The 57,671-nt window shown below is 51.8% G+C and carries 52 protein-coding genes, 2 tRNA genes, 1 riboswitch and 1 other annotated feature (2 of these 56 cut by a window edge); of the genes, 6 read left to right on the top strand and 48 right to left on the bottom strand.

The window, feature by feature from the left end; genetic code table 11:
- The 4 genes in view from ACGTIC_RS03755 to ACGTIC_RS03740 are tightly spaced (at most 2 nt apart) and all read right to left on the bottom strand, a layout consistent with a single transcriptional unit that may run on beyond the window.
- Positions 1-851 carry the 5' portion of an ABC transporter ATP-binding protein gene (locus ACGTIC_RS03755; RefSeq protein ID WP_113855410.1) on the bottom strand. It extends 118 nt beyond the left edge of the window, so the window shows 851 of its 969 coding nt (coding positions 1-851); the start codon lies at positions 849-851; its stop codon lies beyond the left edge, outside the window.
- The gene (locus tag ACGTIC_RS03750; protein ID WP_113855409.1) at positions 838-1,833 is read right to left on the bottom strand and encodes an ABC transporter ATP-binding protein; all 996 of its coding nucleotides are present in this window, start codon (positions 1,831-1,833) and stop codon (positions 838-840) included. The genes ACGTIC_RS03755 and ACGTIC_RS03750 overlap by 14 nt, the downstream gene beginning before the upstream one ends.
- Positions 1,830-2,744, bottom strand: coding sequence for an ABC transporter permease (locus ACGTIC_RS03745; RefSeq protein WP_083501484.1), 915 nt, complete (start codon positions 2,742-2,744; stop codon positions 1,830-1,832). Before ACGTIC_RS03745 ends, ACGTIC_RS03750 begins: the two co-directional genes overlap by 4 nt.
- A 2-nt stretch (positions 2,745-2,746) precedes the next feature.
- Positions 2,747-3,679, bottom strand: a complete 933-nt coding sequence (locus tag ACGTIC_RS03740) for an ABC transporter permease (RefSeq protein ID WP_059076674.1) — start codon at positions 3,677-3,679, stop codon at positions 2,747-2,749.
- 206 nt (positions 3,680-3,885) lie between these two features.
- Between ACGTIC_RS03740 and ACGTIC_RS03735 the strand changes: the two genes are divergently transcribed.
- Positions 3,886-5,085, top strand: a complete 1,200-nt coding sequence (locus tag ACGTIC_RS03735) for an MFS transporter (RefSeq protein WP_075581962.1) — start codon at positions 3,886-3,888, stop codon at positions 5,083-5,085.
- Positions 5,086-5,266: 181 nt separating this feature from the next.
- On the opposite strand, the gene ACGTIC_RS03730 is transcribed toward ACGTIC_RS03735, so the two are convergent.
- The 13 genes from ACGTIC_RS03730 to recG form a co-directional block, all read right to left on the bottom strand.
- Positions 5,267-8,704, bottom strand: a complete 3,438-nt coding sequence (locus tag ACGTIC_RS03730) for a pyruvate carboxylase (RefSeq protein ID WP_394522511.1) — start codon at positions 8,702-8,704, stop codon at positions 5,267-5,269.
- A 155-nt stretch (positions 8,705-8,859) separates the two neighbouring features.
- A complete protein-coding gene (gene tatC / locus ACGTIC_RS03725; protein WP_113855407.1) occupies positions 8,860-9,603 on the bottom strand; it encodes a twin-arginine translocase subunit TatC in 744 nt (247 codons plus the stop codon).
- Positions 9,578-9,769 carry a twin-arginine translocase TatA/TatE family subunit gene (locus ACGTIC_RS03720; RefSeq protein ID WP_059076670.1) on the bottom strand — a complete coding sequence of 64 codons (192 nt, stop codon included), beginning with the start codon at positions 9,767-9,769 and terminating at the stop codon, positions 9,578-9,580. The genes tatC and ACGTIC_RS03720 overlap by 26 nt, the downstream gene beginning before the upstream one ends.
- A gap of 66 nt (positions 9,770-9,835) precedes the next feature.
- Entirely contained in the window at positions 9,836-10,339 is a 504-nt protein-coding gene (locus tag ACGTIC_RS03715; RefSeq protein WP_059076669.1) for a nitroreductase family protein, read from the bottom strand.
- Positions 10,340-10,434: 95 nt separating this feature from the next.
- A complete protein-coding gene (locus ACGTIC_RS03710; protein ID WP_059076801.1) occupies positions 10,435-10,650 on the bottom strand; it encodes a helix-turn-helix domain-containing protein in 216 nt (71 codons plus the stop codon).
- An 856-nt stretch (positions 10,651-11,506) separates the two neighbouring features.
- Positions 11,507-11,590 (bottom strand) — tRNA-Leu (locus tag ACGTIC_RS03705).
- Between the two features lie 157 nt (positions 11,591-11,747).
- A complete protein-coding gene (locus tag ACGTIC_RS03700; RefSeq protein ID WP_059076667.1) occupies positions 11,748-13,133 on the bottom strand; it encodes a sodium:alanine symporter family protein in 1,386 nt (461 codons plus the stop codon).
- 129 nt (positions 13,134-13,262) lie between these two features.
- Positions 13,263-13,351, bottom strand: a riboswitch (glycine riboswitch).
- Between the two features lie 196 nt (positions 13,352-13,547).
- Complete coding sequence (surE, locus tag ACGTIC_RS03695; protein ID WP_075581958.1) at positions 13,548-14,303, bottom strand: 5'/3'-nucleotidase SurE; 756 nt, start codon at positions 14,301-14,303, stop codon at positions 13,548-13,550.
- Between the two features lie 8 nt (positions 14,304-14,311).
- Positions 14,312-15,562, bottom strand: a complete 1,251-nt coding sequence (locus ACGTIC_RS03690; RefSeq protein ID WP_113855406.1) for a glycosyltransferase family 2 protein — start codon at positions 15,560-15,562, stop codon at positions 14,312-14,314.
- A gap of 21 nt (positions 15,563-15,583) precedes the next feature.
- A complete protein-coding gene (locus ACGTIC_RS03685) occupies positions 15,584-16,258 on the bottom strand; it encodes a phosphatidylcholine/phosphatidylserine synthase (protein WP_059076664.1) in 675 nt (224 codons plus the stop codon).
- Positions 16,255-16,893, bottom strand: a complete 639-nt coding sequence (locus ACGTIC_RS03680) for a phosphatidylserine decarboxylase (protein WP_059076663.1) — start codon at positions 16,891-16,893, stop codon at positions 16,255-16,257. Before ACGTIC_RS03680 ends, ACGTIC_RS03685 begins: the two co-directional genes overlap by 4 nt.
- A 16-nt stretch (positions 16,894-16,909) precedes the next feature.
- Positions 16,910-17,638: a WecB/TagA/CpsF family glycosyltransferase gene (locus ACGTIC_RS03675; protein WP_059076662.1), complete on the bottom strand. Its 729-nt coding sequence runs from the start codon at positions 17,636-17,638 to the stop codon at positions 16,910-16,912.
- 140 nt (positions 17,639-17,778) lie between these two features.
- A complete protein-coding gene (recG, locus tag ACGTIC_RS03670) occupies positions 17,779-19,830 on the bottom strand; it encodes an ATP-dependent DNA helicase RecG (protein ID WP_257536632.1) in 2,052 nt (683 codons plus the stop codon).
- 117 nt (positions 19,831-19,947) lie between these two features.
- Here recG and rpmB point away from each other — a divergent pair, with 117 nt between their 5' ends.
- Complete coding sequence (rpmB, locus tag ACGTIC_RS03665) at positions 19,948-20,139, top strand: 50S ribosomal protein L28 (RefSeq protein WP_059076660.1); 192 nt, start codon at positions 19,948-19,950, stop codon at positions 20,137-20,139.
- Between the two features lie 67 nt (positions 20,140-20,206).
- On the opposite strand, the gene ACGTIC_RS03660 is transcribed toward rpmB, so the two are convergent.
- From ACGTIC_RS03660 to ppsA, 6 genes are all read right to left on the bottom strand, one after another.
- Positions 20,207-21,277, bottom strand: coding sequence for a flavodoxin family protein (locus tag ACGTIC_RS03660; protein WP_113855404.1), 1,071 nt, complete (start codon positions 21,275-21,277; stop codon positions 20,207-20,209).
- Positions 21,278-21,290: 13 nt separating this feature from the next.
- Positions 21,291-22,283, bottom strand: a complete 993-nt coding sequence (locus tag ACGTIC_RS03655) for a lactate dehydrogenase (RefSeq protein WP_113855403.1) — start codon at positions 22,281-22,283, stop codon at positions 21,291-21,293.
- Positions 22,284-22,296: 13 nt separating this feature from the next.
- Positions 22,297-27,159 carry a phosphohydrolase gene (locus tag ACGTIC_RS03650; protein ID WP_113855402.1) on the bottom strand — a complete coding sequence of 1,621 codons (4,863 nt, stop codon included), beginning with the start codon at positions 27,157-27,159 and terminating at the stop codon, positions 22,297-22,299.
- A gap of 54 nt (positions 27,160-27,213) precedes the next feature.
- Positions 27,214-28,035, bottom strand: coding sequence for a pyruvate, water dikinase regulatory protein (locus tag ACGTIC_RS03645; RefSeq protein WP_113855401.1), 822 nt, complete (start codon positions 28,033-28,035; stop codon positions 27,214-27,216).
- The gene (locus ACGTIC_RS03640) at positions 28,036-28,677 is read right to left on the bottom strand and encodes a helix-turn-helix transcriptional regulator (RefSeq protein WP_059076655.1); all 642 of its coding nucleotides are present in this window, start codon (positions 28,675-28,677) and stop codon (positions 28,036-28,038) included. It abuts the gene before it with no gap.
- Positions 28,678-28,834: 157 nt separating this feature from the next.
- Positions 28,835-31,237 carry a phosphoenolpyruvate synthase gene (gene ppsA, locus ACGTIC_RS03635; protein WP_113855400.1) on the bottom strand — a complete coding sequence of 801 codons (2,403 nt, stop codon included), beginning with the start codon at positions 31,235-31,237 and terminating at the stop codon, positions 28,835-28,837.
- Between the two features lie 377 nt (positions 31,238-31,614).
- On the opposite strand from ppsA, the gene ACGTIC_RS03630 reads away from it, so the two are divergent.
- The gene (locus ACGTIC_RS03630) at positions 31,615-33,630 is read left to right on the top strand and encodes a transglycosylase domain-containing protein (protein WP_075581950.1); all 2,016 of its coding nucleotides are present in this window, start codon (positions 31,615-31,617) and stop codon (positions 33,628-33,630) included.
- 217 nt (positions 33,631-33,847) lie between these two features.
- Positions 33,848-34,945, top strand: a complete 1,098-nt coding sequence (locus ACGTIC_RS03625; protein ID WP_113855399.1) for a metallophosphoesterase — start codon at positions 33,848-33,850, stop codon at positions 34,943-34,945.
- A 67-nt stretch (positions 34,946-35,012) separates the two neighbouring features.
- Here ACGTIC_RS03625 and ilvD read toward each other — a convergent pair whose 3' ends face one another.
- The 14 genes from ilvD to ACGTIC_RS03555 all read right to left on the bottom strand — a co-directional run bounded on the left by ilvD (position 35,013) and on the right by ACGTIC_RS03555 (position 45,729).
- Positions 35,013-36,737 carry a dihydroxy-acid dehydratase gene (gene ilvD, locus ACGTIC_RS03620; RefSeq protein ID WP_113855398.1) on the bottom strand — a complete coding sequence of 575 codons (1,725 nt, stop codon included), beginning with the start codon at positions 36,735-36,737 and terminating at the stop codon, positions 35,013-35,015.
- 224 nt (positions 36,738-36,961) lie between these two features.
- Positions 36,962-38,467 carry an IMP dehydrogenase gene (locus ACGTIC_RS03615; protein WP_059076649.1) on the bottom strand — a complete coding sequence of 502 codons (1,506 nt, stop codon included), beginning with the start codon at positions 38,465-38,467 and terminating at the stop codon, positions 36,962-36,964.
- Positions 38,468-38,605: 138 nt separating this feature from the next.
- Complete coding sequence (locus ACGTIC_RS03610; RefSeq protein WP_075581944.1) at positions 38,606-38,893, bottom strand: hypothetical protein; 288 nt, start codon at positions 38,891-38,893, stop codon at positions 38,606-38,608.
- A 108-nt stretch (positions 38,894-39,001) separates the two neighbouring features.
- Positions 39,002-39,445: a sigma factor-like helix-turn-helix DNA-binding protein gene (locus tag ACGTIC_RS03605; RefSeq protein WP_113855397.1), complete on the bottom strand. Its 444-nt coding sequence runs from the start codon at positions 39,443-39,445 to the stop codon at positions 39,002-39,004.
- Between the two features lie 173 nt (positions 39,446-39,618).
- Entirely contained in the window at positions 39,619-40,467 is an 849-nt protein-coding gene (locus ACGTIC_RS03600) for a hypothetical protein (RefSeq protein WP_113855396.1), read from the bottom strand.
- 14 nt (positions 40,468-40,481) lie between these two features.
- On the bottom strand, positions 40,482-40,955 hold the full coding sequence (locus ACGTIC_RS03595; RefSeq protein WP_113855395.1) for a hypothetical protein: 474 nt from the start codon (positions 40,953-40,955) through the stop codon (positions 40,482-40,484).
- 242 nt (positions 40,956-41,197) lie between these two features.
- Positions 41,198-41,374 carry a hypothetical protein gene (locus ACGTIC_RS03590; protein ID WP_162816216.1) on the bottom strand — a complete coding sequence of 59 codons (177 nt, stop codon included), beginning with the start codon at positions 41,372-41,374 and terminating at the stop codon, positions 41,198-41,200.
- Positions 41,374-41,808, bottom strand: a complete 435-nt coding sequence (locus tag ACGTIC_RS03585; RefSeq protein ID WP_257536666.1) for a terminase small subunit — start codon at positions 41,806-41,808, stop codon at positions 41,374-41,376. The genes ACGTIC_RS03590 and ACGTIC_RS03585 overlap by 1 nt, the downstream gene beginning before the upstream one ends.
- Before the next feature lie 156 nt (positions 41,809-41,964).
- The gene (locus ACGTIC_RS03580) at positions 41,965-42,150 is read right to left on the bottom strand and encodes a hypothetical protein (RefSeq protein ID WP_113855393.1); all 186 of its coding nucleotides are present in this window, start codon (positions 42,148-42,150) and stop codon (positions 41,965-41,967) included.
- A 19-nt stretch (positions 42,151-42,169) separates the two neighbouring features.
- A complete protein-coding gene (locus tag ACGTIC_RS03575; RefSeq protein WP_162816215.1) occupies positions 42,170-42,346 on the bottom strand; it encodes a hypothetical protein in 177 nt (58 codons plus the stop codon).
- A gap of 170 nt (positions 42,347-42,516) precedes the next feature.
- On the bottom strand, positions 42,517-44,835 hold the full coding sequence (locus ACGTIC_RS03570) for a phage/plasmid primase, P4 family (protein WP_394542146.1): 2,319 nt from the start codon (positions 44,833-44,835) through the stop codon (positions 42,517-42,519).
- Between the two features lie 145 nt (positions 44,836-44,980).
- Positions 44,981-45,202, bottom strand: coding sequence for a hypothetical protein (locus ACGTIC_RS03565; protein WP_162816213.1), 222 nt, complete (start codon positions 45,200-45,202; stop codon positions 44,981-44,983).
- Between the two features lie 12 nt (positions 45,203-45,214).
- A complete protein-coding gene (locus ACGTIC_RS03560) occupies positions 45,215-45,451 on the bottom strand; it encodes a hypothetical protein (RefSeq protein WP_113855391.1) in 237 nt (78 codons plus the stop codon).
- A 59-nt stretch (positions 45,452-45,510) separates the two neighbouring features.
- Positions 45,511-45,729 carry a helix-turn-helix transcriptional regulator gene (locus ACGTIC_RS03555; protein WP_113855390.1) on the bottom strand — a complete coding sequence of 73 codons (219 nt, stop codon included), beginning with the start codon at positions 45,727-45,729 and terminating at the stop codon, positions 45,511-45,513.
- 162 nt (positions 45,730-45,891) lie between these two features.
- Here ACGTIC_RS03555 and ACGTIC_RS03550 point away from each other — a divergent pair, with 162 nt between their 5' ends.
- Both ACGTIC_RS03550 and ACGTIC_RS03545 read left to right on the top strand, forming a co-directional pair.
- Complete coding sequence (locus ACGTIC_RS03550; protein WP_162816212.1) at positions 45,892-46,407, top strand: helix-turn-helix domain-containing protein; 516 nt, start codon at positions 45,892-45,894, stop codon at positions 46,405-46,407.
- A 174-nt stretch (positions 46,408-46,581) separates the two neighbouring features.
- Positions 46,582-47,769, top strand: coding sequence for a site-specific integrase (locus ACGTIC_RS03545; RefSeq protein WP_113855388.1), 1,188 nt, complete (start codon positions 46,582-46,584; stop codon positions 47,767-47,769).
- Between the two features lie 151 nt (positions 47,770-47,920).
- Here ACGTIC_RS03545 and ACGTIC_RS03540 read toward each other — a convergent pair.
- The 11 genes from ACGTIC_RS03540 to ACGTIC_RS03490 form a co-directional block, all read right to left on the bottom strand.
- Positions 47,921-48,009: transfer RNA gene (locus ACGTIC_RS03540), tRNA-Ser, on the bottom strand.
- A gap of 443 nt (positions 48,010-48,452) precedes the next feature.
- Complete coding sequence (hydE, locus tag ACGTIC_RS03535; protein ID WP_113855387.1) at positions 48,453-49,562, bottom strand: [FeFe] hydrogenase H-cluster radical SAM maturase HydE; 1,110 nt, start codon at positions 49,560-49,562, stop codon at positions 48,453-48,455.
- 12 nt (positions 49,563-49,574) lie between these two features.
- A complete protein-coding gene (gene uraA / locus ACGTIC_RS03530) occupies positions 49,575-50,840 on the bottom strand; it encodes a uracil permease (protein WP_059076641.1) in 1,266 nt (421 codons plus the stop codon).
- A 21-nt stretch (positions 50,841-50,861) separates the two neighbouring features.
- Positions 50,862-52,118: an FtsW/RodA/SpoVE family cell cycle protein gene (locus tag ACGTIC_RS03525; protein WP_075581941.1), complete on the bottom strand. Its 1,257-nt coding sequence runs from the start codon at positions 52,116-52,118 to the stop codon at positions 50,862-50,864.
- A complete protein-coding gene (trmB, locus tag ACGTIC_RS03520; RefSeq protein ID WP_113855386.1) occupies positions 52,102-52,776 on the bottom strand; it encodes a tRNA (guanosine(46)-N7)-methyltransferase TrmB in 675 nt (224 codons plus the stop codon). The genes ACGTIC_RS03525 and trmB overlap by 17 nt, the downstream gene beginning before the upstream one ends.
- Positions 52,777-52,807: 31 nt before the next feature.
- Complete coding sequence (locus ACGTIC_RS03515; protein ID WP_113855385.1) at positions 52,808-53,005, bottom strand: hypothetical protein; 198 nt, start codon at positions 53,003-53,005, stop codon at positions 52,808-52,810.
- Positions 53,006-53,101: 96 nt separating this feature from the next.
- The gene (locus ACGTIC_RS03510; RefSeq protein WP_113855384.1) at positions 53,102-53,440 is read right to left on the bottom strand and encodes a hypothetical protein; all 339 of its coding nucleotides are present in this window, start codon (positions 53,438-53,440) and stop codon (positions 53,102-53,104) included.
- 437 nt (positions 53,441-53,877) lie between these two features.
- Positions 53,878-54,702: a MetQ/NlpA family ABC transporter substrate-binding protein gene (locus ACGTIC_RS03505; RefSeq protein WP_075581937.1), complete on the bottom strand. Its 825-nt coding sequence runs from the start codon at positions 54,700-54,702 to the stop codon at positions 53,878-53,880.
- Between the two features lie 86 nt (positions 54,703-54,788).
- Positions 54,789-55,643, bottom strand: a complete 855-nt coding sequence (locus ACGTIC_RS03500; RefSeq protein WP_059076080.1) for a 4Fe-4S dicluster domain-containing protein — start codon at positions 55,641-55,643, stop codon at positions 54,789-54,791.
- A gap of 37 nt (positions 55,644-55,680) precedes the next feature.
- Positions 55,681-55,924, bottom strand: a binding site (T-box leader).
- A gap of 197 nt (positions 55,925-56,121) precedes the next feature.
- Complete coding sequence (locus ACGTIC_RS03495) at positions 56,122-57,303, bottom strand: M20 family metallopeptidase (RefSeq protein WP_257536631.1); 1,182 nt, start codon at positions 57,301-57,303, stop codon at positions 56,122-56,124.
- 313 nt (positions 57,304-57,616) lie between these two features.
- On the bottom strand, positions 57,617-57,671 hold the final stretch of the coding sequence (locus ACGTIC_RS03490; RefSeq protein WP_257536630.1) for an HAD family hydrolase. The gene runs 1,070 nt beyond the window's last position; 55 of the gene's 1,125 nt are visible here — the last part of the coding sequence; its start codon lies off the right edge, out of view; its stop codon occupies positions 57,617-57,619.

The raw sequence follows: 57,671 nt of genomic DNA, 5'->3' as shown, positions 1-57,671 counted from the left end.
ACACATCCCGGCGGCGGTGCCAGCGGGCTGGGGACTTCACCGGATATACAGACCTGCCGGCGATAGTGCGGATCCGGCACGGGAACGGCCGAAATCAGGGCCTGTGTATAGGGGTGCAGCGGCGTATGATACACGGCATCACCGTCTCCCAGCTCGACGAGGCGCCCCAGATACATGACGCCGATGCGCCGGCTGAGGTGATGGACCATGGCCAGGTCGTGGGCAATGAACAGGTAAGCCAGGTTGCGTTCTTTCTGCAGCCGCTGCAGCATATTGACAATCTGGACCTGGACCGAGACGTCGAGGGCTGAAATCGGTTCATCACAGAAAATACAGTCTGGTTCCAGCGCCAGGGCCCGGGCAATGCCGACGCGCTGCCGCTGTCCCCCGGAAAATTCGTGGGGATAGCGTTGGGCCGCTTCCCGGGAAAGGTCTACTTCGTCGAGCAGCTGTGCCACGCGTTGCTGCAGCTGGATCCGGGACGAACAGATACCATAGTTGCGCAGCGGTTCGGCAATGATATCTTCGACGGTCATACGCGGGTCCAGCGAAGCGTACGGATCCTGGAATATCATCTGTACCTGGCGGTGAAATGCCGTTGCCGCATCGGGCTGCTGCACATCCTGCCCTTTGAACAGGACCGTTCCCACCGTTTTCTCATACAGGCCGAGGACAGTGCGGGCAAAGGTCGATTTCCCGCATCCCGATTCTCCGACCAGCCCGACCGTTTCGCCGGAATGAATCGCCAGCGACACGTCGTGAACGGCCGTCAGTACATTCCGGGGACGGCCAAGCCAGTCCGTGCGGACGATGAAGTTTTTTGTCAGATGATGGACATCAATGAGAGCCATGACACACCTCCCGTTCCGGACAGAACAACCAGCAGGCAGCCGTGTGTCCTATTTCCCGTTCATAGACCGGCGGCGCCATATGGGCACAGATGCGCATCGCCCGGGGACAGCGCGGATAGAACCGGCACCCCGACGGCATGTGGAATAAATCCGGAGCCTGTCCGGCAATGCCTGTGAGGACTTTATCTTTATGGGCCGGATCTGGCAGCGACGCCAGCAGCCCTTTCGTATACGGATGAGCAGGATGATCGAAAATATCTTCTACCCGGCCCGTTTCTACGACGACACCGGCATACATGACATAGACGCGCCGGCACATCTGGGCGATGACGCCGAGATTGTGGGAAATGAGGACGACGGCCATCTGATGTTCCGCCTGCAGTTTTTTCAGGAGCTGCAATACCTGGGCTTCCGTCGTCACATCGAGAGCCGTCGTCGGTTCATCGGCAAACAACAGGCGGGGTTCACAGGATAACGCCATGGCGATGAGACATCGCTGGCGCATCCCTCCCGACAGTTCATGCGGATATTGGTACAGCCGCCGCTCTGGCGACGTGATGCCCACTTCGCGCAATAGGGACAGTGCCTTTTGCCTTGCTTCCTGCCGGCTCATATGATGCTGGCGCAGGCCTTCTTCTATCTGATCGCCAATGGTCAGGACCGGGTTGAGGGCCGTCATGGGGTCCTGGAATATCATGGCCATGTCGCGGCCGCGGAGACGGTTCATGGCACTTTCGTCCAATGAACGGATATCTCTGCCGTCCCAGAAGATATGGCCCGATGAATATATCGCGCTGTCGCCAGGGAGCAGTTTCATGACCGCATGGGCCGTAACGGATTTCCCGCATCCCGATTCCCCGACGATACCGACGGTTTCACCGGCATCGACGACGAGCGAAACCTGGTGGGTCGCTTCCAGTACACCCCGGTAAGTACGGAAAGAGATGGACAGATTGTCTATGGAAAGAAGATGGTGATTCATCGTCCGCCCTCCTTATCATTCTGTGGATCCAGGGCATCGCGCAGGCCGTCACCAAGAAACATAAAACCCAGCATGGTCAGGCACAGGGCCAGAGCCGGAAACAGGAGCTGGAAAGGAAAAGAACGCATACTGTTGATGCCTTCCGAAGCCAGGACACCCCAGCTGGCCATGGGAGCCGAGACGCCGAGGCCGATGAAACTCAGAAAGGCTTCAGTGAAAATTGCATCGGGAATAGACAAGGTCAACGTCACGATGATAGGCCCTACGCAGTTGGGGATCATATGGCGGCGCAGGATTTGCCAGGTGGATGACCCGCAGGACCGGGCGGCCATGACGTAATCCTGCTGTTTGAGGCTCAGGATCTGACCTCGGACGATACGGGCCATATTGAGCCAGTAGGCAATGCCCAGAGCCAGATAAATATTGATCAGGCCCGGCTTGAATACGACCATGAGGAGAATGACGTACAGCAGCATGGGAATGGAATAAAGGACATCGACGATGTGCATCATGATCCGGTCCGTCCGGCCGCCGGAAAGAGCGGCAAAACCGCCGTACAATACGCCGATGCAGACATTGATCAGACTGGCCACAAGGCCGATGGAAAGGGAAATGCGAGCCCCGTAGAGGACGCGGACAAACAAATCACGGCCCAGGGAATCGGTGCCGAACCAGTGATCCGGCCCGGGCCAGGCGTTGGCCATGGTCAGGTCCTGATCGGCGTACGAATACGGTGCCAGGAGAGGGCCGAACAGAGCCATGACTGTCATGATAATGACGATGCCCAGTCCCCACAAGGCCAGTTTATTGTGTTTCATCTGCTGCCATCCCCGCTCCCGCAGCTTCTGGGGCGGCACGTACAGCGTTTCTTTATCCGCCTCCTGAAGCGGCGCAAAATCGTCTGGCGTCATGGTCATCCCTCCTTGTGGTTCTGCAGCCGGATCCGGGGATCCAGCAGCGGATATATGAGATCAATGATGAGATTCATAAAAATAATGAGAAAACTGTAAAATATAGTAATGCCCAGTATGACCGTGTAATCGCGGTTATAGATGCTGGTCACGAAATGGCGCCCCAGTCCGGGAATGGCAAAAATCGATTCGACGATAAAGCTTCCCGTCAGCAGTGCCGCCGCCAGCGGGCCGATATAACTGACTACAGGAAGCAGGGCGTTGCGAAGAGCGTGATGGCAGAGGAGCCGCCGCGTACTGATACCGCGGGACCGGGCTGTCTTGATATAATCCTGGGACAGTGCATCGAGGACACTGGACCGGGTCAGGCGCATGATAAAGGCCGTAGGATGGGCTGCCAGAGCCAGCGCCGGCAGGATAACGTAGGCCGGCCCCTTCCACATTGCCGCCGGCAGGACCGGCCAGGTAAAGGCAAAGAGCTGTATGAGGACGGCTGCCAGGATAAAACTCGGCACAGAAACGCCCAAGGTCGCGCCGAGCATCAGGGCGTAATCCATCCACGTATTCTTGCGCCACGCCGCCAGAAGACCGGCTGTTACGCCCGTCCCCAGCGCCAGCAACAGGCTGATCAGCCCCAGCTGGGCCGACACGGGCATACTTTCCGCTATGATTTCATTGACCGTCTGACCGGGATATTTGAAAGACGGCCCCAGGTCGAGTACGGCAGCGTGTTTCAGGTAATCGCCATACTGCGTCAGCAGGGGATCATTGAGATGATACCGTTCCTCTATGTTGGCCAGTACGGCCGGAGGCAGTTTTTTTTCTTCTGTAAACGGGCCACCGGGAATGGCATGCATGAGCCCGAAGGTAATCGTAATGACTGCCCACAGGACGACGATGGCACCGCCTATCCGCTTGATAATATACAAAAACATGGTCCTATCCTCTTTTCTTTTATAATGACACTGCTTTTATTATAGAAGTATAGGTATGAATTTTCAACGGATAATGTTGAAATTGTCAAACTGCCGTATTATAATAGTATGATACAAAAAATATCCGCCGGAGCCGCGACGCTTCTACTCAGCGTCGCGGCTCCGGCTGTTCCTTCTATTACCTCTGTCTGAAAGGAGCCGATTACGTGAACTGGAAAGTCTGTCTTGCTATCCTGACATGCAATGTCGTTTTTATGTCATCGAGCTATACGATGCTCATTCCCTTTCTCCCCATGTACCTGACCCGTGAGCTGGGCGTCTCCGCCACTTCGGTCAATATCTGGTCGGGGATTGTTTTTTCATCTACCTTCCTTGTCAGTGCCATCATGGCTCCTATCTGGGGAAAAATGGCCGACCGCAAGGGAAAGCGTCTCATGGCTATCCGCGCCAGCCTGCTCCTGTCTGTCAGTTACTTTCTCGGCGGCATCGTCACCACGCCACTGCAGCTGACATTTATGCGCATGTTCCAGGGATTTGCCGCCGGCCTGTGGCCTATGGAACTGGCAATCATGACCATTTATGCGCCGCCCCAGAAACTGGGCATCTGTCTGGGCATCATGCAGGGAGCCCTGACGGCAGGCGGCATCATCGGCCCGTTGTTCGGCGGCATCCTGGCAGAACTGTTCGGTATGCGCATGTCCTTTTTCCTCGCCTCAGGCGCTCTCTTCCTGAATTTCCTCGTCCTCGTCTTTTTCATCAAAGAACCAGACCTCAGCCGTGTACCGGCCAAGCCGGCAGAGCCTGACGAAGGAGAGGCCACGGCCGAACCAAAGAGCCTGTGGAAAGTCCCTATCATCTTTCACATGCTGATCTGCTCTGCCCTGGTGCAGGTCGTCATCCTCATTGTCCAGCCTATCCTGACTACGTATATCTCTCATATGGCCCAGAATATGGATAATCTCGTCTTTGTTTCAGGTCTCGTCTTTTCTCTCGGCGGATTTGCCAGCGCCATTACGGCTCCCCTCTGGGGTCGCTTTGGACAGCACCACGGATTCTTCAAATCCATGCGCTATGCCCTGGTCCTGGCAGGCATATTCTTTTTTCTCCAGGCCCTGCCGACGACGCTCTATGGATTTGCTGCCAGTCAGTTCGCCGTAGGCCTGTTCTTCTCCGGCATTTTCCCCTCCATCAATGCCATCCTGGCCGAACACACCGACGCCCGCACCAAAGGCCACGTCTTCGGCCTGTTATTCTCGGCCCAGCAGATTGGCGCCATGACCGGTCCTATCCTGGGCGGTGCCATCGCCACCTTCATCGGCATGAAGTATGTCTTCTTCGCCGCCGGTCTCATCTTATTGGCCATCAGCTGGACTGTGCGCCGCAAACGCACCCAATACAGCCATTAAAAGACAGATTCTGGTCCTATATACCCAAAAGAGGTTGTCCCACAAAGACAACCTCTTTTCTGTTTGTAGTTTGTGATGTTGCACAGTCATTTTGCCATAAGCGGGAGGCACGGCTGAATAAAAAAAATCCGCGGCATGACAGCTAATTCATGCCACGGATTCATATATACTTCTATCAGGATCAGCCTTCCAGTACTTCCAGGAGGCAGTCGCCACTGATGATTGGTTTGCCTTTGACGGCATAGATTTCACCGACGACGCCATCGATGGGTGACGTAATGGTCGTTTCCATCTTCATGGCTTCCGTTACAACCAGAGGATCGCCCTTCTTGACTTTCTGGCCCTTGGTGACGAGGACGTTGACGACGGAGCCGGAAAGGGTAGCGCCGATGTCACCGATCTTGTCCGGATCGGCTTTCTTGCTGGTGACGCTGGTCTGGTCCACGTTTTTGTCCTGCACCTGGATTTCACGTTCTGCCCCGTTGAACATGAACGTGATGGTACGCATGCCGCTGTCATCGGGATCGCTGATATTGATCAGTTTGATGACCAGGTCTACGCCTTCTTCCAGTTCGACCGTGATTTCTTCATTCTGCTTCATACCGAAGAAGAAGGTCGGAGTGTCGAGGACGCTGACATCGCCATATTTCTTGTTGCGGTCATTGTAGTCCGTAAATACCTTCGGATACTGGCAGTAAGCGTTGATGTCTTCGTCGCTATGGCTGTAGCCGGCGTCTTCCAGTTTCTTACGGATAGCTTCAAAATCAGCCGGTTCAAGCAATTTGCCAGGACGCTGTGTCAGAGGTTTCTTTCCCTTCAGGATAATCTTCTGGAGTTTTTCCGGGAAGCCCTGATACGGGAAGCCCAGACGGCCTTCGAAGAATTCTACGACGGACTGGGGGAAATCAAGGGTATCGCCCTTTTCATAAATATCTTTTTCCGTCAGATCGTTCTGTACCATGTACAGCGTCATATCCCCGACAACCTTGGAAGACGGCGTAACTTTGACGATATCGCCAAACATGAGGTTGACATCGTGGTACATCTTCTTGATATCGTTCCAGCGGTCGCCCAGTCCGACGGCTTTCGCCTGCTGGCGGAGGTTGGAGAACTGGCCGCCAGGCATTTCACAATAATACGTTTCCGTGTTGGGATACGGTTCGGCCTTATCGACTCCTTTGTAATATGGCCGTACGGTTGCCCAGTAACGGGACATTTCTTCCATGGCATCAATGTTGAGGTCCGGCTGGCGGTCCTTGCCGCTCATGGCATAGTAGAAGGTATTCATGCTCGGCTGGCTCGTACCACCGGCAAAGGCCGAATAGGCCGCATCGACGATATCGACACCGGCGTCGGCAGCCCGGCAGAGTGTCGTCACGGCATTGCCCGAGCCATCGTGGGTATGGAGGTGAATAGGCAGATCGACGGCATCTTTGAGGGCCGAAACGAGCTGGTATGCCGCTTCCGGTTTCAGCAGTCCTGCCATATCCTTGATGGCGATGATGTTGGCGCCGGCATTCTGCAGTTCTTTTGCCATGCGGACATAGTAGTCGAGATTATATTTCGGACGGGACGGATCGAGGATATCGCCGGTGTAGCAGAGGGCGACTTCGGCAATCTTGCCCGTTTCGCGGACGGCCTGTACCGTTTCATACATATTATCCAGACTGTTCAGGCTGTCGAAAATACGGAATACGTCGATGCCGTTCTTGGCAGACAGCTGTACGAAATTCTTGACTACATTGTCAGGATAGCTCGTATAACCTACGGCATTGGCGCCGCGGATGAGCATCTGCAGCAGGATATTCGGCGCCTTTTTGCGCATCTGGCGCAGGCGGTCCCAGGGATCTTCATAAAGGAAGCGGTAGGCCACGTCGAAGGTAGCGCCGCCCCAGCATTCATAGGAGAAGAAGCCCGGCAGCTTTTTGGAAGCCGTTTCCAGCACGCGGAGCATATCAATGGAGCGTACCCGCGTCGCCATCAGGGACTGGTGGGCATCACGCATGGTCGTATCGGTGATGAGGACTTTTTTCTGGTCGAGGATCCACTGGGAGAATTTTTCCGGTCCCATGGAATCAAAAATCTGTTTCGTCCCGTCGGGATACGGGCCTTCCACCGGCTGCGGCAGTTCAAGCCGTTCAAATTCCGGTTTTTCCTGCGGCCCTGCATTGGTGTAACCGTTAATCGTCGTATCGCCGATGTATTTCAACAGCTTCGTGCCACGGTCATGAACGACAGGCAGATTGAACAGTTCCGGATGTTCGTCAATAAAGTTGACATTGTAATCGCCTTTGACAAAAGACGGCTGTTTCAAGACGTTGATGAGGAAACCGATATTGGTCTTGACGCCGCGGATACGGAATTCACCGAGAACGCGGAGCATCTTCTGTACAGCCTGGGCGTGGTTCAGGCCATAGGTCGTCGCCTTGACCAGCAGCGAGTCATAGTACGGCGTGATGATGGCACCGGCAAAGGCATTGCCGCTGTCGAGGCGGACGCCGAAACCGCCGCCGCTGCGGTATACGATGATTTTTCCCGAATCAGGCATGAAATTGTTGGTCGGATCTTCGGTAGCGATACGGCACTGGATGGCATTGCCGCGGCATTCGATGTCGTCCTGGGACTTGATGCCGATTTCATCGCTGTCGAGAGCATAGCCTTCGGCTACCTTGATCTGCGTCTGGACAATATCGATACCCGTAATCATTTCCGTGACCGTATGTTCAACCTGGACACGGGGATTGACTTCGATGAAGTAGAACTTGCCATCAGGCGTTACCAGAAATTCTACCGTCCCGGCGTTGACATAATGGACATTGCGCATAAGTTTGAGAGCGGCATTGCAGATATCCTGACGCAGCTGCTGCGGCAGAGCAAAGGCCGGCGCGATTTCAACGACTTTCTGGTGACGGCGCTGGATGGAGCAGTCCCGTTCGTAGAGATGGACGACATTGCCGTGTTCGTCACCCATGATCTGTACTTCTACGTGTTTTGGGTTGACAATACACTTTTCCAGATAAATTTCATCACTGCCAAAGGCGAGTTTGGCTTCGGATTTAGCACGATCATAGGCATCGCGCAGATCGGCCATGCGGTCTACCATGCGCATGCCGCGGCCACCGCCGCCATTGACGGCTTTCAGCATGATCGGGAAGCCTACGTCTTTGGCAAATTTTTCTACTTCCGCATAATTCATGACCGGGCCGTCACTGCCGGGGATGTACTGGATACCGGCTTTTTTAGCCTGGATACGGGCGTTGATCTTATCGCCGAACATGATGAGGTGTTCGACTTTCGGCCCGATGAAGATGATGCCTTCTTCCTGGCAGCGTTTGGCCAGATCGGCATTTTCCGACAAGAAGCCGTAGCCCGGATGGATAGCATCGACATCATGTTCATGGGCAATGCGGATTATATCTTCAATATCTAAATATGCATCAACCGGTTTCTTCCCCTGGCCTACCAGATAGGATTCATCTGCACGGAAACGGTGCAGGGAAAGCGAATCTTCCTTGGAGTAAATCGCCACGGTACGGATTCCCAGCTCGTTGCAGGCCCGGAATACACGGATAGCGATTTCACCACGGTTGGCCACTAAAACCGAACGAATTTTTTTCATGAATAGTCCCTCCTGTTATATTGGATGGCAGCGTCTGCCTTTTTTATCTCCCCATAGGCAATTCACTGCAACTTTAATTATAACAAATGCCCGCAACTTTACAAGAGAAAGGCCGGTGCTAAACAATATAAATACTGTATACAAGACAGCAGCTTTTATGGCACGTAGTTACGGCTCCCCAGACGCCCCCTGTCCAGCCATTTCATGACCAGGATACTGCCTTCGTATAGGATCAGTACCGGCAGGGCAATCATCATCTGGGTAAAGGCGTCTCCCGTAGGCGAAATAACCGCGGCAAAGATAAAATCAAGGACGATGAAAGCTTTGCGTTTCCGCCGCAGCCCCTGGGGCGTGACCAGTCCGAGGCGGGACAGAACCAGCAGGACCAGGGGCAGTTCGAAAGCCAGTCCGAACGGCACTGTAAAAGACATAAAAAACGAGAGGTAAGCCGACAGGGAAAACATGGGCTGCAGGGAAGAACTGGCGAAATCCATAAAAAAGCGCATAGCCGGCGGCAATACGAGGGCATACGAAAAGGCCAGCCCACTGTAGAAAAGGATTACCGCAGCCGGTACTAACAGAAAGACACCCCGTCGTTCCTTTCCCGTAAGAGCCGGCCGGACGAAGCGCCACAGCTGATACGCCCACACGGGCACGGTAACCAGGAATCCCGTACAGACCGCCACCTGCAGATATGAAAAAAACACTTCCGCCGGCTGCATGAAATATAATTTCCCTGCGGGAGCTGAAATAAAGGCAATGATATCTTCTATATACGCATAGGAAGCGCCACTTGCCAGTGCCAGGGCTGCCAGGCAGTATATAAGGCGACGCCGGAATTCTGCCAGATGGCCCGTAAGCGGCAGTACCGCCTCATCGGTCTTTTCCCTGGGTTCCATCTTTTGTATCCTCCTCCGCCCCTTCCATCACATCCGACGCCGCCTTGCGGAATTCCCGTAATCCCCGTCCCAGGGCCCGTCCGATTTCCGGCAGCTTTTTCGGGCCGAATACGACCAGGGCTACGATACAGATGACCAGAGCTTCACTAAACCCTACGTTAAACATGCTTCTTTTTCCTTTCTCTTTACAGATATGTATATAAAAAAGCTCCTGCCTGAGCAGGAGTCTTTTTTATACGTAATGAATCCGGTCGGGATCGAAACGATCCTCTTTCGCCCGTTCTTCCACCGTATCGGCAGCATAGCCAACAGGAATGACCGCAAAGGCCGTAAGACCTTTCGGGATGCCGATAGCCCGGCGCACATTCAATTCCCGGGACGCATATGGCGCAACTCCGAGCCATACAGCGCCCAGGCCCAGACAGACAGCTTCCAGCAGAATATTTTCTACACAGGCACTGAGGTCCAGGTTGGCAAAGGCGCGGAAACGCATGTTGTCATCGCGGCTGCAGACGACAATTGCGGCCGGTGCCTTGGCAGCACATCCGGCATAGAGACTGCAATGGGATAAATCCTGCAATATTTTTTTATCGCGGACTACGTAAAATTCCCAGGGCTGCTGATTGCCGGCAGACGGTGCTGCCATACCGGCCCGCAGCATTTTTTCAATTTTTTCTTCTTCTACCGGCTGGGGCAAAAATTTGCGCACACTGCGCCGCGTAAAAATTTCATTCATCGACTCCACTCCCTCCAATATAGGCTCACACCTGTATTATATCATAAAAGCAGAGTTCTTCGAAACAAAAAAGTTCCCGCCGCGATGACTCCCCTTCATTTTCTTTCCTTGCTATCCGTCAGCCCCAGGATATAGTCCGCTGATACATCGTAAAACCGGGCCAATGTAATGAGGCCGCAGATAGGAAGCCGTCGTTTGCCATTTTCATACATCCCATACGCAACTTGTGTACATTTCAAAACTTTTCCTAAGTCGGCCTGAGACATATTATTCTCCTGCCGTAACTCTTTCATGCGACGCTGATATTTCATACCGTTCACCTGCCTGTCAAAGATACAGACGAACATCGCTGTCCCCCTGTTAATGCATGGGCCTGTCCTGTCCATTATGTACGGCAACCGGTCTGCCTGTACTCGTGATGTCCGGGCCTGTTACCCTAAAAACGACGATATCATCCCCTGTTGTAATGAAATACTATTCCTTTCATACCATTTCCTGTAGCACTCCCCTGTTCCCGGGCCGGATTATCTGATTGGGTTTCTGAAATGATGAGTAAGATAAGAACAAAAGGCTGGAATCAAAAGAGTCAATGAATGTTTTTTTGTCATAACCATGTATCTCCTTTACACGACGACCCAAATAATAATATTAACTTATTTTACAATTATGCGCGTTAATACTACTTGTAATCATACATTCATTTGCATAGAAAAATCAATAGGAGTTCTTGCAAAATTATAAACTGTTTATAATATGTTTAAATATAAATACAAAATGATTTTATATTTTATTCTATTCATATTTATATTATTCAATATATAAATATCGCAAAAATTACGTAATTATCGCCGTAACGTAATGTTTTTACCATAAATGACGATAAAAAACAAATTATAACAAAACGCATAAAATAAACATTATTTATAGATATACAATCTCGCGTCGAAAATCCGTTTCTTTTTCTTATGGTATATTTATTCATATTCTACAATTATTTATTCTTTTATTATGTAAACTTTTCGTTTTAATTTTGTCAAAACCGACGCCCATATCACACTTCCAGAAAAATAGAACAATTCTTTCTGTATCTTTTATGTATAATAAGCATAAAAAAAGGCTGTCCCATCAAGCATGTATCTGCTTAATGGGACAGCCTTTCCTATTCTATGGTGCCGGGGGTGGGACTTGAACCCACACGGTGTTACCCGCCTGATTTTGAGTCAGGTGCGTCTGCCATTCCGCCACTCCGGCATAAAATACTGGAACAAAATTAATTATACCATACTGTATCCATACGTCAAGGGGTATTCTGCATATTTCAACCAGAAGAAACGGAGCCGCCCACGAGGACAGCTCCGTCCATACGTATTTTTCTAGTAACCTGGTCTGTATACCACAGATTCCTGTGTTAGTCGCCGCTGACCGTTTCTTTTTCTTCTTCTGCTACTGCCATTTCTTCTGCTTTGACATGAGCAAAATAAGCCTTGGTTTCGGCTACGACGACGCCCGAAAGACCGATGAGGGCGATGAGGTTCGGAATAGCCATGAGGCCGTTTACGATATCTGCCAGAATCCAGATGACATCCAGTTTGAGGAAGGCACCGCAGGCCACGAGGATGATGAATACGATGCGGTACGGCATGATTCCTTTGACGCCAACCAGATATTCCATGCAGCGTTCCCCATAGTAATTCCAGCCAAGGATAGTCGTGAAGGCAAAGAGTGTCAGTCCGACACAGAGGATTACACTGCCATAGGCCGGGAAAGCCTGCAGGAAAGCCGCATTAGTCAGAGCAGCCCCGTTGACATCACCCGTCCAGGCACCGCTGACGACGAGGACCAGCCCGGTGAGCGTACAGATAATGATCGTATCGATAAAGGTACCGGTCATGGAAATGAGTCCCTGTTCGGCCGGCCATTTTGTCTTGGCCGCAGCCGCTACGATAGGAGCACTGCCCAGGCCCGATTCATTGGAAAATACGCCGCGGGCCACGCCGTTGCGCATGGCGACGAGGACGGTAGCACCGAGGAAGCCGCCGGCAGCAGCCGTCGGAGTAAAGGCATCGTGAATGATTTCATAGACAGCAGCCGGGATCTGTTCATAAAAGATAGCCAGAAAGGCAACTGTAGAAATGACATAAATGACAGCCATAGCCGGTACGATTTTTGAAGCGGCCCGGGCAATGGACTGCAGGCCGCCGATAGTAACAGCCGCTACGACGATGGTGAGGACGACTGCCGTGTATTCGACGGGGATGTCCGCCGTCAGACGGGTGATTTCTACAATGGAATTGACCTGTGCAAAGGTACCAATGCCAAAGAAGGCGACGAGAACACCAAAGAAGGCGAACAGGACAGCCAGCGGCTTATATTTCTTTCCCAGACCGTTTTCGATGTAGTACATCGGCCCGCCGGCTATTTCCCCATTTTTATCAACCGTGCGGTAGCGGACAGCCAGACAGCCTTCGGCGTATTTTGTCGCCATGCCGACAAAGGCAGCCATCCACATCCAGAAGATGGCCCCCGGCCCGCCGGCATGTACAGCCGTTGCGACGCCGACGATGTTGCCTGTACCGACCGTCGCAGCCAGAGCCGTGCAAAGCGCTTTGAAACTATCGATATCTCCTTCCCCCTGATTTTTCGCCGTAAATATCAGTTTCAAAGCCCGCGGCAGACGGAAAACCTGTAATAACCGGAGCCGGAAGGTCAGCATGATGCCTGTGCCGATCAGCAAAATCAGTAACGGCGGCCCCCAGATAAAACTGTCAATCGCATTCAATGTTTCTAAACTCATGACTCTCTCCCTTTCTCTATCCCATGGTATGGCAACGAATAAAAAGAAAAATGATAACAAAAAAAGCCTGTCTCCATCATGTCTCCGGAGACAGGCCAAAACAAACGCACAAATACGCTATCTGCGCTTTTTACAGCCTCTGTCCTTTTGCCTGAGAGATAAGGAAATGACTTCCGTGCACCTTCGGCGCCCAAGAGGGACTCTCCAGAGTCGTGTCTGCATACGGTCCCATCCGGATACGGATACCTGAGAGTTTAACTCCTTCGGTAGGCCTCTGCCTTCTCCCGCATGCTTCATCCACGCAATATGTATGATGTATTTGTTATTATAACCACTTCTTTTACAAAATGCAAGCCCTGTATGGAAATTTGTCCATACAGGGCTTGCATTTTGTACCATGTATACATGACTTTATCAAATATATTGCCGTACAAGTTCCATGGCCCGGTCTGCCGTCTGCTGCCATTTTAGCGGGGTCAGGGCGATATGGCCGTTGCGGATGCAGGCTACGTCGCTGTCTTCCGGTGCCGTCGTAAGGTCGAGATCTCCGACAATCTTGTAGCAGAGACTGCCGTCAATATCCCGTTTCTCGGCGATGACGTTATGGTAAATCTGCACCGTCTGGGGAACGACGCAGGCGTTCTTCAGCGATATCTCTCCGTCCCGTGGTATATTGACGTTCAGTATACCCGGAAATTTACCGCAGACAAAGACCTGTTCCACCAGTGCTTTTACCAGGCGTGCCGTTTCCCGGCAGCGGTCTTCCGTCATCGTTCCCATGGAAACAGCCATCGCCGGTACCTGATAATACGGTCCCTCCATAGCCGCCGATACGGTTCCCGAATAGAGAACGTCACTGCCCAGATTATAGCCATCATTGATTCCGGAAATAATGAGGTCCGGCCGGTCATCGCGGAGGAAATATTCCATAGCCATTTTGACACAGTCTACAGGCGTGCCGGAAACGGATATTTCCCGTACCCGGTCCGTCGCACCAGGATGTTCATGGCAATACAGCGTGCGGTTGATGGTCATGGAATGGGAAGCGGCGCTGCGCTGCCCTGCCGGAGCCACGACGGTGACCTTCCGGGCATAGCCCATCATTTCTTCTTTCAGGATCTGCAGACCCTGTGCCTGCAGTCCGTCATCATTGGTAAGTAGTATATGCATAGATTCTCCTATTCTTTATTCTGCTTGCGCAACAGAGCGGCGTTATCATAGGAAACGGCTCTCGTATGCAGGGTATGGCTCCATTCCATCTTATGACGGTCTTTGAATCCCAGGAAATTGACGGGAATCCAGCTGTATATAAAGAGGGGATAGACAATGAGGTACAGCCACGATTTAGGCGGCACTTTAATCTGCAGCAGCACGATGACTGGTATGAGATATTGTCCGATACCGAGGACAGTCCATATCTGGACGGGGATCAGCTGGTTGAGGATATTGGTATACAGCGGAATATAGGAATTGACCATGGCAATGCCCGCATAGATGGTGGACATCATCATGAAGAACGGCTGCGACAGTGTGATGATGCCGTCGAGCATGCGGATATTGCCCGTCTTTATGCCTCTGGCAAAGAGCTTGGGAATAAACCGTTCGCCGCAGTCACACTGCCCCTGGGCCCAGCGTTTGCGCTGCCGGCAGGACTGCATGAATCCCAGTGCCTTTTCATCATAGATGATAGCGTCGTGGGCCCAGCAGGTACGTACTCCTTCGAGGAGGACCTTCATGGAAAACTCCATATCTTCTGTCAGGCAGTCGCAGCCCCAGCCATACTTGCGTACGATGTCCGTGGCGATGCACATGCCCGTGCCGCCCAGAGCCGTTGAAAGGCCGATATTATACTTGGCCAGATGCCACATGTGGTTGATAAGCCAGAAGGCGATGGAAAAGGTACCGGCAATCCACGTATCGGTCGGATTTTTGGAATCCATATAGCCCTGGATGACCTGTTCGCCCTTGCAAAGATGGTTGTTCATTTCCCGGAGGAATTCCGGATGGACCAGATTGTCGGCATCAAAGACGACAAAGGCGTCATACTGTTTTTCCTGGGCCAGCATCTGGGAGAACATCCAGTCCATGGCATATCCTTTGCCGACGTGCTCCTTATTGGTGCGCACGCGGACAAAGGCCCCGTGGGCCCGGCAGACATCGGCTGTCTTGTCCGTGCAGTTGTCGGCTACGACATAGACATCGTACATGTCTTTGGGGTAATTCAGTTCCTTCAGATTGTCGATGAGGTTGCCTACGACCCGTTCTTCATTATGGGCGCAGATGACTGCCGCAAAGGTATGTTTGGGTGGCATCATCACCCGGTCCCGTTTCTTCATGAGACCGAAGCAGGCCAGGATAAAATAGTACAGCGAATAAAATACGATGATTACTTGTATGGGTATCATGATGATATCCAAAAGATGTTCCATACACGACTCTCCCTAACGAACTCAGTGAGAAGCAGCGGCATTCATGGCCGTATTGACCAGACCAAAAATGATGTACAGGAAGAATGGCATGATGAGGACCAGATGCCAGTCTACCAGCCAGAGGACCAGGGCACCGCAGAGTACGGCAATCGCCAGGGCCGATTTGTGAAGCACATCGGGGCTGGCGCCCTTGAAATCGGGATTATGGACTTTGCTGACCAGGTGATAGCCGAGGGCCAGGGTCAGGATGGCGATGATCCAGGCCGGCAGATGGACGCCCGACAGGACATAGGTCGCCACGATACATCCGCCGTTCGGGATGGGCATACCCTGGAAATAGCCGTGGATGACCGTCGTATTCAGATTGAAACGGGCCAGGCGCAGGCCACCAAAGCAGGCATAGAGGACAGGCGGGACCATGCCAATCCAGCCCAGTTCATGAAGTGAATAGGAATAAATCAGAAATCCCGTTGCCGCGCCAAAGGAAACGCAGTCCGACAGGGAATCCAGTTCCTTACCGAATTCGCCCTGCACCCCCAGGGCCCGGGCCGTCCGCCCGTCGAGGGCATCACATACCATAGCCAGCAGGATGCATACAGCGCCCCATGTCAGATAACCCTGGGACGTAAGCATGATGCTCAGGACGCCAAATCCCAGATTGCCTGAGGTAAACAGGCAGGGAATTACTTTTTTCATTCTTGAATCCTCCCTATGATAGTTTCTCCGCCACGGACCTTCTGGCCTTTCGTGACGTATATATCGACGTTATCCTGCACGAATACTTCGATGCAGGAACCAAACTTAATCATACCGTACAGCTGGCCGTGCTGCAGCTCATCTCCCAGCGTCACCCAGGAAACGACACGCCGGGCCAGTACGCCGGCGATGAGCGTCACGAGGATATTGGTGCGCTTGTTTTCAATGCCCAGGGAATATCGTTCGTTTTCATAGCCTACGCCCTTTTCATAGGCCGGGCGGAAGCGGCCGCACGTATACTGCTGGAATTTGATGATTCCCGAAAGAGGCGTGCGGTTGATATGGGCATCGAAGATAGACAGGAATATAGTGATTTTCCGACATTTCTGATTGAGATACAAATCCTCAAACGTTTCTTCTACCGAAACAACCGTCCCGTCGGCTGGCGACACGAGAGCCAGCTCATCATCGGGGATATGGCGTGGTGGATTACGGAAAAAATAGGCAAAATACAAGGCAAGTACACCCGGCAATACGGCCGCATAGGGATTGAGGAAACGCCATGCCAGGACAGCCAGCAGGGCCGGTACCAGAATGAATACGTAGCCATCTTCTATGATAAGCGGTTTTTTCACATCACCACGGCTCCTTTCACATACGGCCGCCGAATTTAACGGCAGCCATAAAGCGGGGCAGCGCCAGCATACGCCGGAAGCGGCTCGGTTCTTTGCACAGGCGGTACAGCCATTCCAACCGGTTCTGCTGCATCCATACGGGGGCCCGGCCTACGCGGCCGGCCAGCACGTCAAAGGTACCGCCGACACCCATGCAGACACAGGGGCCCAGATCATATAAGTGGTCGCGGATCCATTTTTCCTGTTTGGGGACGCCGAGAGCCACCAGCAGGATCCGCGTGCCATGGCTGCGGATTTCGTCAATGATGTCTTTTTCCTCGGCAGCACTGAAAAAGCCCGAATGGGTCCCGGCCAGATTCAGTTTTCCATAGCGCGCTTCAACATTGGCCGCCGCTTCGTCTGCTACGCCGGCCGCCGCTCCGAACAAATAGACCGGGGTCTGGCGCGCTGCCGCTTCTTTGAGCAGCAGTTCCGCCACATCACAGCCAGTAACCCGTTCCTTGAATTTCTGTCCTTTCTGCTCTGCCGCCCAGAGGACGCCGGCGCCGTCGGGAATCACCAGGTCGGCTTCCTGCAGGGCCTGTGCCAGTTCCCGGTCTTTCTGGGCCCGCATCACCATTTCCGCATTGGCCGTCGCAATCGATGCCGCACGGCCTTCGGCAATGCAACGGAACACAAAGTCTTTCGTTTCCGCCAAACTGATGTTGGCAATGGGAACGGATAATATATCGATTTTACTAGACAACTCCATCTCCGCCTTATTCTATAATAGTCTGTTCTGCCCTGAAAAGCAGAACTATGCCACATTGGCACTTTATCCTTTATTATAGCTGATTCACCCGATTCTGTACATATTTTATACAGAAATTCCCTGACCTCTCCCATTCAGTTATTCAGCAGTTTCTGGAACGACCCGCCAAACCGCCGCTTCAGGGCCCGGAGGACCGGTTCTTCTGCACCATGTCCGTTCACAAAGGATGCCGCTTCCTCCCGCGCCTCTGAAAGGAGAGCTACGTCACGGATAATATCGGCAGCGTGCAGATCGGGCAGGCCATGCTGGGCATAGCCGAAGAGCTGGCCTGCCCCACGGAGAAGCAGGTCTTTTTCCGAAAGGGCAAATCCGTCATGGATGGTCTCCATATAGTGCAGGCGCTGTCTCGTCTCTTCACTGCCTTTTTTAGCAAGGAGGATGCAGTACGCCTGCAGGCTGCCCCGGCCGACGCGGCCCCGCAACTGGTGGAGCTGGGCCAGTCCGAACCGTTCGGCACCATCGATGAGCATAATCGTCGCATTGGGTACGTTGACCCCGACTTCGATGACGCTGGTCGCCACCAGGAGCTGTATCTCTCCGCGGGAGAAGGCTTCCATGACGGCTTCCTTTTCTTTCCCGGCCATCTTCCCGTGGACGAGGCCGCAGCGGAACCGGGGAAAAACGGACGTCCGCAGCTGGTCATACAAGGCCGTGGCCGCCTGCAGGTCCACGTTTTCCGACTCTTCCACGAGGGGGCAGACGACGTAGCACTGCTGGCCGGCTTTCATCGTCTTTTCCATGAACGCATAGATGCGCCGGCGCATGGACTCGCCGACAGCATAGGTTTTGACGACTTGTCGTCCCGGCGGCAGGTCGCGGATGGATGATATATCGAGATCGCCGTACAAAGACAGCGTCAGCGTACGGGGAATCGGCGTCGCCGTCATGTACAGCGTGTGCGGCGCCCGGCCTTTTTTCTGCAGGGCTTCCCGCTGGCGCACGCCGAAGCGGTGCTGTTCATCGGTGACGACGAGCCCCAGGGCGGCAAACTGCACGTCGTCCTGGATAAGGGCATGGGTACCGATGAGGATCTGCACGGCCCCACTCTGCAGGTCTTCCAGCAGCTGCACCCGGTCCCTGGCCCCGGTCCGTCCCGTAAGCAGGGCAATGCGCACGGGCAGGCCCTGAAAGAGGCGGATGAATTCCTCGTAATGCTGGGATGCCAGGATTTCTGTCGGCGCCATGAGGGCTCCCTGATAGCCGTTTTCCACGATTTTGGCCAGGGCCAGGGCCGCAACGACGGTCTTGCCGGAACCGACGTCCCCCTGGACGAGGCGCTGCATGGGCACTTCGCCTTCCATGTCGTTCTGGATATCGAGGAAGGCACAGGTCTGGCCTCTGGTCAGGGCAAAGGGCAGCTGGTCAAAAAACTGCTTCAGTAAGGGGCCGTTGGGGCCGCATTTGATGCCCTGCCGCCGTCCTTCCCGCCGCCGGCGCAGGCAGAGGCCGGCCTGCATGTCAAACAATTCTTCATAGGCCAGTTGCTCCCGGGCTTTCTCCTGTTCTTCCCGGCTTTTGGGGAAATGCATCATCTCATAGGCTTCGACGAGAGGAAACCGGGAGTGACTCGTCGGCCGGCACGGCGCCGGCAGGAGATCCTGTTCTGTCCGGGCCAGGGTCAGGGCCTGGCGCACGGCTTTTCTCACGTCGGACTGGCGCAGGCCGTCCGTCAGTCCGTAGAGCGGCATGAATCCCTGCCCCTGTGGTTCTCCTTCTTCCACATCGGGCGTATTCATCTGGCGCCTGCCATAATTCCACTCGATGCGCCCGAAGGCCGATACGGTCATGCCCGTATGAAATTGTTTTTTCTTGAACGGCTGATTGAACCAGGTCATTTCTACGGCTCCCGTTTCATCGTGGAGCACGACCTTTAAAATCGTCATGCCCCGCCGGGGCCGTACTTCCTGTATGGTCCCGACGCGGCCGCACACCAGGACCGGTTCCTTCCGTTCCAGGTCCGCCCGGCCGATGGGGACGACGTGGCTCCGGTCTTCATAGTCGCGGGGGAAATACTGGAGCAGTGCGGGAATCGTCGTGACTCCCAGACGGGCAAACAGCTTTTCCCGGCGTACTCCGATACCGGGCAGCCGGCGAATTGAACTATCCATGAAAATACTCCTTGTCATTTGATTGTATTTATTGTATCATATTTTGTAGGCTTTTAATAAATAATCCTTGATTTGCCCCATATTTTATGATAAGATTTATATGTTGTACTGCGAAAGTACTAGGAGGTGTAACCCATGGCAAATTATTGCGAAATCTGCGGTAAAGGTACCGTAACGGGCATGAATGTCAGCCATTCCCATTTAAAAACCAAAAGAACCTGGAAGCCGAACATCCAGAGAGTACGCGCTATCGTAGACGGCGAAGTCAAACGCGTAAACGTCTGCACCCGCTGCCTCCGTTCCGGCAAAGTACAGCGTGATGTATAATCCGGTATAAAAAAAGATGATTCTTCTCTGAATCATCTTTTTTTATACCCTTTTTTTTGCGCTTCTATTATTTCATATCGATATGACGGGCCAATAATTCCGCCCGTTCCTCAATTCCCGGACAGCGGAGGATACTCTTCGGTTCGTTGGCCGTTTCCATGAGGGCAAAATGACCGGGCAGGATGAAATTCTTGTTGCAGTTCAGTGCCCCTATGATCTGTTCGGCTACGATATCGCCGCCGCTGTAGCCGGAAACAATCAGGGCAAAGACGCGTTTTTTCGAAAAGGTCTGCCAGTCCGTCCGGAACAAGGCCGTAAGGCGGTTGAAAAAGGCCATGATATTGGCGCCGACGGCATCGTTGTAATTGGGGCAGATGAGAACCAGCGTATCGCACTGGCGCACGGCAGGATAGACCTGTTCCACCATGATGCCGCCGTAGAAGCAGTCTCCCCTTTCGCCAAAGTGCAGGCAGGCCTCATAACTGCAGCCCCGGCAGTCCACGACCGCCCCGTTGCGCAGTGATATTTCCTCTACCCGCGACGCCGTGAGATAGCGGCGCACCATTTCCCACAACAGCAGGGTATTGCTGGTACGGCGGCTGCTGGCGTGGAGCGCCAGAACGCGGCGCCCGCATTCTGGCGGCGTTGCAAAGGACAGGAGTTTCTCCACGAGCTGGCGGACGCCTTCCTGATAGGCTCCCAGATTATCGACTCCCCGCACCCGGGCCTGTATGGTGAAATTGTACAGCGAACCCGTCGCCTCGACCAGCGGCTTTCCCGGAAAGGCGCAGCCGGAACGGTTGGCCATGAAAATCATTTCCCTGCCAATTTTCTTGGTAAACAGCTCATCGGCCCCATCGACGACGACAGCACCGCAGCATCCTTCGAGACAGTGGACATGCTGGGAAAGGAAGGAAATCATGCGGGCGTAGGCCATATTGAGGCCGCCCCGGGCCAGATTGATGGCAAAGAGGAAGCGCAGGTCTTCGCCGCCGCTGCGCCGCGTGCACAGGGCCACAAAGGGTGCCAGGCTGTCGATGACCGTATGAGGCACGTTTTGGAGGGCGTAGCGCAAAACGCTGTCTACCCGTTCAGGATGGCCCGGTTCCTGCCATCCCATTTTGACAACATACAACATAGTACATCCCTTCTTATCGTAACTCGCACAACCTGAGGTAGGCATAGGCAATGCGGTCATACAACGCCTTGGGCAGAGACCGGTCCTCGTAAGCCAGCCCTTCGTCCGTATAGCGGCTGCGGACGCCCAGGAAGGCACCCCGGTCCCGGTCTCCCAGATATACCGATCCGTAATGCCAGCGTCCTTCAAGCGTCAGCAGGATGGACAGGGCCGCCGACGACAGGGCCGGTGCGATGTACGGCTTATATCCCAGATTCCGGACGACGTAGTTGGCTTCTACGACCTTTCTGGTCAGTTCCCGCGACAGAGCATCGTCATAGCCATCGATGCGGTCGGCGATGACCAGGTCTTCTCCGTGGGGGCCGAAGGCCCGTCCTTCCTTGAGGTAATGGGCCATCCGTTCATCCTGTTCTGCATAGTAACAGGCCCGGGCATTCATGACGCCGAGACCGTAGCCCTGTATCTGCCAGGGCTGGACGCCCGATTCGTCCAAAAAGGCCGCGCACAGGGGGTCTACGGGATCGGAAACGATACAAACCAGACCGCCGTATGCCGCCTGACGGGCCAGCCCAGCAAAATGGCCGATGAGGCCTTTGTTGGCTTCCAGCTGGGCCATGCGTACGTCCCCCTTTGCCGAAAGGGGTGGTACACCCTTGCTGGCACAAAAGATGAAGACGTCGCAGTCAAAGAGCTGCTCTTCCGTGACCATATATACGGGTGGCAGTACCGGCCCGTCTCCCTGGCCGGCAAAGGGATAGCGTATCTGGTTGATTTCTATTTCCAGCCGGCGCAGATTGTTTTCATTGAGGTCGCAGATGCCGATGCAGGCAATATCTGCCGCGCCGAGGAGGCGCAGGCCGATGAGCATCGTCATTCCCACGTCACCCAGGGCCAGGATGTGGACGCGCGCCTTCTTCCCAGGCGTAAAGGGCCGGCCGGCAAGGGACAGCGGAGCCGCAATACCGGCCTGTCCCGGCAATTCATGGATATAATGTACTTGTTCCATACACAGTTCCCCCTTATTCTTCATCCAGTTTCCAGTATTCGCCCCAGCGCAGGCGGATGAGCCGTTCTATGTCGTTTTCTATGAACCGCGTCAGATCCATATTCTGGTCGAAGGTGACACCCACATCGATATCGGGATAGCGGGGATAGGTGACGACTTCGCCGAGACGCTTAAGGGTCAGGCGCTTTTCGTACGTTTCCTGATACACATCCTGCAGGGTCTTCATGATCAGCCGGGCGTTTTTCAGGCAGGTAAGGGAATAGAGGAAGGCCGCATCAGGGTCACTGTGCTTAATGAAAGCCGGCTTGACATAGGGCAGGATGAGATTGACCGACGGATTGCGGTCGTACCCGCTGTAATCGTGGGCATTGTCGATACTGTCGCCGCCGATGAAGGGATAGCAGTCCCGTTCGTTGAGCCAGACTTCCAGCGTCGGCAGATAATAGGCGCATTCGGCCTTGATGTGCTTTTCCGCCATCATATCCATGGCCTGACCGGTCATGACGCCGACGAGGACCTCTTTGATTTCCACCTGGTTCTTGATGAGATACGGCGTCAGCATGCGCATGCGGTGTCCCTTGTGGAGCAGGTCGTCGATGAGGATGACCGGCCGGTTGAAGGACTTAATGGTCCGGACCTGGTTTTCCACCGACGAATAGTGGTGGGTTTCGGCAATGGTAAATCCCTTGACGGCGCGGTTAAAATACTTTTCGATGTGGAGCGATTTGGTGACCGTATTGGGCACGAGGACGTCGCTCAGGGCCTTGCCGAAGGGAACAGACATATAGGGGCCGCGCCGCTTCTTCGGATCATCGACGATAGAAACGCCGTTGATATGGGCCATCTTGGTAATGATCTTATGGTGCATGGCACTCGTATTGAACGACAGGAGCAGCTTGCCCGGATAAATGCGCCGCATGACGGCCAACAGATTGGTATGGGCCTGTTCCAGTGCCTGCAGGACCCGGGGATGCTTGTTGAAGGGGTTCTTGATAATCGTTTCCACGTCGCGGAAAATGACGATGGGATCCTTCATATTGACCGCATACAGGGGATGGGCCGATCCCGGCGGGGCGATATTGACAAACCCCTGTTTCACCAGGGCATCGAGGACGGCGTCGTTATAACCAGCCTCATCGACGGGATGGTACACGGCATAAGCGTAATCCCGGGCAATGAGTTCCGTCAGGACTTCCGTGATGATGATCTGGCCGGCATTACTAATATCCGAATCGCCGGCAATATACAAAAAACCGATGGACGCGATACTGCCGGCCGCGTGGCGCCGGATGTGGTCCGCCGTCTGCATATCGCCGAATTCGGACAGCAGATCCCGGCTGTGGGCATTGTGGACGGCCGCGTAGGCAATCATCTGCTTCTGCTTCCCCGCGTTATCGATATAAATCGTCCAGACCCGTTCCTTGTCGATATTGCGGTCCCGTTCGATGTAGCGGTCCACTACGTCGATGTCATACCCCAGGGCGCCGAGACGGCTGTAAATCGGCCAGAGACTTTCCGCTCCTCTGGGCCGGAAGGCGCCGATACCGATTTCCCGGGCTTCCAGGACGTGTTTGTACGCCGGTTCGCGCAGGTACAGGTTGTTATCATAGATGAAATTCTGGGCTACGGCATCGATGAGATTGGAAATATCCCGGTTAAGGTCGATGTTTTCCCGGATACGGGTCGAGCTGATGTCTTCGTAGAATTTATCCAGGAGGAGCGGAATGACTTTGCCCGTAATGGGATAGCCGCCAGTCCCCTTCTTATTCTTCGTCTCCCGCGTTTCCCGGGCAAAGGTGATATGGTTCACCGTATGGATGGAATCGGCCGTCGGCACGGCTTTATAGGCCGAGGCGTTTTCGATGACATCGGTTCCGACGGCGATGTACAGCTCTTTGCCCGTGAAGATTTCCTTCAGGCGGCGCACGTCGGCCTCGTTGGCAATATTGACCGACACATCATCCGGGAAGGGATAAATATCCTCTTCATCGGCTACAGACATATTCATGATCTTGCGGCGCATGAGACGCGGCTGGGTATGCTTGGACCAGGAAAACTCATCCAGGGCCAGATAGACATCGAAGCCCAGGTCGCGGATTCGGCAGGCCACTGCTTTGTGCCCCAGACTGAAGGGGTCAAAGGTGCCGGGATAAAAGCAGGCCTTATGATGGCGTGGGAACTGGAAAGGACCGCAGAGGAACTGGTGACGGCTGATATAGCGGTAAATATGGTTCAGCACGGCGGCATTGCTGTAAAAATCCAGCGTCCCTTCACTATTTTCATAGAGGGTGATCAGCAATTTCTTGTACGAATGGGCAAAGAGAAAATCCGTCTGTTCCTGCGGCATGCAGGGGCTGTTAAAGACGAAACGGCCGATATCGCGGAAAGCGTCGCGACTCCGTTCCTTGTCGTAATGAGCATAGGCCTTGATCATGATATACAGGAGATGGCGCTGCCGTTCCCTGTTCTTTTCCTCATAATTGGGAAAGGCCGCCATGAATTCCCGGAAATGTTCCAGAATGACGCCGATCGTACTGACCATGGACGACGCCACCTGAGTGCTGGCCGTCAGGATCTGCTGATCCAGGGTGATGACGAATTCGTCCAGTTCCTGCGGCGGCAGTTTCAGAATCATACGTCCCAGATACTCCGGCACATATTTGGAAATCTGCAGGTCGCCGATTTCCAGCCCGTTGAAGAGTTCCACCGCCATTTCATTGCGCTGGGCGTAGGTCATGCGGCCGGCGATAGACATGAGTGCCTGGCCGGCAGCCTGGCGGACGAACAGAGATTCGCTCACTTTGAGCAGGTTAGTCAGATGCATGCACAGATGCATGACCGTGCCGCTGTCACAGGCATCGTCAAGATAATGGATCATGAGGTCGATGTTGGCCACCTTGACGACCCAGTGGGTCCCCATTTTGAGGTCATCCAGATAGAGGCTCCCCTCTTTCTGATAAAAAGCCTCCCGCTCAGACGGCAGTCCCTTGACGTTCAGCAGATTCTGCCAGAATTCCGTTTCCGGGCACAGGTGCAGCTTGTGCCGGCAGTAGAGGGCTGCGATCTGCAGGTTCGTGTCTTCCGCTCCGGCCGCTGTCGTAATGAACGAACGGGCCGTCTCCTGGAACGTTTCATCCATATAAGCGGACCCGACATCGCCCAGTGCTTTCAGGAGGATGATATACAGCTCGGTCATGTAATTCGTCCGTTCATAATATGAGCACAGGATGTCCATATAGGACGGCCGGTCTGTGACATAGCAGTCCTGAAGGACCGTACTGACAAAGGTCCCCAGGCAGTAGCCGATCCACATGCGGTGCTGGGCCGTAAAGCGCAGTCCCGGCTTGATGATGAGCGACAGATAGTGGCGGAACAGGACGAGATTGGTGATTTCCTTCTGCGGCAGGGACACTCCATCCGGCAGCTCTTTCGTATAGCGGTCGTTGAAATCGGCCACGATAGAGCCCATGAGGGCCGCTGCATCCATGCGGATATCCCCTTCCCGGTGGGACAAGAGTTCATAGAGGTATTTGAGGGTCATCATCTTCTGATGTTCCGTCATATACGTCGAATATTCCCGGAAAATACTGATATACGTACGGACATTTTTCCAGTTCCGTTCGCTCCGGGCGGCTTCGATGAGGTTGCCAAAATCACTCTCGCTGCGGAATATCGCCATGAGGCGCAGGTTGTGGTCGATGGCGGCGTATTTCAGCTCGGAGACGACATCATTTCCTTCCATGAGCACCCGTTCGCGGTGGATCCGTTCCGGCGGAAAGAGCGGCGCCTGGGAGAAATCCTCCGGCAGGTCCGTAATGACGCCCCGTTCTTTCATAAACTCTTCAAAGTCTGCCAGTTTGGCATAGACTTTCTGGTAGCGTTGCTTCTTCTTATCATCGACATTGTCGAGTTTGCCCAGGATGACGTCGAAGGCCTGGGCCAGAGTATAGAAATGGACGATTTCCCGGCCTTTTTCGTCCCGGCTGCTCTTGACGCGGAAATCGGCATAGATGAGCAGCAGCGACTCGGCAGACAGGTTTTCCAGTTCCAGATCCCATACGGAATGATTGGCTGCAATATGGCCGATAGACGGCAGTTCAAAGCGGCTGCAGCACAGTCCCGTGTAGAAATAATGCAGGTACGGGACGCGCCGCTCTTCCTGCTTGCGGCAGCCGTATTTCCCGATATCATGGCAGGCAGCGGCCCCGGAAATAAGCCCCAGGTCTACGGGCACATCGCACTGGCGCAGCTGGCGGGCCATGTACATGGCGACATAGTGGACACCGCCGATATGGCCCAGCGTATTAAAAGGCGTAATGTCGATGCCGATGCGCATGAATTCATAGATATAATGGTCCCATATGAGCTCTTTCATATGGAGGTATTCCGGGATAAATCCGTTGGCCCGGATTTCATCCTCCGACAGGAGCTCCATATCCTTCGTCGGGTCGAAGGGCAGGGTATACCGTTCATACTGGTACAGGCCGCGCAGGATCTGCAGCAGCAGGATCCGTCCGATGCGGTAGGGCGGCGCATCGTCCAGTGCGGCGGTCATGGCCGGCTCGTCCCAGGCTGCCGTATTTTCCGGAAACAGCCGGGCCAGAATGGAATAATAGCAGTACGACAGCCAGCCGCCTTCGGGCACGGCGGCAAAGACATCCAGATGCTTTGCCAGGCAGGACGCGACGGCCGGTGCATAAAATCGGCCGTTCCCATCTGCTGTACGGGCCAGCTCCTCTGCAAGGGGTGCCAGCATCGCCGGCCGGCGCAGGTTCCCGAGCAGCTCCGACTGGAACAGGGGCTGCCGGGCAAAGGATGGGTCATTCAGGGCATGGCGCAGTGCATCCTGGATAGTAAGGGAGTTTCCACGATTCATACGATTTCCTCCTCATACGCAAAAAGACGCCGAAACGGCGTCTTTTACTATACATTACTCATCGTACAGTTCACGATTGCGTTTGACAATATCCATCACGAGGTTTGCCGTTTCTTCAATAGCTTTGGATGACACATCGATGACCGGGCAATGAAGACGGCGCATGACGCCGCGGGCATAGGTCAGTTCTTCATTGATGCGGTCGATATTGGCATAACTGGCATTGGAATCCAGCCCCATACTGCGGAGCCGTTCGCTACGGATAAAGTTCAGTTTAAAGGGGTCGATGATGAGACCTACGATTTTCCGGGCCGGAATCTGGAACAATTCCGGCGGCAGGGCCACTTCCGGTACCAGCGGCAGATTGGCCGCCTTGATGCGCTTGTGGGCCAGGTACATGGAAAGAGGCGTCTTGGACGTGCGGGACACGCCGACGATGACGATATCGGCCTTCAAAAAGCCAATAGGATTCTTGCCGTCATCGTACTTGACGGCGAATTCGATGGCTTCGACCCGTTTGAAATACTCTTCATCGAGGCGGTGGATCATGCCGGCCTTCATGGTCGGTTCGGTCGTCGCGATATTTCCGATGCCATCCATCATCGGTCCGATGATATCGACGACCGTCACATCCGAATTTTTAGTCAGCGTCTTGAGCTTGCGCCGCAGGACCGGTGAAATAATCGTATAACAGATCATGGCGTGATTTGCTTCCGCCTTTTTTACAATATCTTCAATCTGCTGTTCCGAACGGATATAGGGAACGCGGATGATGTTAAATTCTTCCTGATTATACTGGCTGGCAGCGGCACGGGCTACGCGTTCCGCCGTTTCTCCCAGTGAATCCGAGCAGGCATAGACAATCGGTCTGGCCACTTATGATCTCCTCCCCAAGCCACATTCTACAAAGAGACGGGTAATATTAGTTTTCGAAATACGTCCGACAATCTGGAGTTCTTTCCGGTCTTCTTCATCGCGGTCCAGGACATGGACGACGGGCAGACAGTCCACTTCATATTCCATGAGCCGCTGTGCCGCTACCAGAGCCTGCTCCTGCGGTTCCACGTAAATGAGCTTGCTCGACGGCGTCATGACCATGCGCACCGGCAGGGCTTTCAGGTCATTATTGCCCAGCGCCGTTTTCAGAAGGTCTTTCCGTGAGACGACACCTGCCAGAATATTGTCCGTCCCTACAAACACCGTCCCCACGTCTTCCGTGAACATGGCAATGACCGCATCATAGGCGCTCGTATGCTCGCCCACGATCACTGGCTGGGACAGACAGGACTCGACGCGGATATTGGTAATAATCCGTGCCAGCAGATCCTTTTCCTTATTGCCCGTAAAAAAGTAACCCAGTTTCGGACGCGCATCAATCAATCCCAACATAGTAAGTATTGCCAGGTCCGATCGCAGTGCCGCCCGCGTCACGTGGAGCTGTGCGGCAATATGCTGGCCCGTAATCGGGCTCTGTTCTTTTACGATATTTAAAATAGTTTCCTGGCGTTCCGATAACATGTCCTCTCTTCACCTCCTGCTCCATGGCAGTCTATAAGTATACACCAATAATTATATACTATCTGTATAGGATATACAATAGGAACAAATAGAAAATATAAAAAGGCGGCCCTTATGAGTAGTTTACACTTTTAGGGCCGCCCCGGTCAGGAACGTATTACCATGTATAATCTTCTGTATCAGCACGGCCCTTGCCAGTCAGGGAATCCATGAGGATCCGCTGTTCGATCTGGGCCACATTCTTTTTCGTCGCAATGACAGCATCGGGGTTGACCGATACAGAATCGATGCCGCTCTTGACGAGGAATTCCGTGAAATCAGGATATACGCTCGGTGCCTGGCCGCAGATAGAAACGGTCTTGCCGTCTTTATGAGCGACACTGATGAGATGGCGGATAGCCCGTTTGACAGCCAGATTGCGTTCATCGAAGAGAGGCGCAACGGTGTCATTGTCGCGGTCGCAGCCCATGATCAGCATGGTCAGGTCGTTGGACCCGATGGAATAGCCATCGACGAACTTATTGAACTGGTCGGCGAGGATGATGTTGGACGGGATTTCTGCCATGAGCCATACCTTGAAGTCCGGTCCACGGTGCAGGCCTTCCTGAGCCATGAGGTTGACGATTTTTTCCATTTCATCGACACGGCGGCAGAAGGGAATCATGACATTGAGATTCTTGAAGCCGAATTCTTCACGGACTTTGCGTACAGCCTTGATTTCCAGCTTGAAGGCTTCAATGTATTTCGGGTCGTAGTAGCGGGACGCACCGCGCCAGCCGAGGAGGGCGCTGCTTTCCTGCGGTTCGTATTTATCGCCGCCTTTAAGATTGCGGTATTCGCTCGATTTGAAATCGCTGAAGCGCAGCGTAACCGGCCGCGGAGCCAGGGCCTGGCAGACTTTGCGCATGCCGTCGGCCAGCTGGTCAACAACGCGTTCGGGATGACCGATTTCAATGAGGTATAAGGGGTGTTCGTGGATGAAGGTCGTCCAGATGAATTCTTCCCGCATGAGACCGATGCCGTCGCAGGGGAGAACGCCGTATTTTTCAGCCAGATCGGGGTTACCCAGATTCATATAAATCTTCGTTCCCGTGATCGGAGCCGTTTCAGCAACGACCGTAGCAGCCGTGGCAGCCGGTGCAGCAGCAGCCGGTTTGACGATGTCTTCTACGATGCCTTCATAGACGATACCATTCGTCGCATCGACGGTGATATCCTGTCCGTCCTGAATGGTCGTCGTAGCTTCCTGACTGCGGCTCTTGGTGCCGACGATGCAGGGGATGCCCAGTTCGCGGCTGACGATAGAAGCATGGCAGGTCATGCCGCCGGCATCAGTGACGATGGCCTTGGCTTTCTTCATGGCCGGTACCCAGTCGGGAGCCGTCATGGTCGTGACCAGGATTTCTCCATCTTTGAATTCTTCGATTTTGGACGGATCGAGGATGACATGGGCTTTGCCTGCGGCATGGCCCGGGCTGGCCGGAAGGCCTTTTACAATGGTAACTCTGTCTTTCGTCATAGCTGCACTGACACCGCTTTCTGCACTGGCTGGTTTCTTTTCTTTATTCTTCTTGGACCATACGGTTTCCGGACGGGCCTGGAGGAGCCAGATCTTGTTAGTCCGTTCATCGACGCCCCATTCCATATCCATATAGCATCCGTAATGTTTTTCAATGGCTTTGGCATAACCGGCCAGTTCTTTGACCTGATCGTCCGTAATAGCCGGCTGTTTCTGCTGATCTTCCGGTACGGCCTGTTCTTCCACATCGCCTGTATCCTTGCGGACCAGTTTGATCGGTTTCGTATTGATCATCTTGGAAATGATGGCCAGGTCGTCTTTGCGTACGCGGAAATTATCGGGCGTAACCGTACCCTGTACGACGTATTCGCCCAGGCCCCAGGCTCCTTCGATGGTGATGGTCGAATCATCACCGGTCACCAGATCGACTGTGAACATGACGCCGGCCGCCTTGGAGAATACCATCATCTGTACGGCAGCACTCAGGGCGACGGAAAGGTGGTCAAATCCCTGTTTCGTACGATAGTAAGTAGCACGGTCCGTAAAGGTAGAAGCATAGCATTCTTTAACTTTCTGGATGACCATATCGGCACCCTTTACGTTGAGGTAGGTATCCTGCTGGCCGGCAAAGCTGGCATCGGGCAGATCTTCTGCCGTAGCGCTGGAACGGACGGCTACGAAGGGATCGGTTTCGCCCATTTTGCGGCCCAGTTCTTCATAGCTGCTACGGATGGAATCGGCCAGGTCTTGCGGCATATCGGCATCGCAGATGGCTTTGCGGATAGAAGCAGTGACATCGCGGAGCTGTACCGGATCTTCTACGTCCGTCAGGCCTTTGAGCAGTTCCTTAATCGTCACGTCCAGACCCGTAGCATGCATGAAATGACGGTATCCTTCTGCCGTCGTCGCAAATCCATAGGGTACGGGGACCTTGGTCTGGGAAGTCAGTTCGCCCAAAGACGACGACTTGCCGCCGACCAGTGCCACATCGGCACGGCGCAATTCATCAAACCATAATACAAATGCTTTATCTCTGTCCATGTTCCTACCTCCTGAAGCGTGCAAATCATATATGCTAATTTTTAGTGATTTCTCATTTATAGTACATTATTTACTTGTGAATGTCAACAGATTTATGGTATTTAGTATATTTTTTGATATATAAGATATTCTACTTATCATTGTTCTCCTGGAATAATACAATAATGCACCGTATATCGTTTATCCTGCTTCAGTTGTGTACACTCTATGTACACAGGCCGCCTTCCGCCCCCGTATCCCCCGGAGCCGCCAAAAATGCCCCCCTTTCCTCTATTCATACCGGACAGAGGTGTGTTATAATTAGAAATTAGTAAAGTCCTATATATAATAGATGTTTATAATAACAAATTCATCACAAAAGGAGTCACAGGAGAAATATGTATACACCCAGACGCCGGGCGAAACACGCCAAAAAGAAAGGACCACTGCACAGTCTGCGCGTGCTCATTGTCTTTCTTTTCGTCGTCGCAGCCGGACTCGGTTTTGGCTATATTTTTGCCGCTTACCAGAGTCTGCCGCCCGTAAGCAACAACATGCGGCCAGCCGTTTCATCCCAGGTATTCGACAGTCACGGACGGCTGATCACGACTCTTCATTCCGACCAGAACCGCCTTCCCATCGATATTAACAAAGTGCCGGCCAACCTGCAGAACGCCTTCATCGCCGCCGAAGATAACCGTTTCTATGAACATATCGGCATCGACCCCATCGGCATTCTCCGCGCCATCGTCACCAACCTGACGAACCGCGGCATCGCCCAGGGCGGCAGTACGATTACACAGCAGCTGGCAAAAAACGCCTTCCTCTCCCAGGAACAGACGCTGAAACGTAAAGTACAGGAAGCCATGCTGGCCCTGGAAATCGAGCACAAGTACTCGAAGAAAGAAATCCTGGAAATGTACATGAACCAGATTTATTTCGGCCAGGGCGCCTACGGCATCCAGACGGCGGCCAAGACCTACTTCGACCGCGATGTCAACGACCTGACACTGGCCCAGTGCGCCATGCTGGCAGGCCTGCCCAAGAGTCCGAATTACTACTCGCCCTTCAATAATCTGGAAGAAGCCAAATCCCGTAAAAACGTCGTCCTCGACCAGATGGCAAAATACGGCTACATCACATCCGATCAGGCGGCAGAAGCCAAAAACGCCGACCTCCACCTGTCCCACAACAAGCAGACAGCGGAAAACTCCGAATCGGAATCGTTCATCGACTATGTCTCCCAGCTGGTTGCTGCCAAGTACGGCGACGATGCCCTGTACAAAGAAGGCCTCAAGATTTACACGACCCTCGATACGGAAAAACAGCATGCTGCCGTACAGGCCATGAAAAACCTGCCGGACAACTACACCGATAAAAACGGCCTGACCCAGCCCCAGGGCGCACTGGTCTCCATCGACCCCCGCAACGGCCACATCCTGGCTATGGTAGGCGGCCGCGGCCAGGACAGCTTCAACCGGGCCAGCATGGCCGTCCGCCAGCCCGGGTCGGCCTTTAAGCCTTTCGTCTATATGACTGCCCTGCAGGATGACATGACGCCCGATTCGACCATGGAAGACAAAAAAGTCACCTACGGTGGCTGGAGTCCGCAAAACGCCGAAAAATCCTATTCCGGAACGATGACCCTCCGTCAGGCCTTGGCCCATTCGGTCAATACCATCGCCGTCCAGCTGGCCGACAAGGTAGGCACATCCAAAATCATCAACAATGCCAAGAAAATGGGCATTACGACCCTCGTCGAAAAAGGCAGTACCAATGACAACAACCTGGCCATGGCCCTCGGTGGCCTGACCCGGGGCGTCATCCCTCTGGAAATGGCCAGCGCCTACGGTACATTCGCCAATAAGGGCGTCCACGTCAAACCGGTGGCCATCACCAAGATTCTCGACCGCAACGGCAATGTCATCGAAGACAACAGCTCCGGCAAAGGAGAAGAAACGCGGGTCCTCTCCGAACGGGAAGCCTATGAAATGACCAGCATGCTCGAAGCGGTCATCGAAAGCGGTACCGGTACAGCCGCAGCCATCGGCCAGCCGGCAGCAGGCAAGACCGGGACGACCGATGACAACAAAGATGCCTGGTTCGTCGGCTACACCCCGGCCATCGTCACCGCCGTCTGGGTCGGCGACGACACGGGAGCCCACAGTCTGGGCGAAATCTACGGCGGCACCGTACCAGCCCGTATCTGGCACGACTACATGGTACAGGCTGCCAGCAGCGATTCGTCAGACTTCTCCGTACCGGCAGGCATGCAGAAAGCCAGCCGCGCCAGCGAGACAAAGAGCACGGCATCGGAAAAAAAGAGCACAAAGTCTACGACGACAAAAGAAAAATCAAAGCAGGATACGCCGCAGGGAAAACAGCAGGCGGCCCGCAACAATAAAAATCAGTAACACGAAAACACGAACCGGAGGCTGCCACAATGGACAGCCTCCGCTTGCGTTATCGATAAGTAAAGGCCGCCAGCGTTTTACAGCTGCCAGTAGCTAGCGAACAGCTGCCTTCCCGGCTTCGATGAACGAACTACAATGAACGACCAACAGCCCTTTTTATCAAACTTCAAACTATCTTTCCCGGCCTGCTATCTTTCCCACATAAAGGAGTACCCTCATGTTCAACCGCATCGTCTTTTTCTGGAAAATCGGCTGTCTCGGCGCCTTACTGGGACTGGCCAATTGGTATGTATATAAGGAGGCCCTGCCTGCAGCGGTCTCATATGCAGCCCTCATCCCCTTTCTGGTGCTTCCGTTCTGCTTTTCTCTGACCTATAATGCCATCTATTCTGTCCCCGTGTCCATCGCCAAACTGTTCTCCTGGACCGGGGGATTCTGGTTTATTTTTACCATCTATGCCACTATGGGCTCCTGCGTCTATGCTGTACTGTACCTTTTAAGCCGCCTCACGGGATATGAGCCGCTCTGGCAGGCATATCAGGACAGTCTTGCCCTCGTGCTGCTGCTTCTGGTCCTCGCCATCATGGCCCGGGGCATCTATAAAGCCGTCCACCCCGCCATCCGTCACGTCGCGATTCAGACGGAAAAGGCAGTCACGCCGGTCCGGCTGGCCTTCCTTACCGATATCCACATGGGACCCCTGCAGAGCCACTGGTACACGCGGCGCCTCGTCCGCCGCGTCATGGCGCTCCGGCCCGATGCCGTCCTCTTCGGCGGCGACCTCATCGACGCCCATCTTGCCTTTGTCCTCCGCGACGGCAGTTACCAACAGCTAAAGCAGCTCCAGGCTCCGTACGGAATCTGGGCCATCTTCGGCAATCACGACTTTTTTGACGGCGATATAGAAGAAGAGGAAACGGCTTTTTCCTTTTGTCACTTCCTGCGCCATGACCGGTCAGAACTGGCCCCGGGTATCACCCTGACCGGTCTCAACGACTACATCCATTTCCCATCAGAATCCGTGCCGGACTGCGACCAGTCACAATTCAACATCATCATGGACCACGAACCCTTGCGCATAGAAAAAGCCGGAAAAAAAGGGTATGACCTCTACCTGGGAGGTCATACCCATGGGGGACAGTTTTTCCCCGTCACCTGGATTACGGACAGGATGTACCTGCTCAACTACGGTAACCGCCGCATCGGGACCATAGACGCCATCGTCTCCAGCGGCTACGGCTCCTGGGGCTTCCCCTTCCGGACAGGCCCGTCGCCGGAGATCGTGATAATAAAAATAGAAAGTAATAAGATTTAGTTTGTAGTTTGAGGTTTGATGAAATCACACAACCTTCCATCAAAAATCCCGGCCAACGGCACTTCCCTCACACATCCAGGTAGGCGCCGGCCATGGCGGAGACGGCCAGTTTGGAGTAGAGGCGCTGGACCGGGGATTTCGGTTTGAGCTGTGGCAGTTTCCAGTTCTTTTTCCGTTCGGCAAGGATGGCCGTGATTTCTTCCGGTGTCCTGGCTTCTCCCTTGACGCCAACGATGTTCAGGCGGCGGTTGGGAATATCGATTTCGATAAGGTCATCGTTTTCAATGAGGGCAATGGGGCCGCCTTCGACGGCTTCCGGCGAGATATGGCCGATGCATGGTCCCGAGCTTGCGCCGGAGAAGCGGCCGTCTGTGATGAGGGCAACCGAGTGGTTCAGCGTCTGGTCGTAGACGATGGCATCGGTCGTCATGTGCATTTCCGGCATGCCCGAGCCTTTCGGCCCTTCATAGCGGATGACGATGATGCTGTTCTGGGGAATCTGCCGCTTGATGACAGCGTCATAGGCCGCTTCTTCCGAGTTGAAGACCAGTGCCTTTCCCGTATGATGGTGCATTTCCGGTACGGTCGCCGAGTATTTGATGACCCCGCCGTCGGGGGCGATATTGCCCTTCATGACGGCGACAGAGCCGTACATTTTCGCCTGTTCCGGCGGCGTGATGACGTCTTCCGGTTTGATGCCGAAATTGCGCAGATGGCCGTGGCAGCGGGCAAAGAAATCGTCTTCCCAGAGCTGTTCCAGATTTTCGCCCAAAGTCTTGCCCGTACAGGTCATGACATCGAGATTCAGCTGATCCCGGATCAACCATTCCACCATGGGCACGCCGCCGGCCATCCAGAACATTTCCCCTACATAGGGGCCGTTGGGCTGTACATTGACCAGATGCTTGATCTTGCGGTTCACTTCATCAAATACGTCCGGGTCGATGGTAATGCCCAGTTCGTGAGCCGCCGCCGGCAGGTGGATGAAGGCATTGGTACTGCCGCCGAGAGCGGCGTGGACTTTGATGGCATTCATGAAGGCATCTTCGGTCATGATCTTCGATGCCGTAATTCCCTGCCGCGCCAGATTCATGACGGCATCGCCGGCCGCCCGGGCATAATGCTTGATTTCGGCAAACATGGCCGGCATGAGGGCCGTTCCGGGCAGGGCCAGTCCCAGTGCTTCCGACATGCACTGCATAGTGCTGGCCGTCCCCATAAACTGACAGACGCCGCATGTCGGGCAGTTGGAAAGTTTGTAATTGCGCATTTCTTTCTGCACCGGTTCGCCCCGTTTTTCCCGCGCACAGAGCCGGCCGCACAGGCCTGCCGTTGTCATATCGGGACCGACGTGCTGGCTGCCGCCGGGAACGTGGACCGTCGGCAGATCCAGCCGGGCCGCCGCGATGAGATGGGCCGGTACAGATTTGTCACAGCTCGACAGCAGGACCAGACCGTCCCAGGGAATGACGTTGCCGTGTATTTCTACGAGATTGGCAATGATTTCCCGGCTGAGGAGGATGTAATTCATGCCGTCATGGCCTTCCGCCCAGCCATCGCAGATATCCGTCGCATGGAAACGGGCCGCCTTGCCACCGCTTTCCAGTACGCCCTGACTGACCTGTTCGGCCAGGACATCGAGATGATAACTGCCCGGGTGGCTTTCTCCCTGGACATCATCAACGAGAATCTGCAGCTTGTCCAGATCCCGTTCCGACCAGTTCATGGCCAGTTTCAATGCATCGACTTGCGGCCAGATTTTCCGCGTCGCTTTACTCCGTTGTACATCCATATGTAACACCCCTTTGTATTTGTTTGTAAATCCATACGTTTTCGTATACCCATATGGTAATTCTCACTTGCGTTTTTGTCAATTTATATGATTAATTGGTATACTAGAGTATAAGATAAGGGCTGTACTATGCTTCTATGTAAAAGGACCCGCGGACTGCACCCCTTTTCATCAAACATCAAAACAGGCCTGTCGCGGGGACAGGCCTGTTGGTATTTACATGATTATTTATCTGTCGTATTCTTTTCCTTGCGGATGACGTCGTGGGCGCCGCCTTCTACGATAGACGTTGCCGAAACGAGGGTAATCTTGGCTTTCTGCTGCAGTTCCGGAATGGTCAGGGCACCGCAGTTGCACATGGTCGATTTAATCTTGCTGGTCGTCTTTTCCACGTTTTCCTTGAGCGGACCGGCATAGGGGACGTAGGAATCGACGCCTTCTTCGAAGGACAGCTTCTTGTCACCGCCCAGGTCATACCGCTGCCAGTTGCGGGCACGGTTGGAACCTTCGCCCCAGTATTCTTTGACGTAGGTACCGCCGATCATGACTTTTTCCGTCGGGCTTTCGTCGAAGCGGGCGAAATACCGGCCAAGCATGACGAAATCAGCGCCCATGGCCAGAGCCAGTGTGATGTGGTGGTCGTATACGATGCCGCCGTCGGAGCAGACCGGAATGTATACGCCAGTCTTTTCAAAGTATTCGTCACGGGCTTTGCAGACTTCGATAAGAGCCGTAGCCTGACCGCGGCCGATACCTTTCGTTTCACGGGTAATACAGATGGAGCCGCCGCCGATCCCGACTTTGATGAAATCAGCGCCGCATTCAGCGAGGAAGTTGAAGCCATCCCGGTCTACGACATTGCCGGCCCCGACTTTGACCGAATCACCATAATGCTGGCGGATCCACTGGAGAGTCAGCTTCTGCCATTCCGAGAAGCCTTCGGAGGAATCGATGCAGAGGGCATCCGCACCGGCTGCCAGAAGGGCCGGTACCCGTTCGGCATAATCGCGGGTATTGATCCCGGCGCCGACGATATAACGTTTCTTTTCGTCGAGGAGTTCGCCCGGGTTTTCTTTATGATCGGCATAGTCCTTGCGGAATACGAAGGAATTGAGCGTTCCGTCTTCATTGACGATTGGCAGAGCATTGAGTTTCTTATCCCAGATGATGTCATTGGCTTCGCCGAGAGTAACGCCATTTTTGGCATAAATCATCTTTTCAAGGGGTGTCATGAAATCTCTGACGGGAGTAGCCGGATCCATACGGCTCACGCGGTAATCACGGCTGGTGACGATACCGACGAGCTTGCCATTGACGGTGCCATCGGAGGTAACGGCAACAGTGGAATGGCCGGTCTTTTTCTTGAGAGCTACCACATCGGCCATGGTCATGTCCGGGCTGACATTGGAATCGCTGGGTACGAAGCCCGATTTATAGGCCTTGACTTTGGCGACCATAGCCGCTTCCTGTTCGATGGTCTGGGAGCCGTAAATGAACGACACGCCGCCAGCTTTTGCCAGGGCAACGGCCAGTTTTTCACCGGAAACGGACTGCATAATAGCGGAAACCATGGGGATCGTCATTTCAATCGCGGGCTTTTCCCCTTTTTTATATTTTACGAGAGGCGTTTTGAGAGATACATTCGCCGGCATACACTCACTCGATGAATACCCGGGAATCAAAAGATATTCATTAAAAGTGTGTGACGGTTCGTTGATATAAATAGCCATGTTTATCCTCCTTATCAATACGACAACTCTAAACCGGACCCTGTATCTGCCGGTCTCTCATTCTCTTTTCCCCATATGGGATATTTATATCATTATACCCCCTGTATGGACAAAATCAAGTAGTATAATTGTACCATTTTATGCATGTTTGTTATAAGCTGACAGCAAGAGATCCCATTCTTTCTGGCAGCGCCGATGGCCTTTCTTCATCATACCTTCCGCCCTGACGGGCACCTTCCCTTCACAGGGACGGCAAAGAATCTCTGTCCGCAGAGCCGGCTGCTGGCCGCCAGCTGCCGACGGCTGGCCTTTCCTGCCGTAAAGTGCGCAAAAAGGGTACAAAAAAAGAGCAATGGGAAACATTCTTTCGTTATCAAAATCGCCCACAATCCGCATGATTAAGCGATTATAAACGTTAGGAAACATTTCTCATTGCTCCCACAAATCAATGGCGGAAAGGGTAGTACAACCGCTTGATTGTGCATATTGAACGTACATAATTAGACAATTACGCAAAAATTACGCACCTCTATATTATCCCTGCTGAAATACCTGGTCAATATTGGCCGGGTATTTCTTTTCTAACATGGCAATAGCATCACGTCTAATCTTAAATATATTCCCTGTCGTGTAAACAAGTTTTTCCGCGACTTCTTCAGCCGTCAGCCCGTCTATATATAGCATGTATAAAACGTTACGCTGTTTATCTGGCAGTGTATCTAATATACGTGCAAAACTGCTTTCCAATTCCTTATACTCATTTATTTTTGACTGCCAGTCTAGAATACATGATTGATAATACGCCTCTATTTTATTTCTCAATTCTAAAGGGTATATGCTTTTCAGTTTATCCGTACATTCTTCATGATATTGTTTCTCTTGAATAAATAACATAGCCTTAAATATAGTACTGCGGCATTTCTTTGTATCGTCTAATTGCTGTATCATACACATAATATTCTGCTCATTTGCTGGCATTAGATCCGCACTCCTTTACACCATATTATTATGCTATTGTCCATATTCGTTATATATCGTATCTTTTACTGCTATTCAAAAACCGTCCTCTTTACACATATTTATTGTATTATAGAAAAAGCGGCTGATTTGCATGGATCAGTCGCTTTTTCCCGTATTAAATTATATGCCGCTTATGCAGACGGCTTGTTTTCCTGGTAATAGATAGCTGCCTTTTTATTATCGAGAACAAAAGCGTCATAGCAATAACGCCCCTCTACCAGATAACCAGAAATGCCAGGCGGATTATCATGTACCTTACATTCTGCCAATTTTTCGGCCTTTACCGTTGCCACTGGATGACATACAGCAAAGCCAAAATTATCCGGCAGGTGAGAAGCCGGAACTTTGATTACGTTGGCACCATCTAAATTTGAAATAACGCCTTTAATACGCATATCCTGCCCGATATCTGTATTCATGACAATGCTGCTATTTTTCTTCATCAGCTGGTATGTATCGGGAGTAACAATAATCACACGGCCATTTGTTGGCACCTCTGCATTATCTAACGCATTGTTAGCCTTTAATATTTCATCAAAAATATTATCTGCCGTCAGTGTAATTGCAGTCGGCTTTTCGCCTGCTCCTGCAATGATTTTACCATAAACATATTTATCAATTTCGGGGATAACAACTTCCCTGTTTTGGCGTGCTAATGCCGTAAGAGCGTTTAAATTATCGCCCGTTTCCATTACATCCAGTTTATCCAGGACAAACGTAAACGACCGATCCCGTGAAAGCGTCATGACTTCTGTTACAGCATCAAGCGGCTTTATTACGCCGTATCTGCTCCACTGCGTTGCCGTCTTTTCGCCTGCGCGGTCGTAATCATTCATAGCACTAGTGCTTATTTTATATACTTTGATTGTGTCTACCCCGTCCCACTGGAAATCATTATTCGTGACAAGACCCGTCTGGGATTCTGAAGTAAACTGTTCATCTACATATTTAGCATATAATGCCGCTAAATCAATAGCCATTTATATCATTCCTTTCATTTCAAAGGGATATGCATAGCCGCGCGTATTGCATTGGCATCATCGGCTTCACGGTTTCTTATATTTAAACCGCCAAGCACTCCAGAACCTGGGATAGACATATTTTTTACAAATTGCGGGCGATCATGTAACCAGGCTGAAACGCCATCGTCTATAGATATTTCCGTTTGGTTCGCTCCATCCATAACAAGTGAACCGTCATCCTTTACATGTACTTTCCCAGTAATAAGATCCGCTAAATCTGGACTGATTGCATGATATTTATTTAATGCCGCAACGACCTGCGTTTTTATTTTGTCGGCAGTAGTTCTTTTCCGTTCTGCTTCTACGGTTTCTTTATACTGTTCGAATTTGCCGCGCCATTCGTCCTCTTTTGCCTGGATCATATTTTCATGCTTTGCGCGTTCTTGTGCTAATCTTCCCTTTACAATATTATCGACTTCTTCTTGTGTAAATGTTCTATCACTCATTCTTTTTCTCTCCTTTACGCATTGGATTGCTACTCCGTATTTTCATACGTATAAACACAAGCTGAACAACAAAAAAAGCACGGGTAAACGCTGCAATAACGTTTTTCCCGTGCAAAATGGAAGCCGGTTTTGCTTACAATGTTCAAAGTGAACCGGGAAATCAGTAGGAAAAACGGCCCTTTAAACATTGCGGTACTCGTGCAAAATTCATTGCTATTTGTATTATACCATACTCACAAGATTTATACTAATTTTTTGCCTGGATCAGTAATCGTAAAATAACAATGCTTTCGTTGCCCTGTCTTTTTCGGCTCTTTGAACCGCTTCTTTTTATCTGGGAAACGTAAATCTAGCATTTCTAGGACATCCATAGCAGCATCTTTTTCTTCTTCTGTCTCAAAACTTATATGGATCTTCATTAGATCATCTCCTTTTCATCACATGATTTTATCCGTTCAAGAATTGCCTTTTGCATTTTAGGCTTCTGCAATAGTTCATGGCCGTACTGTTTAGCGTATCTTCTTTTATACCCGGCTTTTATGGCGGCCTTTTTCGCATCTGCATATATCAGCCAGTAGTCTACAAAAGCACGTTCCCTATTATTCAGCATCGTACTATAAACTGATATGCCTTTCGTGAAGCTATTCCAGTACTCTAAATAATACGCCCCTATATACGCGGCTACATTGATACTTTTCAGCACTTGCGCCGCCGCCTGGCTTGCATACCTGGGACAATATCCGGCATTATAGGCGGCCTGCGTTGCCGTCTGTCTCATTACCAGGTAATTAAACAGAAAGGCTTCTTGTCTCCCTGTCAGCGTCCGTTTTCTTCTGGCTCCTCTTTTGAACATTCTGTTAGAGTATAGTTTTTCTATATATTTTATTCTCATCGTACGTTTTATTATTTTCTGGTGGTAAAGCAGAAATACAGCCCCTGTGTGGATTTTTTTTTATGATAGGCCAGACAAGCACTGGTAATACTTGCCCGGCCTTTTTTTTGCTATATGCTATTTGTGCATATCAATTATCTGTATTGCCTGTTTCGCGCCGCGATTATATCCGGCATCATAACTTTTCATCATTAATGATAAGATGAATTTGATTCTATCCTGCTTTGTATCAAATTTTTCCTCGTCAATGTCGGCTATTGCTTTTACGATAATATTTTTAATGACATCATATCTTGTTTCCATTATTTTCCCTCCTAAATAATTACAATGGCGTTTTATATGTGTAACGTCCTTCCTTCCGTATGCGTTCTATCTTTCGGCGTTCTGCCCGGTTGACTGGATACCCTTTCATTAACAAGGACTTTTTATTGATACCAGCTAGACCGATATTTAAACATTCATTTGATATCCCTTTATTTTTAATCATTCTTCTAGCCATTTTTATTCACGCTCCTATTTTTGACATTTGTCTATTAAAGTGAAAAAGTGAAGTTTTGAAAGTAAAATCCCTATTACCCTATATATAAATAGTGAAGCGGTAAAAAATTATCCGATTAGTAAAAAATTTTCATTTCTTCACTTTCTTCACCTTTTTATAGCAGTTGGATATTAAAAAATAGTTCTCCAGTTCATTTTTAAGCCAATGCCTACAAAATGCATGCCGTCATTATAGCGTTCCTTGTGGAAATGCCGCATCTGCATATTTTCTCTAAAAGTAGAAAGTCGCATATCATGCCAGCCACGGCCGTCATTCATTTTTTCATTGAACGCATTTAGTAGATCACGTACTTTTACATGCAGATTCGGCGATACATCGCAATATGTTTCTATAAATTCACCTATCAAGTCGTTGCTGTCGTAGTATTCGGCCAGTGTTTTCTTGACAGCATCAGGCATTTCGCCTAACCCCTCTTTTTGCCACTGCAAGCAGCCATCCACGCACCATGACAATATCCCGGCCCGTTCCTGCTGAGATAACAGCCGTTCTTTCAATGTAACATCCCGTATATCTTGCAGATCCGCATCAAAAGGAACAATAATCAACCGCCGTTTCATGCCTTTATCCATGGTATTAGTAACTGCTGGCTGGAAATTACTGCTCATTACAATCTTGAACATGGGCGTAAATGTAAAGGGATTCTGCCGTAACAGCCTGGCCGTTATTTTGTCTCCACCTGTAAGAAGTTTTACACGGGCGTCATTGAATTTCCGGCCCTGGCCGCTTTCACTGGTAACAATAAGCCGTTTCCCTGCAATCTTTGCCAGTTGTGGTGTAGGTTCGTTCCCGTTTTTGGCGTCATTCCTGGCACTCAATAAAATATCAACGGGGACGGTATCCGCGTAATCGCCCAAAACTTTTGCTATCGTTTCAATGAACGTTCCTTTTCCGCCACCACCAGCACCATACAGGAATAACAGTTTTTCTTCACGTGTAAGACCTGTAAGGCAATAGCCTATAAATTTATGTAGATAGTGCCGTACATCATCATTTGTAATAATTTGTTTCACTGTTGTTTCCCATAATTCAGACCATTGTTGACCTGGTACATAATCAGCATTGCAGATTTGCGTCATATACTGTTCCCTGTCATGTGGTAATAATTGGCCCGTCTTTAAATCAACAATACCATTCTGACAGTTTAGCAGCCATGGGTTTGCATCCAGCTTTTCCAAATAGATTGGAAGTAAAGCCTCTGCCCGGCGAATCGTGCTAATAATACCATGAAGATTTTCCGACTTTTTGCAGAACCGTTTGTATTGTTTTTCTGCTTCTTCCTCATCTCTGTTTTGCGGCTGTCCGTTAATACGTGTGTATTCCATGGCAGAAAGGCGCATGACAGCACTCACAAGATTATATAACTCTGTTGCTTTTGCTTCGGACTGCTTCCAACGTTTCCCATCCCATTTATACCAGGCATCCGATTCAATACAATAACGGATAATATCGCCGTAAATCAATTCGAGCCGTTCGGCGTTCCCGGTATCATTGAGTTCAAAATAAATCAGTTTTTCCAATTCGTCATTACTTTTTGTAATCTTGTTTTCTTGTATGAATCTGTCATATTGCGCCTGCTTTTCCTTTAAGGCCTGCGGATCATAAGAAATGCCGTTCCAGGACTTCAATGCTTTTTCTATTGTCGTTTTCTGATAATCGGGCCGCGTTTTCCATTTTTCGCGCTGGCCTAATGCCGACATATTGAAGATCCGTAACATTAAATCCTTATTGCCTTGCGTCCAGAATGGCAGCATATCCATTAACGCCATATCTGCTTCGCTTGCACTGTTGTACCCGGATGTATCCCCTATATCAAACAGTCTTGTAAATGAATCTCCCTGGCGGCTTTTCCTTGCCAGACTGATGATCCGCAACACATCAAACGGCGCATCGCTGGCCTGTACAATCCGTTCCGTAAGGTCAACAGGCGGTGGAACATCCCTTTTCCCGTCTTTTCCGTCCATACGGTTTAACAGCTCTGTTGCTTCCTGGGTACGCTCTGCAATATCGCCGCGCCCCTGGAATACATCGCCCGTAACAGTCAAATATCGCCCCTGTGAATATATTTCAAGCTCTTTATTTCGCTTGCCTGGGCCGTTTATATCCGCTTTCACAAGTATATGAATCCCCGTACCACTGGGAGAAATTTCCGTATAGCTGCTAAAGGCATCTATGATTTTTTGCGCCTTTTCGCTTATTTCACCGTCTATAATACAATGATCGATATCAATACCCACAAGCGGACTATTTGAAAGCATGAAGCCAATTCCGGTATAATTTTCGGCCTGCCCCGTTGCTGTCTCAAAGTCTGACCAGGTAACAGGATCATTGCTTTTTGCGGCGCGTCCCGTTTTAGGATCATACGGGATTTTAGTCTTTTTTCCGTCCCGTTTCTGCCATTTCCAGCAAATCCAGTTTGGCAGGTACTTCATTTCCTGGGGAATGGTATCAAAATTTATTTTCAAAGTTGTATTCAGCTCCTTTATGCGATACAATTCAAATAGGACTATTACGCATGGTGTCGTTTTTCGTCCTATGCCGTTTCCAGTGTTGGCGCACCGGGGACGGCCTTTTTTATTACCACCATGTATTTTCCAGCAAATCATAATGGAACCATTGATTATTTTCATACCGCACGCACATAAAACCATCAGCGGCAAATATTTCTATCGGTTTTCCATACGGTGCAAAATTATTGCCGCACTGCCTTTTTATAAGGCGTATCAGTCTGGGGATCTGGTCGACTTCCAGCACATTATATGCACCAGGATAAAAATTCTTATTCTGTTGTATTCTCATATTTCCACGCTCCTATTTCTGTAAATACTTTCCATTCTGGCTTTTCAGCCAATCCATAAATTCATGAAGCGGCACCAGCTTTAATGTCTGGCTTAAATCCAATACGGCCCGTTCATTGCCTTTTACTGCCGTGAAGCCGTTTAAGAGTTTCCATACTGTTGTACGTGATACTCCCAGTAGTTTTTGAAGCTGTACAGGCCGGACATATTGCCGCGAATCAAGATCGTTCTTTGTTTTGTAGACTTCCATAGTTTCACCACCTTTCAATATCTAACAAGCTTGCTTAATTCCTGGCAGGGAATACACCATTAGTCATGGTTTTTAATAATGTCGCTCGGCTGTACATTTAATGACTGGGCTATTTTGCGTATCGTTCTGTAACTGGCATTACGCCGCCCGGCTTTAATAGCAAATACAGTAGCGCTTGAAAGTCCGGCCATCCTTGCCAATTCAGCCCATGAAATGAACTTTTCATCAATCAGCTTGCCAACGGCATCAAAATCAACTTTTTCTGTTCTGTTTGACATGCTTTTCACCTCCTTTGTAAATTTAATACTTTGAAATACCTTTTTAATGTATTTCTATATATAGAATACCTAAATAATGTACTAATGTCAATACCTTTTTTGTGATTTTTGTTGCTTACTATACGTGTTTTAGGTATAATAATGGCAAAAGGAGGGAAACACATGTCGTTCAATGAGAATCTAAAGGAATATAGGGAAAGATCTGGCTATACTGCAAAAGAATTTGCGAAAATTATTGATTTACCATACACGACATATATATCATATGAAAATCAAGGCCGCGAACCTAAATACGATGTACTAATAAAAATAGCAGCGGCACTACACGTATCTATTGATGATCTGCTGGGATATGATCCAGATCAGCCGGACGAGGAAATAAAATATTTCAACCTATTACGAGAATACAAAATTCCAATGAGAGAAATAAAAGCAAATGGGAAAGTATTATATTGTTTCGATGTACCAGGTACAAATACTACAATAGCATTAGGAATAAAGGGACTAAAAAAATGTTGGAATGAAGCAATGGAGGAATTTAAAAAAGAAACATCCAATCAATTTAAAAATATTTTTCTGGGCCATCTCGTATGGACATATGAATATACAGACGGGGATACGCGTTTAAAAACCGATAAAATCGAACAACATTCCGATAGTAATAACGAACAGAAATAATTGTTTCCATTTTAAGCCGTTTTACATTCTATCCATGATAAATTCCATTCAAGACAAATAAAAAGAGCCGTAACAGCCCAGAATGGGCGATTACGGCATATATACTGACCTTTAACAAGTTTGCTTAATTCCTGGCAGGGATAATATAGGAACGTGTGAAAGGTGGTAACTTGTATGTGGATAATAGAACTAGAAAGTAAAAAGGGAATTCGTTATTCATGCCGGGAACGCTTCACAGATCCAGCGACCGGGAAAAAATTCATACTGGCCGTTACAATCAACAGCAACAGCCGCCAGGCACAACGTACAGGCAGACAAATGCTCCTTGAAAAATATAATAAGCGTATCAGCAGAGAGAAAGACAAACAGAAGCGTAAAGAAGAACTGTTATTTTCCGCCGTCTGCGATGAATGGATCAAGGCAACAGCTCCAACGGTAAAGGTTGAAACACAAGATAATCACAGAATGTACTGCAAGCGGATTCTACGCGCCTTGTCTCCTGGCCTGTTGTTCCAGGACTTCACGCCTGCTATTGCGGAAAAAATCATTACAGAGATGTATTACACGGAACGACTTTCATATTCCTATTGTGCTGCCACTCTCATAGTCATAAAAATGATCATGCGATACGCAAAAAAAGCCGGGTATATTTCGGACGTTTACGACTTTGAAGCTATCCGGATAAAGCGGCGGCCTGCAACGCCGGCAGAATTAGAAAAGGCAACAAACAAGTTTTTGAATCATGACGAACTGCAAAACGTCCTGCACCAATTACGCGTCTTGAATCAGCGTGTTGCCCTGGCTATGGAATTTATTTCCTTGACTGGCTTGCGTTGTGGTGAAATGCTGGCCCTGCGCTGGCAGGATACCGACCTTGAAAAAAGGCAGTGCAATATCAATGGAACTATTGTGAAGATCATCAAGAATGGCGATGAGATCCAACGCGGAACGCCTAAAAATGTCTACTCATACAGAACGATAGACTTAAATAGCCGGGCCATATCTATTTTACAATGGTTTAAGGCTGATAACAAACGCCTGGAATTGTGGAAAAAGGGGAACTGCATAAGCCGTACATATCACGACCGCGGCTACATTTTCACAACCAGGACAGGCGCGCCGTATAACATCCAATACATAAATAGGATATTGCGGAAAGTGACTGTTCCAGGCAAAAAAATAAGTACGCACATTTTCCGACATACTCATATAAGCATGTTGGCAGAAATGAACGTACCTTTGAAAGCGATCATGCAACGCGTTGGCCATAACGACCCCAATACCACGTTACAGATATACACGCATGTAACCGACAGTATGAAGCAGGAACTAAAAAACAAGCTGGAAAAAATCAGCATTTAGGCCCAAAAAAAAATTACGCAAAAAATTAAGCAACTTTGCTTCAAAATAAGCAAAAGCGGCGAACGATAGGAATTTTCAAAAAAGCCTGCAATCCGCATAAATTAAAGGTTTTTGAAACTCCTAAACATTTAGCCGCTTTACTAAAAATCAATGGCGGAAAGGGTGGGATTCGAACCCACGGTGCGTTGCCGCATCACTAGTTTTCAAGACTAGCTCCTTAAACCACTCGGACACCTTTCCATGTAGTGCTACCAAAATAGTATAGCAGAACTTTTCCAAAATAGCAATAGACAGGAGCCATCTCCCTTGCGCCGGCCAAAAAAACAAAAAAAGGCAGTCTCCTGTTTAACCGTGCCTGTACGAAACAAGCCGCACGTAGAAGACTGCCTTTGGTAAGGTACAGATCCTTTTGGCGGGAGTGAGCCTCCGCCCCCGTATCCACCAACGGTGTACTTACAGGCAGGGAGCAACAATAAAGGTGGAGTTGCTCCGCTGCGAACACCCATGTAAAGGACCGGCACCCTAAAATAGTAGCGCCTGCAGTGAAAGATTTGATTCACACGCAGCTACTACCCGTACGCCTACACTAATCGCGCGTACAGGAGATACTATTTTAAGAACCCCGATTACCATAACCAGGGATTCCATATTCACTGTATCATAGAACGGGAAAAAAAGAAAGGTTATTTTTTGTGAAAGAAATGGGGAGCATCGCCCCACTGCCCCAGACCTACCGTATCCCCCACTGATGCCACGCGGCCGCTCAGGCAGTTGCGGCACTGTTCGGCCTGTTCATCGACGCAGGGTTTGTTGTCGTAGAGAAGGTACTGGGAACGGAACTGGGGAAGCGTCACGATGGGCATGAGGATATTGGCGCCGGCCCTGAGTCCCAGTTCCCGGCCCAGGGGATGGAGAGCCTGCAGGGCCGTCGTCGCCGCGATGTTGACATCCCTCAGAAAGAGGCGCGTCACAGCAATCATGGCAAGGCCCAGATGGAGGCGGTGCAGTTTATCCTCCTGGGAATCGCGACCGGCAGCGAGGACTTCCTTTCCAACCGGGGTCTGATGATGGACGACATAAGGCCCCATGCCGATCATGTCGATATTCATATCCCGGTAAAAGAGGATATCGTCTGCCAGATTTTCCAGAGTCTGCCCCGGCAGGCCGATCATATCCCCCGTCCCCACCTGATAGCCAATCCGGCCCAGTGCGCGGAGACAATCCCGGCGCACCGTCCATTCGTGATGGCCGTCCTGGGGATGGAGCCGGGCATAGAGAGCGGGATTGCTGGTCTCGATGCGCAGCAGATAGCGGTGGGCGCCGGCGGCAAACCAGCGGCGGTACGTTTCTTCCGTCTGTTCCCCTACGCACAGGGTCAGGCCGAGACCACCATTTCCAATCTTCTTGATGTCCCGCACGAGGTCTTCTATATAAGAAATAAATTCCTCATCCTGCCGTTCGCCTGACTGAAGAGTCAGCGACCCATAGCCGGCCTCATAGGTCCAGCGGGCCATGGCCAGGATATCGTCCCGTTCCGTATCGAACCGCTCTACCTCCGTATTATCGCGGCGGATGCCGCAATAGCGGCAATTCTTGATGCAGCGGTTGGAAAATTCGATGAGCCCCCGGTAATAAGCGACCCGGCCGACGGTTTCCGCTTTTACGGCATAGGCCGCATCATACAGGGCCTGCCGGTCATCGGCATCGGTAAGGCCGAGAAGCGTCACCAGATTCTTCCGGTCCATAGCCGGCCCTTTGGCCAGCAGCGCACGCAGCGCCGGTGATACTGCCATAGACATCCTCCTTTAATTGCGGTTTTCCAGTCCCGTTTTTTCAAAGACGATGAACGCCAGACTGAGAATCATAGCAACGACTGTAGCCAGACCCATCCCTTTCAGCTGTACCGGACCGACGGCAATCGTTGCCCCTGACAGGCCCGTAATCATGGTGACAGCCGTGAGGATCAGATTCTTGGACCGGGTATAATCGACTTTCTTTTCGACGAGCATGCGGATGCCCGATGCGGCAATGAAGCCAAAGAGCAGGATGCACACCCCGCCCATGACCGGCGTCGGGATGCCATGGATGAGAGCAGCAATCTTGCCGATGAAGGAAAACAGGATGGCAAAGACGGCGGCACCGCCGATGACCCACGTACTGTATACACCGGTGATGGCCATGACGCCCATATTTTCCCCGTAAGTCGTATTCGGCGTCGAACCGACGAGACCGGAAATGACGTTGGACAGGCCGTCGGCAAAGAGACTGCGGTGCAGGCCCGGATCCTTGATGAGATTCCGCCCGACGATATCACTGGTGACAAAGAGGTGTCCCAGATGTTCGGCAAAGACGACAAACAGGGCCGGCATGATCATCATGATGGCACTGAAATTAAATTCCGGCTTGTAGAACGTCGGCACGGCAAACCAGGGCGTTTCTTCCACAGCCGTCAGATCGACGACGCCCATGAAATACGACAGGATATAGCCGGACACGACACCGATCAGGATAGGGATGATGCCGATGAAGCCCCGGCCGAGGAGCGTCGCCAGAATAGTGACGATGAGAGTAAAGGTAGAAATGATCATGGCCGTTTCATTGCTCATCCCCTGGGCATCGCCGAGGTAGCCCGACATGGTCATGGCAAGCGGTGCCAGTTCCAGCCCGATAATGGCTACGATAGCACCCATGGCAGCCGGCGGGAAGAGGATGTCGATCCACTTCGTCCCCACTTTATCGACGATCGCCGCCAGTATCATGAACGACAGGCCGAAAACGATGAACCCGCCCTGGGCATCACCGTAGGTCATGCCCGGCGTAGCGCATACGGCCAGGACCGGGGAAATAAAGGCAAAACTGGAGCCGAGATAGGCCGGCAGCCGCCATTTGCAGATGGTCAGGTACAAGAGCGTGCCGATGCCATTCATAAACAAGGCCGTAGCCGGATCGACGTGGAGCAGGAACGGCACCAGTACGGTCGATCCAAACATAGCAAACAAATGCTGCAGACTCAGAGGGATTGTCGGCAGAATCGGCAATCGTTCATCTACCTGTATAATTCTTCGTTCCATGAAAAAGCCTCCTAATCAATATCATCGCAGAGGAAAACGGCTGCGCGTCTCCTCTTTCATCGAATGCAGGGCCGGCTGCTCCCGCAGGCGGGCGTCGATGACGGCCTCGCGGTAATTGCGGTGGGCAATGTTGAGGAGCAGCGCCGCAGCAATCATGTTGAGCAAAAGCGACGTGCCACCATAGCTGATAAACGGCAGCGGTACACCGACGACAGGCAGGATGCCGCTGACCATGGCCAGATTGATCATTCCCTGACCGCCAAAGTACATGGTAATCCCTACGGTCAGCAATTTTCCAAAGGTATCGCGCGTATTCCAGGCACAGTTGCAGCCGAAATAAATAATCATACTGAACAGGACCAGCATAAATATAGAACCGCGCATCCCCCATTCCTGGGCCAGGACGGCAAAGGCAAAGTCCGTATGGGCTTCGGGCAGATAACTGAACTTGCTGATACCTTCACCCAGCCCCTGCCCCATAATGCCGCCGGAACCGATAGCGATGAGCCCCTGCACGGTCTGATACCCCAGCGTCTTTTCATAGGACCAGGGATCATACCAGGAAATAATGCGGTTCATGCGGTATGGCGCCGAGAGCAGGTACACGATGCCTACGGCAAGAGTCGCCAGAAGAGGCACCTTGGCCTTGAGGATACTGGCTCCGCTCACCCAGAACATAACCAGCGGCAGGAATAAAATAACCAGAGCCGTGCCGGCATCAGGCTGGCGGAACACGAGGATGCCCAGGAGAAGCGGCGGCAGCAGCAGCGGATGGGGCACAAAGCGGATCCGTTTCCACCGCGGCTCTTTCCCTGTTTGGGACGGGAAAAACGCCGACAGGGGCGAGAAAAATTCGATATGGCCTTTCTTATCCCACAGTGGCGCCAGCTTGTCAGCCGTAAAAAGGATGACGACCAGCTTGGCGATTTCCGAAGGCTGGAAGGTAAATCCTCCTGCCCCGAGCCAGCGCCGGGCGCCGTTGACGACGATTCCCGCCGCCAGCACGGCGACAAGCAGGATGACCGTAAAGACGAACAGGCGGACCGACCATTTCTTCCACATATGATAGTCCTTTTTGTAGACAAACAAGGCCGGTACCAGCCCCAGGGACAGATACACACCCTGCCGGATGAGATGGCCGTAGGCACTGCCCCCTTCTGCCATATCCTCGACAAAAGTCGAACTGAACACATTGGACGTGCCGATGATGATCAGCAGAAAAAAAGCAATGAGGAGCATCCAGAAATTGCGGCGCATCTCCTTAGTGTGCGGATTCATCAGCCTTCACCTCCGCAGGGCGGGTGGCGGCGCAATGGAAAATCGGCTGCCCTTTGGCACTGAATTTCGCTTCGTATTCCGTCATCGCTTCATTGACGATATCACTATGATGCAGATCATAGGTCACCTCTGACAACGGCCAGTTCCGCTGGCGGAATTCTTCCAGCGTAAAATCGAACAGACCGGCATTATCGGATTTGAACAATACCATGCCTCCCGGAGCCAGCAGCCGGGCATAGCGGTCCAGAAACAGGCGGTACGTCAGACGGCGCTTGGCGTGGCGCGACTTGGGCCAGGGATCACAGAAATTGATGAAAAACCGGTCCACTTCACCGGGAGCAAAGATATCCTCGATTTTTGCCACATCATACTTTAGCAGATGTACATTGGAAACTTCCGCTTCAGCGCATTTCTTTCCGGCATAATACAGGACCCCCGTCTGGATTTCGATCCCGATAAAATTCACCTCCGGGTGCAGCATGGCCATCTGGGAAATGAAATTCCCCTTTCCCGTACCCAGCTCGACCCAGAGCGGCACATCGGGGCGGGCAAACACAGACCGCCAGCGGCCTTTATATTCCTCCGCTCCGGACAGATGGACAAACGAATCATACTCGCGGATGGCATCGTCAATCCAGGGTTTTCTTCGTAAACGCATAGCATAACTCCTTTAAAAAAGGCTGATTCCATCACACGAAATCAGCCATAGACATAAATTTACTTGTATTATTATAGGTAATATAAAAGGCACTGTCAAGACGGGGACGGCAGGCAGGCGTCAGATGCTCATGACCTTTCCCCTCTGTTCCCACAATAAACTCCAGTACCTGGGAAAAGGCAATACTCATAATGTCATGGACGGGAAACAATACGATAAATAATACCACTTCCAGAGCAGCCCCACAAGACCTGCATCATAATGCCAAACCTGTCACCTCATTTCCAAATATGCAAATGATTATCAGGGATATATCAGTAAGTTTCTACATATGACATTCAAACACATACAGCCAATCACGGTGATTCATTTCTAACAGCCGTCTCTTACCATCGTCAGCATCCATGAGAAAATTATCGTATTGATCCACCACAGCCGCGAGGTACAATTTTTCATGTTCATTCTGGGGATTCAGCTCTTTTAGGGGTACAATCTGCTTCGCTTTCCCTGACTTAGGCCAGGAAATAATAGTATGCCTTCCGACGACACGTATGACACGGCAAGTTTCTTCCTCAAAATAGTCAATATAATCCGGTATTAATGCACACATCCTATCTATTATGTTTTTACGATTGCCAATGACAGCTACATTGCACCGTCCCATACGCCACTCCTCCTATCCTGTAAACCGTTCAATCACTCGTATTGTTACATAATATGATACCTTCATCGAACATATGTGTCAATCCATCGGGCCCGGCCTTTTTATCATATGAGTCCCAATTTCTGAGTCCGAGGATGCTGCACGTCGAACGGACAATCGGACTCATAATGAACTCTCTATTGAAATAAGAACCCTTCCGCCACTTCGTGGCCCTCCTTCCCTTATCAGGGACGGCAAAGATACCCGGTCCGTCGAACCGGCTACTGGCTGATGACTGATGACTGCTGCCCTTCCTGCTAACCACTAATCACTGGCCACCAGCTGCCAGCCTTTCCCTCTTCGACGGACGGCCTGCGGCCTTTTCATCAAACGTTAAACTATCTTTTCCAACCTACAAACAACAGCCCTTTCCCGTACGAACAGGAAAGGGCTGTCTCTTACTTCCAGGCCGGCAGGAGCTCGCCTTTGAAGTTTTCTTCGATGTATTGTCTGACTTCCGGAGACTGGAAGGCTTTGACAAATTTCTGATATGCCGGGTTGTCTTTGTCTTTGGCCCGGGCGGCGATGACGTTGACATAGGGGCTGGTATCGTCTTCGGTGGCGATACGGTCGCTGATGCGCAGGCCGGCGGTGATGGCGTATCCGGCGTTGATGATGGCGCCGTCGGCATCATCGATGGAACGGGGCAGCTGGCCGGCTTCCAGTTCTACGATGTCGATGTGCCTGGGATTGGAGGTGATGTCCTGGGTTGTCAGTTTGGTCTGGTCGGCACCATCCCGGAGGGTGATCCAGCCCAGTTTGCTCAGGAGCAGCAGAGCCCGGCTGCCATTATTGGGGTCGTTGGGGATGGCGATGCGGGCGCCGTCCGGTACGTCTTTGATATCCGTATAGCGGTGGGAATAGAGGGCAATCGGTGCCAGGTAGGTATCGCCGATGGGGACGAGATCAGTACCATTTTTTTCATTGAACGTATTGAGGAACGGCACGTGCTGATAGGAGTTGAGGTCGATATCGCCATCGGCCAGGGCTTTATCGGGTGTGATGTAGTCCGAGAATACCTTGACTTTGACGGTCAGGCCGTCTTTGGCCGCGGCCTTGGCGACCTGTTCCATGATCTGTTCCCCCGATCCGGGGTTGACGCCTACGGTGATTTCTTTCTTTTCCGCACTGCCATTCTGAGTGCTGCCACAGCCTGCCAGGACGGCGGTCAGGGCCAGGGCGGTGAGAGTCAGGGTGATGATTTTTTTCCATTGAATATGCATGTCATATTCCTCCTTTTATTGTATACAAAATCGGTATATTTTATATTTGCAGGGATACGGCAGTGCGCATCTCCGTATGCAGGGAATCAGCGGATGGCCGTATCGATGATTTTCTGTGCTTCTTCCGGCACGCCCCGGCCTTCTACGGCGTTGGCCGATCCGAAATCGCGGCAGTGTGCCGCCCCGTCTGCTGTGACGGAATGCATGCCATAGCGTTTGCGGTCGGCCCCTACGGGACAAACGGCAATACAGACGCCGCAGGGATACCGGAATTCCGTCTTGAGTTTCTGATGATAGCCGGCACAGCGCGCTTTGGCCATATCGGCGATGAGCCGGTCGTTCCGGGGCGTAAAGGCATGGGTCGGACAGTTGAAGACGCAGCGCTTGCACTGGATGCACAAGTCTTTTTCCTGCATGGCGTCGGCCGGTACGTCAGCGTCGGTAATGACCGATACGAGGCGCACCCGCGGGCCGTATTCGGGCGTGATCAGGGTGTGATTGAGTCCCAGCGTCCCCAGACCGGCGTATTTTCCGGCAAAGACGTGGGAAAAGGCTGCTTCCGGTTTTTTGACCAGGACGGAAATGTCGCCGTAGCAGTCGCGGGGAAACCAATGAGCCCGGTAACCCCACTGGTTGAGCTTGTTGGCCAGGCGGTATGCCGTGTCATCGAGGAGACGGTTCGTCGTATTGTAACATTCGGAATAGACGACCGATGGCGTCGTTTCAATCATAGGAAGGTAAATCTGTACGCCCAGGACGATGACCGTCCGGCTCCAGGGCCAGATGGACTGGGGCCAGTACGCTTCGGCCACTTCTCCCTGCTGCGGCCAGCGGTCTACGCTGGCAAATCCCACAATATTGGCCCCCAGACGCAGGGCCTGCCGTTTGATCCGTTGTTTCAGGGCACTTCGCTGCTGCCCTGTCTGTTTCTGCTGTTCCATCGTATCACCTCATCATAAAAAAAAACTTCCATCCCCGCAAAGGGACGGAAGTACCGTGTTACCACCCAATTTCACCGGCTCTTCACAAAGCCGGCCTTCTCGAGTACGCAGGCCACAGGCCCTCAATACTCCAGCACAGTAACGGGTGCACCCGGGCGGTCTCACTATTCGACCTGCCGGCTCAGAGGCCATCTTCCAGAAGCTGTCTTGCATCTCCTCCCACCATGTGGAGACTCTCTGGGCCATTCCTGCTTCTGTACTCTTCTCTTCATTGCCTGTTGTTCAGTTGATGGTGTAAGTTTACCACAGGCGCCAGGCTCTGTCAATACAATTTTAGAACTTTATTCTAATTTTATTTCTTCTGCCCGTATCTGAGTGAAGTCTCTTATTTCCTGTCATATTCTGTCTTCTATGGCAGGAAATAAAAAATCCATCATCCCCGGATTTACAAGGAGATGATGGATGGAATGTAATTCTATTATTTATTGGCTTCCAGCCAGTCGAGGGCATACTGGGCAAAGATAGCGGCGCCGTTTCCCAACACGTCCTCATCGACGGTATAGCGGTTGCTGTGCTGGGGATACATGGCATTTTTTTCGGGATTGCGGATGCCGACGATGCCGTAGCAGCAGGGCTTCTTTTCCGTATAGAAGGCAAAATCTTCGCAGGCCATGGTGTGTTCCATGGGGACGACGTTGTCTTCGCCTACGACTTTGGCCGCCGCTTTGGCTCCCAGCCCGGCACAGGCTGCGTCATTGATAGTCGGCGGGGCGATGAGATCCATGTGGAAATCGGCGGTAGCACCGTACTGATGAGCCGTATCGCGGACCATATCGCTCAGCATCGTTTCCAGCAGTTTGCCCGTTTCCGGCAGGAAATAACGGCATGTCCCTTCCATATGGGCTTCGCCGGAGACGATATTAAAGGCCGTGCCACTCCGGACAGTGCCTATGGTCAGAGCAACCGAATCGAGGGGGCTGACCCGGCGGGATACGATGGTCTGGATATTGAGCAGGATAGACGCCGCTACGACCGAGGCATCGATGCCCTGATGAGGCAGCGATCCGTGGCAGCCCGTGCCGTGAACGTCGATGTAGAAATGGGTGCCGGCGGCAAAGCGGGGGCCGGCCTGGATATTGACCTTGCCGGCAGGCATGTCGAACCAGACATGGGCCGCGTACATGGAGCCGATTTTATCATACCAGTCGCCGAAGCGCAGCATGTATTCCGCACCGGCGCAGAGTTCTTCTGCCGGCTGGAAAACGAAATAGACCGTGCCGCAGATCTGGTCCTGTACTTCGTGGAGGATGTACGCCGCCCCAAGGAGCATGGCGATGTGGTTGTCATGACCACAAGCATGCATTTTGCCTTCGTTTTCCGAAGCAAAGGGAAGGCCTGTCAGTTCTTTGACCGGCAGCCCGTCGATATCGGCGCGGAGTGCTACGGCCTTGCCAGGTTTTCCGCCTTTGAGGCAGGCGACGAGGCCCGTATTCTTTTCCGGGTTGATTTCATAGGGAATCCCCAGTTTGTCCAATTCGGCAGCAATCCGTTTCGTCGTTTCCACTTCCTGGAAACTCAGTTCCGGATGGCGGTGGAACTCCCGCCGCAACGATACGACCGTATCCTGATATTTCTTTGCCAGTTCCTGAATCTGATTCACAATAACCACCCTTTCTACGCACCGCGGCGTCTGGCTTTTTTACTATGCCTCGTCAGCGTGCCCATCATCTGCCACGTCGTCGTCAGTCAGCGTAGCCCCGCTACGCCTCCTTCCATCCTCCTTGCATCTGACGGACCCGCCAACGATGCCTGACGTAAAACGCCAGTCGTCGCGGTGCTTAATCGCTAAGTTTTGTATAAAAATAGTCGGTTCGTCGAACTGGCTTCGACGAACGAACTACGACCAACGGCTCTTCCCGGCCGGCACCCCTTCCGCGGCCTTTTCATCAAACTTCAAACCTCAAACTATCTTTTCACTTCAATACATCCAGTATATCCATGACGTTGTTTACGATGTGGTCGGCTCCT

It is taken from the genome of Megasphaera hexanoica (assembly GCF_043520715.1).
In the GTDB taxonomy this organism is placed as follows: domain Bacteria; phylum Bacillota; class Negativicutes; order Veillonellales; family Megasphaeraceae; genus Megasphaera; species Megasphaera hexanoica.
Note: the sequence above shows the minus strand (reverse complement) of the source record. Positions and strands in the feature narration are given on the sequence as shown.

Bases quoted from the DNA above. Each gene is read 5' to 3' on its own strand.
- ACGTIC_RS03750 (WP_113855409.1), bottom strand. From the start codon at position 1,833: ATGAATCACCATCTTCTTTCCATAGACAATCTGTCCATCTCTTTCCGT.
- ACGTIC_RS03745 (WP_083501484.1), bottom strand. From the start codon at position 2,744: ATGACGCCAGACGATTTTGCGCCGCTTCAGGAGGCGGATAAAGAAACG.
- ACGTIC_RS03740 (WP_059076674.1), bottom strand. From the start codon at position 3,679: ATGTTTTTGTATATTATCAAGCGGATAGGCGGTGCCATCGTCGTCCTG.
- ACGTIC_RS03730 (WP_394522511.1), bottom strand. From the start codon at position 8,704: ATGAAAAAAATTCGTTCGGTTTTAGTGGCCAACCGTGGTGAAATCGCT.
- tatC (WP_113855407.1), bottom strand. From the start codon at position 9,603: ATGGAACCCAGGGAAAAGACCGATGAGGCGGTACTGCCGCTTACGGGC.
- ACGTIC_RS03720 (WP_059076670.1), bottom strand. From the start codon at position 9,769: ATGTTTAACGTAGGGTTTAGTGAAGCTCTGGTCATCTGTATCGTAGCC.
- ACGTIC_RS03715 (WP_059076669.1), bottom strand. From the start codon at position 10,339: ATGAATGAAATTTTTACGCGGCGCAGTGTGCGCAAATTTTTGCCCCAG.
- ACGTIC_RS03710 (WP_059076801.1), bottom strand. From the start codon at position 10,650: ATGAAATATCAGCGTCGCATGAAAGAGTTACGGCAGGAGAATAATATG.
- ACGTIC_RS03700 (WP_059076667.1), bottom strand. From the start codon at position 13,133: ATGAGTTTAGAAACATTGAATGCGATTGACAGTTTTATCTGGGGGCCG.
- surE (WP_075581958.1), bottom strand. From the start codon at position 14,303: ATGCATATACTACTTACCAATGATGACGGACTGCAGGCACAGGGTCTG.
- ACGTIC_RS03690 (WP_113855406.1), bottom strand. From the start codon at position 15,562: ATGGAACATCTTTTGGATATCATCATGATACCCATACAAGTAATCATC.
- ACGTIC_RS03685 (WP_059076664.1), bottom strand. From the start codon at position 16,258: ATGAAAAAAGTAATTCCCTGCCTGTTTACCTCAGGCAATCTGGGATTT.
- recG (WP_257536632.1), bottom strand. From the start codon at position 19,830: ATGACAAGGAGTATTTTCATGGATAGTTCAATTCGCCGGCTGCCCGGT.
- rpmB (WP_059076660.1), top strand. From the start codon at position 19,948: ATGGCAAATTATTGCGAAATCTGCGGTAAAGGTACCGTAACGGGCATG.
- ACGTIC_RS03660 (WP_113855404.1), bottom strand. From the start codon at position 21,277: ATGTTGTATGTTGTCAAAATGGGATGGCAGGAACCGGGCCATCCTGAA.
- ACGTIC_RS03655 (WP_113855403.1), bottom strand. From the start codon at position 22,283: ATGGAACAAGTACATTATATCCATGAATTGCCGGGACAGGCCGGTATT.
- ACGTIC_RS03650 (WP_113855402.1), bottom strand. From the start codon at position 27,159: ATGAATCGTGGAAACTCCCTTACTATCCAGGATGCACTGCGCCATGCC.
- ACGTIC_RS03640 (WP_059076655.1), bottom strand. From the start codon at position 28,677: ATGTTATCGGAACGCCAGGAAACTATTTTAAATATCGTAAAAGAACAG.
- ppsA (WP_113855400.1), bottom strand. From the start codon at position 31,237: ATGGACAGAGATAAAGCATTTGTATTATGGTTTGATGAATTGCGCCGT.
- ACGTIC_RS03630 (WP_075581950.1), top strand. From the start codon at position 31,615: ATGTATACACCCAGACGCCGGGCGAAACACGCCAAAAAGAAAGGACCA.
- ACGTIC_RS03625 (WP_113855399.1), top strand. From the start codon at position 33,848: ATGTTCAACCGCATCGTCTTTTTCTGGAAAATCGGCTGTCTCGGCGCC.
- ilvD (WP_113855398.1), bottom strand. From the start codon at position 36,737: ATGGATGTACAACGGAGTAAAGCGACGCGGAAAATCTGGCCGCAAGTC.
- ACGTIC_RS03615 (WP_059076649.1), bottom strand. From the start codon at position 38,467: ATGGCTATTTATATCAACGAACCGTCACACACTTTTAATGAATATCTT.
- ACGTIC_RS03610 (WP_075581944.1), bottom strand. From the start codon at position 38,893: ATGTTTCCTAACGTTTATAATCGCTTAATCATGCGGATTGTGGGCGAT.
- ACGTIC_RS03605 (WP_113855397.1), bottom strand. From the start codon at position 39,445: ATGCCAGCAAATGAGCAGAATATTATGTGTATGATACAGCAATTAGAC.
- ACGTIC_RS03600 (WP_113855396.1), bottom strand. From the start codon at position 40,467: ATGGCTATTGATTTAGCGGCATTATATGCTAAATATGTAGATGAACAG.
- ACGTIC_RS03595 (WP_113855395.1), bottom strand. From the start codon at position 40,955: ATGAGTGATAGAACATTTACACAAGAAGAAGTCGATAATATTGTAAAG.
- ACGTIC_RS03590 (WP_162816216.1), bottom strand. From the start codon at position 41,374: ATGAAGATCCATATAAGTTTTGAGACAGAAGAAGAAAAAGATGCTGCT.
- ACGTIC_RS03585 (WP_257536666.1), bottom strand. From the start codon at position 41,808: ATGTTCAAAAGAGGAGCCAGAAGAAAACGGACGCTGACAGGGAGACAA.
- ACGTIC_RS03580 (WP_113855393.1), bottom strand. From the start codon at position 42,150: ATGGAAACAAGATATGATGTCATTAAAAATATTATCGTAAAAGCAATA.
- ACGTIC_RS03575 (WP_162816215.1), bottom strand. From the start codon at position 42,346: ATGGCTAGAAGAATGATTAAAAATAAAGGGATATCAAATGAATGTTTA.
- ACGTIC_RS03570 (WP_394542146.1), bottom strand. From the start codon at position 44,835: ATGAAGTACCTGCCAAACTGGATTTGCTGGAAATGGCAGAAACGGGAC.
- ACGTIC_RS03565 (WP_162816213.1), bottom strand. From the start codon at position 45,202: ATGAGAATACAACAGAATAAGAATTTTTATCCTGGTGCATATAATGTG.
- ACGTIC_RS03560 (WP_113855391.1), bottom strand. From the start codon at position 45,451: ATGGAAGTCTACAAAACAAAGAACGATCTTGATTCGCGGCAATATGTC.
- ACGTIC_RS03555 (WP_113855390.1), bottom strand. From the start codon at position 45,729: ATGTCAAACAGAACAGAAAAAGTTGATTTTGATGCCGTTGGCAAGCTG.
- ACGTIC_RS03550 (WP_162816212.1), top strand. From the start codon at position 45,892: ATGTCGTTCAATGAGAATCTAAAGGAATATAGGGAAAGATCTGGCTAT.
- ACGTIC_RS03545 (WP_113855388.1), top strand. From the start codon at position 46,582: ATGTGGATAATAGAACTAGAAAGTAAAAAGGGAATTCGTTATTCATGC.
- hydE (WP_113855387.1), bottom strand. From the start codon at position 49,562: ATGGCAGTATCACCGGCGCTGCGTGCGCTGCTGGCCAAAGGGCCGGCT.
- uraA (WP_059076641.1), bottom strand. From the start codon at position 50,840: ATGGAACGAAGAATTATACAGGTAGATGAACGATTGCCGATTCTGCCG.
- ACGTIC_RS03525 (WP_075581941.1), bottom strand. From the start codon at position 52,118: ATGAATCCGCACACTAAGGAGATGCGCCGCAATTTCTGGATGCTCCTC.
- trmB (WP_113855386.1), bottom strand. From the start codon at position 52,776: ATGCGTTTACGAAGAAAACCCTGGATTGACGATGCCATCCGCGAGTAT.
- ACGTIC_RS03510 (WP_113855384.1), bottom strand. From the start codon at position 53,440: ATGGGACGGTGCAATGTAGCTGTCATTGGCAATCGTAAAAACATAATA.
- ACGTIC_RS03505 (WP_075581937.1), bottom strand. From the start codon at position 54,702: ATGCATATTCAATGGAAAAAAATCATCACCCTGACTCTCACCGCCCTG.
- ACGTIC_RS03500 (WP_059076080.1), bottom strand. From the start codon at position 55,643: ATGGAACAGCAGAAACAGACAGGGCAGCAGCGAAGTGCCCTGAAACAA.